Annotated in this window: 46 protein-coding genes and 1 pseudogene (1 of these 47 running past the window's edge); 18 read left to right on the plus strand and 29 right to left on the minus strand. The window is 74.2% G+C overall.

Annotation, left to right across the window (positions count from 1 at the left end):
* The first annotated feature begins 141 nt into the window (after positions 1-141).
* Positions 142-744, plus strand: coding sequence for a trans-aconitate 2-methyltransferase (locus tag D1648_RS11720; protein ID WP_122942046.1), 603 nt, complete (start codon positions 142-144; stop codon positions 742-744).
* 217 nt (positions 745-961) lie between these two features.
* Here the strand turns inward: D1648_RS11720 and D1648_RS11725 are convergent, their stop codons facing one another.
* Entirely contained in the window at positions 962-1,957 is a 996-nt protein-coding gene (locus tag D1648_RS11725) for a stage II sporulation protein M (protein WP_122942048.1), read from the minus strand.
* 117 nt (positions 1,958-2,074) lie between these two features.
* Here D1648_RS11725 and D1648_RS11730 point away from each other — a divergent pair, with 117 nt between their 5' ends.
* The gene (locus D1648_RS11730) at positions 2,075-2,926 is read left to right on the plus strand and encodes an RDD family protein (RefSeq protein WP_122942050.1); all 852 of its coding nucleotides are present in this window, start codon (positions 2,075-2,077) and stop codon (positions 2,924-2,926) included.
* An 11-nt stretch (positions 2,927-2,937) separates the two neighbouring features.
* Here D1648_RS11730 and D1648_RS11735 read toward each other — a convergent pair whose 3' ends face one another.
* Both D1648_RS11735 and D1648_RS11740 read right to left on the minus strand, forming a co-directional pair.
* Positions 2,938-4,668 (minus strand): phosphomannomutase/phosphoglucomutase, encoded by a 1,731-nt coding sequence (locus tag D1648_RS11735; RefSeq protein WP_122942052.1) that lies wholly within the window; start codon positions 4,666-4,668, stop codon positions 2,938-2,940.
* A complete protein-coding gene (locus tag D1648_RS11740) occupies positions 4,661-5,086 on the minus strand; it encodes a DUF3499 domain-containing protein (protein ID WP_241155473.1) in 426 nt (141 codons plus the stop codon). The genes D1648_RS11735 and D1648_RS11740 overlap by 8 nt, the downstream gene beginning before the upstream one ends.
* 124 nt (positions 5,087-5,210) lie before the next feature.
* Between D1648_RS11740 and D1648_RS11745 the strand changes: the two genes are divergently transcribed.
* Positions 5,211-5,666 carry a metallopeptidase family protein gene (locus D1648_RS11745; protein WP_122942055.1) on the plus strand — a complete coding sequence of 152 codons (456 nt, stop codon included), beginning with the start codon at positions 5,211-5,213 and terminating at the stop codon, positions 5,664-5,666.
* A gap of 36 nt (positions 5,667-5,702) precedes the next feature.
* Here the strand turns inward: D1648_RS11745 and D1648_RS11750 are convergent, their stop codons facing one another.
* The 3 genes from D1648_RS11750 to D1648_RS11760 are packed head-to-tail and all read right to left on the minus strand — an operon-like array spanning position 5,703 to position 11,013.
* On the minus strand, positions 5,703-7,364 hold the full coding sequence (locus D1648_RS11750) for a DUF5719 family protein (protein ID WP_122942057.1): 1,662 nt from the start codon (positions 7,362-7,364) through the stop codon (positions 5,703-5,705).
* Positions 7,357-10,701 carry a hypothetical protein gene (locus tag D1648_RS11755; RefSeq protein ID WP_122942059.1) on the minus strand — a complete coding sequence of 1,115 codons (3,345 nt, stop codon included), beginning with the start codon at positions 10,699-10,701 and terminating at the stop codon, positions 7,357-7,359. The genes D1648_RS11750 and D1648_RS11755 overlap by 8 nt, the downstream gene beginning before the upstream one ends.
* Before the next feature lie 12 nt (positions 10,702-10,713).
* Positions 10,714-11,013: a WhiB family transcriptional regulator gene (locus D1648_RS11760; protein WP_122942061.1), complete on the minus strand. Its 300-nt coding sequence runs from the start codon at positions 11,011-11,013 to the stop codon at positions 10,714-10,716.
* A gap of 301 nt (positions 11,014-11,314) precedes the next feature.
* Here D1648_RS11760 and cofE point away from each other — a divergent pair, with 301 nt between their 5' ends.
* Both cofE and D1648_RS11770 read left to right on the plus strand, forming a co-directional pair.
* Entirely contained in the window at positions 11,315-12,352 is a 1,038-nt protein-coding gene (gene cofE, locus D1648_RS11765; RefSeq protein WP_241155474.1) for a coenzyme F420-0:L-glutamate ligase, read from the plus strand.
* A complete protein-coding gene (locus D1648_RS11770; protein WP_122942064.1) occupies positions 12,349-13,068 on the plus strand; it encodes a TIGR03089 family protein in 720 nt (239 codons plus the stop codon). The genes cofE and D1648_RS11770 overlap by 4 nt, the downstream gene beginning before the upstream one ends.
* 25 nt (positions 13,069-13,093) lie before the next feature.
* Here D1648_RS11770 and D1648_RS11775 read toward each other — a convergent pair whose 3' ends face one another.
* From D1648_RS11775 to D1648_RS11800, 6 genes and pseudogenes are all read right to left on the minus strand, one after another.
* Positions 13,094-13,864, minus strand: a complete 771-nt coding sequence (locus D1648_RS11775) for an ABC transporter ATP-binding protein (protein WP_122942066.1) — start codon at positions 13,862-13,864, stop codon at positions 13,094-13,096.
* A gap of 13 nt (positions 13,865-13,877) precedes the next feature.
* Positions 13,878-14,793 (minus strand): annotated as a pseudogene (locus D1648_RS11780) (ABC transporter permease).
* A gap of 20 nt (positions 14,794-14,813) precedes the next feature.
* Positions 14,814-16,919 carry a glycosyltransferase gene (locus D1648_RS11785; RefSeq protein WP_370239792.1) on the minus strand — a complete coding sequence of 702 codons (2,106 nt, stop codon included), beginning with the start codon at positions 16,917-16,919 and terminating at the stop codon, positions 14,814-14,816.
* Between the two features lie 27 nt (positions 16,920-16,946).
* Positions 16,947-18,104: a UDP-galactopyranose mutase gene (glf, locus tag D1648_RS11790; protein WP_122942068.1), complete on the minus strand. Its 1,158-nt coding sequence runs from the start codon at positions 18,102-18,104 to the stop codon at positions 16,947-16,949.
* Between the two features lie 111 nt (positions 18,105-18,215).
* Positions 18,216-19,097: a glycosyltransferase gene (locus tag D1648_RS11795; RefSeq protein ID WP_241155476.1), complete on the minus strand. Its 882-nt coding sequence runs from the start codon at positions 19,095-19,097 to the stop codon at positions 18,216-18,218.
* Positions 19,094-20,122 (minus strand): glycosyltransferase, encoded by a 1,029-nt coding sequence (locus D1648_RS11800; protein ID WP_122942071.1) that lies wholly within the window; start codon positions 20,120-20,122, stop codon positions 19,094-19,096. The genes D1648_RS11795 and D1648_RS11800 overlap by 4 nt, the downstream gene beginning before the upstream one ends.
* Positions 20,123-20,404: 282 nt before the next feature.
* On the opposite strand from D1648_RS11800, the gene D1648_RS18440 reads away from it, so the two are divergent.
* On the plus strand, positions 20,405-21,646 hold the full coding sequence (locus D1648_RS18440) for an LCP family protein (RefSeq protein ID WP_305038011.1): 1,242 nt from the start codon (positions 20,405-20,407) through the stop codon (positions 21,644-21,646).
* 40 nt (positions 21,647-21,686) lie between these two features.
* Here the strand turns inward: D1648_RS18440 and D1648_RS11810 are convergent, their stop codons facing one another.
* The gene (locus D1648_RS11810) at positions 21,687-22,406 is read right to left on the minus strand and encodes a glycosyltransferase family 2 protein (RefSeq protein ID WP_122942073.1); all 720 of its coding nucleotides are present in this window, start codon (positions 22,404-22,406) and stop codon (positions 21,687-21,689) included.
* Between the two features lie 162 nt (positions 22,407-22,568).
* Between D1648_RS11810 and D1648_RS11815 the strand changes: the two genes are divergently transcribed.
* Genes D1648_RS11815 through D1648_RS11830 form a run of 4 tightly spaced genes read left to right on the plus strand, consistent with a single transcriptional unit; the run spans position 22,569 to position 27,447 of the window.
* Positions 22,569-23,894, plus strand: a complete 1,326-nt coding sequence (locus tag D1648_RS11815) for a nucleotide sugar dehydrogenase (protein ID WP_122942075.1) — start codon at positions 22,569-22,571, stop codon at positions 23,892-23,894.
* Positions 23,895-23,898: 4 nt separating this feature from the next.
* Positions 23,899-24,318: a DUF2304 domain-containing protein gene (locus tag D1648_RS11820; RefSeq protein WP_122942077.1), complete on the plus strand. Its 420-nt coding sequence runs from the start codon at positions 23,899-23,901 to the stop codon at positions 24,316-24,318.
* Positions 24,315-26,321, plus strand: coding sequence for a DUF6541 family protein (locus D1648_RS11825; RefSeq protein WP_122942079.1), 2,007 nt, complete (start codon positions 24,315-24,317; stop codon positions 26,319-26,321). Before D1648_RS11820 ends, D1648_RS11825 begins: the two co-directional genes overlap by 4 nt.
* Positions 26,311-27,447 carry an acyltransferase gene (locus D1648_RS11830; protein WP_122942081.1) on the plus strand — a complete coding sequence of 379 codons (1,137 nt, stop codon included), beginning with the start codon at positions 26,311-26,313 and terminating at the stop codon, positions 27,445-27,447. The genes D1648_RS11825 and D1648_RS11830 overlap by 11 nt, the downstream gene beginning before the upstream one ends.
* 58 nt (positions 27,448-27,505) lie before the next feature.
* Here D1648_RS11830 and D1648_RS11835 read toward each other — a convergent pair whose 3' ends face one another.
* Positions 27,506-28,708: a glycosyltransferase family 4 protein gene (locus tag D1648_RS11835; protein ID WP_122942083.1), complete on the minus strand. Its 1,203-nt coding sequence runs from the start codon at positions 28,706-28,708 to the stop codon at positions 27,506-27,508.
* The gene (wecB, locus tag D1648_RS11840; protein WP_122942085.1) at positions 28,708-29,772 is read right to left on the minus strand and encodes a non-hydrolyzing UDP-N-acetylglucosamine 2-epimerase; all 1,065 of its coding nucleotides are present in this window, start codon (positions 29,770-29,772) and stop codon (positions 28,708-28,710) included. The genes D1648_RS11835 and wecB overlap by 1 nt, the downstream gene beginning before the upstream one ends.
* Before the next feature lie 193 nt (positions 29,773-29,965).
* Here wecB and D1648_RS11845 point away from each other — a divergent pair, with 193 nt between their 5' ends.
* Together D1648_RS11845 and D1648_RS18035 are read left to right on the plus strand one after the other, a co-directional pair.
* Complete coding sequence (locus D1648_RS11845) at positions 29,966-31,342, plus strand: glycosyltransferase (RefSeq protein ID WP_122942087.1); 1,377 nt, start codon at positions 29,966-29,968, stop codon at positions 31,340-31,342.
* Positions 31,342-33,555, plus strand: a complete 2,214-nt coding sequence (locus D1648_RS18035) for a glycosyltransferase (RefSeq protein WP_206424806.1) — start codon at positions 31,342-31,344, stop codon at positions 33,553-33,555. The genes D1648_RS11845 and D1648_RS18035 overlap by 1 nt, the downstream gene beginning before the upstream one ends.
* Here D1648_RS18035 and D1648_RS11855 read toward each other — a convergent pair.
* The 13 genes from D1648_RS11855 to D1648_RS11915 form a co-directional block, all read right to left on the minus strand.
* A complete protein-coding gene (locus D1648_RS11855) occupies positions 33,552-34,679 on the minus strand; it encodes a glycosyltransferase (RefSeq protein ID WP_122942089.1) in 1,128 nt (375 codons plus the stop codon). The two genes, D1648_RS18035 and D1648_RS11855, sit on opposite strands and share 4 nt — an antisense overlap.
* A complete protein-coding gene (locus tag D1648_RS11860) occupies positions 34,676-36,496 on the minus strand; it encodes an ABC transporter ATP-binding protein (RefSeq protein ID WP_122942092.1) in 1,821 nt (606 codons plus the stop codon). The genes D1648_RS11855 and D1648_RS11860 overlap by 4 nt, the downstream gene beginning before the upstream one ends.
* Positions 36,497-36,563: 67 nt before the next feature.
* Complete coding sequence (locus D1648_RS11865) at positions 36,564-38,555, minus strand: DUF6541 family protein (RefSeq protein WP_370239794.1); 1,992 nt, start codon at positions 38,553-38,555, stop codon at positions 36,564-36,566.
* Between the two features lie 46 nt (positions 38,556-38,601).
* Complete coding sequence (locus D1648_RS11870) at positions 38,602-40,095, minus strand: glycosyltransferase family 4 protein (RefSeq protein WP_122942096.1); 1,494 nt, start codon at positions 40,093-40,095, stop codon at positions 38,602-38,604.
* Positions 40,088-41,098: a Gfo/Idh/MocA family protein gene (locus D1648_RS11875; RefSeq protein WP_122942098.1), complete on the minus strand. Its 1,011-nt coding sequence runs from the start codon at positions 41,096-41,098 to the stop codon at positions 40,088-40,090. Before D1648_RS11875 ends, D1648_RS11870 begins: the two co-directional genes overlap by 8 nt.
* Positions 41,099-41,100: 2 nt before the next feature.
* Positions 41,101-42,210 carry a DegT/DnrJ/EryC1/StrS aminotransferase family protein gene (locus tag D1648_RS11880; RefSeq protein ID WP_122942100.1) on the minus strand — a complete coding sequence of 370 codons (1,110 nt, stop codon included), beginning with the start codon at positions 42,208-42,210 and terminating at the stop codon, positions 41,101-41,103.
* Positions 42,207-42,902 carry an acyltransferase gene (locus D1648_RS11885; protein WP_122942102.1) on the minus strand — a complete coding sequence of 232 codons (696 nt, stop codon included), beginning with the start codon at positions 42,900-42,902 and terminating at the stop codon, positions 42,207-42,209. Before D1648_RS11885 ends, D1648_RS11880 begins: the two co-directional genes overlap by 4 nt.
* 60 nt (positions 42,903-42,962) lie before the next feature.
* Positions 42,963-43,487, minus strand: coding sequence for a 5-(carboxyamino)imidazole ribonucleotide mutase (purE, locus tag D1648_RS11890; protein ID WP_122942104.1), 525 nt, complete (start codon positions 43,485-43,487; stop codon positions 42,963-42,965).
* Positions 43,484-44,632 carry a 5-(carboxyamino)imidazole ribonucleotide synthase gene (locus D1648_RS11895; RefSeq protein ID WP_241155481.1) on the minus strand — a complete coding sequence of 383 codons (1,149 nt, stop codon included), beginning with the start codon at positions 44,630-44,632 and terminating at the stop codon, positions 43,484-43,486. The genes purE and D1648_RS11895 overlap by 4 nt, the downstream gene beginning before the upstream one ends.
* 114 nt (positions 44,633-44,746) lie before the next feature.
* Complete coding sequence (locus tag D1648_RS11900) at positions 44,747-46,192, minus strand: ATP-binding protein (RefSeq protein ID WP_122942109.1); 1,446 nt, start codon at positions 46,190-46,192, stop codon at positions 44,747-44,749.
* 3 nt (positions 46,193-46,195) lie between these two features.
* On the minus strand, positions 46,196-46,891 hold the full coding sequence (locus D1648_RS11905) for a response regulator transcription factor (RefSeq protein ID WP_122942213.1): 696 nt from the start codon (positions 46,889-46,891) through the stop codon (positions 46,196-46,198).
* Between the two features lie 22 nt (positions 46,892-46,913).
* Positions 46,914-48,113, minus strand: coding sequence for an adenylate/guanylate cyclase domain-containing protein (locus D1648_RS11910; RefSeq protein WP_122942215.1), 1,200 nt, complete (start codon positions 48,111-48,113; stop codon positions 46,914-46,916).
* 8 nt (positions 48,114-48,121) lie between these two features.
* Positions 48,122-49,102, minus strand: a complete 981-nt coding sequence (locus D1648_RS11915; protein ID WP_122942111.1) for a biotin--[acetyl-CoA-carboxylase] ligase — start codon at positions 49,100-49,102, stop codon at positions 48,122-48,124.
* Positions 49,103-49,324: 222 nt separating this feature from the next.
* On the opposite strand from D1648_RS11915, the gene D1648_RS11920 reads away from it, so the two are divergent.
* The 5 genes from D1648_RS11920 to D1648_RS11940 are packed head-to-tail and all read left to right on the plus strand — an operon-like array spanning position 49,325 to position 55,441.
* Complete coding sequence (locus D1648_RS11920; protein ID WP_122942113.1) at positions 49,325-50,914, plus strand: acyl-CoA carboxylase subunit beta; 1,590 nt, start codon at positions 49,325-49,327, stop codon at positions 50,912-50,914.
* Positions 50,911-51,174: a hypothetical protein gene (locus tag D1648_RS11925; protein ID WP_122942116.1), complete on the plus strand. Its 264-nt coding sequence runs from the start codon at positions 50,911-50,913 to the stop codon at positions 51,172-51,174. Before D1648_RS11920 ends, D1648_RS11925 begins: the two co-directional genes overlap by 4 nt.
* Before the next feature lie 32 nt (positions 51,175-51,206).
* Positions 51,207-52,892: a DUF885 domain-containing protein gene (locus tag D1648_RS11930; RefSeq protein WP_122942118.1), complete on the plus strand. Its 1,686-nt coding sequence runs from the start codon at positions 51,207-51,209 to the stop codon at positions 52,890-52,892.
* Positions 52,893-52,897: 5 nt separating this feature from the next.
* Complete coding sequence (locus D1648_RS11935) at positions 52,898-53,605, plus strand: nucleoside triphosphate pyrophosphatase (protein ID WP_122942217.1); 708 nt, start codon at positions 52,898-52,900, stop codon at positions 53,603-53,605.
* 57 nt (positions 53,606-53,662) lie between these two features.
* Positions 53,663-55,441 carry a biotin carboxylase N-terminal domain-containing protein gene (locus tag D1648_RS11940; protein WP_122942120.1) on the plus strand — a complete coding sequence of 593 codons (1,779 nt, stop codon included), beginning with the start codon at positions 53,663-53,665 and terminating at the stop codon, positions 55,439-55,441.
* Positions 55,442-55,651: 210 nt separating this feature from the next.
* Here the strand turns inward: D1648_RS11940 and D1648_RS11945 are convergent, their stop codons facing one another.
* Positions 55,652-57,118: an NAD(P)H-quinone dehydrogenase gene (locus D1648_RS11945; RefSeq protein WP_241155477.1), complete on the minus strand. Its 1,467-nt coding sequence runs from the start codon at positions 57,116-57,118 to the stop codon at positions 55,652-55,654.
* Between the two features lie 96 nt (positions 57,119-57,214).
* On the opposite strand from D1648_RS11945, the gene D1648_RS11950 reads away from it, so the two are divergent.
* Positions 57,215-57,671, plus strand: the 5' portion of a protein-coding gene (locus D1648_RS11950; protein ID WP_122942123.1) for a purine-nucleoside phosphorylase. Its footprint extends 434 nt past the window's final position; the window shows 457 of its 891 coding nt (coding positions 1-457); it begins with the start codon at positions 57,215-57,217; its stop codon lies off the right edge, out of view.

A 57,671-nucleotide genomic window follows, 5' to 3' on the forward strand; every position in this document is an offset into this window, starting at 1 on the left:
CCGTTCGGTTAGGGCAGGCGGTGCATGTTGCCCCGCGCAGTGACTCCCGACCAGCTTGGCGACGAACGTTCTGAGCCACTTTCCGCCCGGAAGTGGCTCAGAACCTGACCCGACTCGACGAGCAGTCGCTACCCTCGCAGGATGCAGCAGCGCAGCGCGGAACGGGACTTCTCCGCATACAACCAGGCCCAGCGCGGTCGCCCCGTCCGGCCGGTGGCCCGCCGCGCCGTGGACATCGTCCTGGCGAGGGAGCACGCTGCACCTCCCGTCGCCGTCGAACTGGGCAGCGGCGCAGGGGTCGAGGCGCGGTTCCTGGCCGAGAGTAGTTTCCACGTGCACGCGATCGACGGCGACCCGAGTGTCGAGCAGCTGCTGGAAGCGCTCGGCGAGTCCCATGGAATCTCCCCTGTCATCGCCGACCTCGGGACCCTCGAGGCACTCCCCGCCGCGGATCTGGTCCTCTCCTGCGCGACGCTGCCCTTCGTGCGCCAGGAGGCGTTCACGCCGCTGTGGGAGACGATGCGCGAGGCGCTGCGCCCTGGCGGGGTGCTCGCCGTCGATCTGTTCGGCGAGCACGACGACTGGGCCGGGACCGAGGGCACGTACCTCGCCCGCGCCGAGGTCGACGCTCTGCTCGAAGGGCTCGAGGTGCTCGAGCTGACCGAGGAGGAGCGGGACGGCCGCTCCTTCGCCGGGCCCAAGCACTGGCACACCTTCCAGGTCATCGCCCGCCGACCGGTCTGAGGGCAGCTGCCCGTCCGCGCTTCCGGCGCTCTCGCCGTGGCCAGGAAATGCGTGATTCTGAGCCACTTCCCGCCCGGAAGTGGCTCAGAACCTGACCCGACTCGACGGAGGGCCTGAGGCAGGCAGGTGCCGGGCCGGTGTGGCAGGCAGGGGGAGGCTGGTACCAGGCAGGGTCAGGCAGGTGCCTGTACCGGTCGCGGGTCAGGTGCTCGACCGCTCAGGCGGCGGTGGCGACGCGGGAGCCGATCAGCTCCTCGGAGAGGTCCCCGGTGATCCCGGCGCGGTGGACCTGTCGGCCCCGTCCGAGCATGTACACGAGGAAGGCCAGCCAGGCCGCGGCGCCGATCGCGATCCGCAGCGCGGGCGGCAGGGAGCTCGGGGTCACGAACGCCTCGAGGAATCCGGCGACCAGCAGCACGGGCACCAGCCCGATCGCGACCGTGACCAGGGCGCGAGCCGCCTGGGACAGCGCCCACAGGCGCGGCATCGGCCCGGGACGCACCCACGCCCAGAAGGTGCGCAGCCCCGCCCCGGCACCCACCACGATCGCGGTGATCTCGAGCAGCCCGTGCGGGAGGATGAACACGAAGAAGGTGTCCAGCCCGCCGTAGGCGCCCATCACCCCGGCCGAGAGCCCGATGTTCAGCCCGTTCTGCAGCAGCATCACCACCGGCCAGAACCCGGTCACGCCGAGCACCACCGACTGCACCGCGATCCACGCGTTGTTCGTCCACACCCGCGCGGCGAAACCGGAGGCCTCGCCCTCGAAGTAGTAGCTGACGAAATCGCGCTGGGCGAGGGCGCGCTGCTGCGCCTCGGGGACCACGAGCTCGCGCGCAGTCGTATCGAGGCCGAAGTACAGCCCGGAGACGACGGAGGAGAGCAGGAAGATCCCCGCCGCGAGCGCCACCGCCCAGCGGGCCTGGAAGAGCGCCGCGGGCAGGTCCTCCCAGAAGAAGGTGCGCGCATGCTTCCACAGCGGGATCCGCGCCCCGGTGATCCGCAGCCGTGCGCGGTGCACCAGCAGCGACAGGCGCGAGATCAGCGCCGGATCGGGCACGGTCGAGCGCACGGTCGAGAGGTGGGTGGAGACCTCCTGGTAGAGCGCGAGCAGCTCGTCGATGCCGTCCGCGTCGAGGGTGCGAGCGCGCGTGAGCTCCCGGAGCCGCTCCCACTGCGGCCGGTGCACGGCGATGAAGGCGTCGGTGTCCACGCAGCAAGGGTAGGCGGTGCCCCGCCGCGACCACGGCCGACGAAAGTCGGAGGCCCTCGGATCGGAAGCCGACGCTCGATGCTGACGGCTCGGCGCGGGCCCTGCGAGGATGAGGGCATGGCAACCACGGGCACCGCTGCGGCCGTCGCCTCCTCGAGCGACCGGGACGCGCTGATCACGGGCGATGCGGTCCTGCTGGACCTGCGCACCGCCTCCTTCGCGACCCGTCTGGTCTCCGCCGTGATCGACGGGATCCTGCAGCTCGCCCTGCTGGTCGGCGGGATCGTGGCGATGGCCTGGCTCGCCGCCCGCGCCGACCTCGACGACGGCTATCTCGCCGCGGGGATCCTGCTCGCCTCGGTCGCCGCGTACGTCGGCTATCCGGTGCTGTGCGAGCTGCTGCTGCGGGGCCGCTCGGTGGGGCGCCTGGTGATGGGCACGCGCGTGGTGCGGGAGGACGGCGGCCCTGTGCACGTGCGCCAGAGCGTGCTGCGCGCCGTGATGGCGATGTTCGAGATCTGGTCGACCTCCGGCGCGGTGGCGCTGACCTGCGCGGTCATCGACCGCCGCTCGCGCCGGATCGGTGACCTGCTCGCCGGGACGATGGTGATCCAGGAGCGGATGCGCACCCTGCCGGCGCAGCGGATGGAGGTGCCGGTCTCGCTGCGCGAGTGGGCGCTCGCGGCCGACGTGGGCCGTCTGCCGCTGCCGCTCATGCAGGACATCCGCGCGTTCCTGCCGCGGGCGGGGGAGATCAACGCCGAGTCCCGTCATCAGCTCTCGCGGGACCTGCTGCATCGCACCCTGCCGCATGTCGCGCCGGCGCCGCCGCCGGGGACGCCGCCGGAGGAGTTCCTCGCCGCGGTGCTCGCCGAGCGCTCCCGACGGGACGAGATGCGGCTGCGCCGGGCGCAGGAGCGTCAGGAGGAACTCTCGGCCGAGGTGCGGGCGGTGCCCTTCTCGGTCTGAGCCCGGACCGGTCAGTCGGCCGACGGCGCCTCGTGGCGGCCGGCGATGAGCACCGGGATCCCGCCCTGGACCTCGTGGACGCGCTCGCAGTCGGTGCATTGCAGCGCCTGGTCGACATCCCGCAGCTGCCCTCCGCAGTCCGGGCAGCGCAGCACCTCACGCACCCAGCCGGGCACGTCCGCGCCGCTCGTCCCGGCCGGCAGCAGCACGGGGCCCTCCTGGGCCTGGGCCGTCGTCACGGCCGCTGGGGCAGGCTCGGGCGCGGACTCCGCCGCCGCAGCGGAGGGCGCGGCCTCGGGCGTCTCGGCTGCCTCGGCCTGCTCGGCCGTCTCCTCGCCGAGCACGAGCGCGCGGACCTGCTCACGCATGCGCTCCATCGTCGCGCTCTCCTGCGCCTCGACGTTCAGCCGCAGCAGGGACTCCGTCTGCGAGGGGCGCAGGGAGAGCCACCAGCGCTCCGCGGCGGGCAGCGAGTCCTCCCAGTGGTGCACGGACAGTCCGTCGAGCTCGTCCATCCGGGCCACCGGCAGGCTCTGCGCGTAGGCGCGCACCCGTGCGGCGGCCGCAGACGCGTCCTGGACGGCGAAGTTCAGCTCGCCGCTGCCGAAGTAGGGCGAGTGCTCGGCCACGAGCTCGGAGGCGGTGCCGGCGGTCTCCGCGAGCGCCGCGAGGACGTGCAGGGCGGCGAGCATGCCGGAGTCGGCGAAGAAGAAGTCGCGGAAGTAGTAGTGGGCGGAGTGCTCGACCCCGGCGACGGCATCCCGCTCGGCCATGATCCGCTTGATGCCGGCATGGCCCACGGGGGTCAGCAGCATCTCGCCGCCGGCCGCCTCGATCACCTCGTGCACATGCCGGGAGGCCACGGCGTTGACGGCGACGCGGGGACGCTCCTCCCCCGCAGCGCGGGCGCGGGCGATCTCGCGCGCGGCGATCAGCGCCCCGATCGCGGAGGGAGGCACGGGGGTGCCGGTCTCGTCCAGCACCACGCATCGGTCGGCGTCCCCGTCGAAGGCGAGGCCGAGGTCGGCGCCCTCGCGGCGCACGGCCTCCTGCAGGTCGCGGAGGTTCTCGGGACGCAGCGGGTCCGCCGGGTGGTGGGGGAAGGCGCCGTCGAGCCCGAAATGGAGCTCGACCAGGTCGATCTGCTCGAGCGGGCCGAGGACGGCAGGGGCGGTCAGTCCCGCCATCGCATCGGCCGCGTCGACGACGACGCGCAGGCGCCTGCCGGCGGGCAGCGGGACGAGGTCGTGCAGGGTGCGGACGTAGTCCGCGAGGGTCTCGAGCTGCTCGGCGCGCCCCTCTCCGCGGGCGGGGATCTCCCCGGCGGCGAGATACTCCTCGGCGCGGCGGCGCACGTCCTCCAGGCCCGAGTCGCGGCCGACGGGGCGGGCGCCCGGCAGGCACAGCTTCATGCCGTTGTCGCGGGCGGGGTTGTGGGAGGCGGTGACCATGAGCCCGGCGGCCCGGTGCAGGCCCGAGGCGCAGTAGAGCTGATCGGTGGAGGACAGGCCGGCGTCGGCGACGACCGCGCCGCGGCGCACCGCCCCCTCGATCACGGCGCGGGAGAGCTCGGGCGAGCTCAGTCGCATGTCGTGGGCGACGATCAGCTCGGGCGCCTCGAGCTGGTCCGCGAAGGCTGCACCGAGGGCGCGAGCGATCTCGGCGGTGAGCTGCTCGCCGGCGACGCCGCGGATGTCGTTCGCCGTGACGATCGCGGAGAGGTCCGGCCGGGGCTCAGTCATCGCTGCTCCTGACCACGTGGAGATGCCGGGCGGAGGGACTGTCCGCGGTGCGCCCTCCCGGGCGGGCGGAGGCGCCGCGCGCCCGGTCGCTGCGGCCGTCACGGGCCGACGGGCCTCCGGGGCGTCCCGCCGCGGTCGCAGCGCCCTCGGCGCCGGGGACGGGCGCGGCGGGACGGCGCACGGCATCGGCCAGGGCGACGAGGTCGTCGCTGACCTCCTCCCCGCCGGGGATGCGCAGCAGCTCCCAGCCGCGCGGCGGGGTCATGCGGGCGGCGTGCTCGCGGCAGAGGTCGTAGGCGTGGGGCTCGCTGAGGCGCGAGAGCGGGCCGAGCACGGCGGTGGAGTCCTGGTACACGAAGGTCAGGGAGCTGACCGCAGGCTCTGAGCAGGCGGTCCGGGAGCATTCACGGGCTGGCACGTCCAGCAGTGTACGCAGGTGACGAGCCTGCCCGGGGGCGGCGCGCCCGACGGCGGGCGGGCGGCGAGCAGGGTCACGGGACGGGGGACGACGCAGCCCGGGAGGCGGCGCTAGAGTGCACGTCATGGACCTCGAACCCGGCCGTCCCCCTGCCCCGCGCGGGCCGTACGGGCCCCGCCGCCGGGACCGTCGCGGCCGCGGCAGGCGCTGGGACCTGATCCCTCCGCACCTGCCCGGCCATCGCACCCGCCGCGAGCGCTTCGACGACCTCGTCGCCGACGCGGGGGGCGCGCTGACCGAGCGCTTCCCGCGCCGGCTCGCGCACCTGCAGGTGCTCGTCGAGGAGGTCCCGCCCGCGGACCCCGCCCCGTGGGAGGACGCCTCGGTGGTGCTGGGCCGGGCGCTGCCGGGCACGCGGGAGCACCCGCCGCGGGTGATCGTCTACCGCCTTCCCGTGCAGACGCGCTGCGTGGGCGGGTCCGAGCTCGAGGTGCTCGTGCGCCAGGTGCTCTCCGAGCAGATCGGCTCGCTGCTGTCGATCGCCCCGGAGGACGTGGACCCGGAGGCCTGGGACCTCTGAGCTCCCGCCGCTCGGCTCAGACCCTGATCGCTCGGCTCAGGCGCCGTCCTCGAGGGTGACGGTCACGGTCTCGCCGCCGCCCGCATCCGGCAGGACGGGCAGCGAGGTGAGCAGCACGCCGCCGTCCCCGTCGCTCTGGCGCTGCGTCCAGCTCGCGTGCACGCTGCCGGGCTGCGCGGGGACGATCGACAGCGCCGCGGCGCCCTCGTCCCCGATCTGCAGGTCCGTGTGGTCGAGGGACCGGGTGGTCCCTGCGGCGAGGTCGACCGCGATCGGCTCGCCGGCCGAGCCGTCGGCCGCGAGCGGGACGACCGTGGCGCGGGTGTCCTGGGCCGAGGTGAGGGCGAGGGTGCCGTTGGCGCCCTGGGCCGGCAGGGCCGTGACGGCGTGGGTGCCGAGGGCGGGCGCCGGGGCGACGAGGGTGAAGTCCACCGGCGCGCCGACGGTGTCGCCGGGCAGGTCCTCGCCCGTGCGGACGCTGCGGGTGACCGCGCTGAGCTCCGTCTCGGAGGTGACCTGCACCGAGTAGCTGCCGTCGGGGAGATCGTCGAGCGCGGTGGGGACCACGGCGCCGGCCGGGATCTCGAGCCCTTCGAGCGCGGCCGCGTCGACCGGCCCGTCGGGGCCGAGCACCTGGACGTCCGCGGTGGTGTCCGTGCTGGTGGGGTTCGCGAGGACGAGGGTGGGAGCGGTGCCCGCGACGTCGACGCCGGGCATCACCTGCTCGGTCGCCGCGGCGGGCAGCGGGTCGAGGATCTCGGCGCCGCCGGGGGTGAGCCCGTCCCGCTCGGTGGTCTGGACGTGCATCGCCAGCGGCGCGCCGAGCACGGCGACCTGCACGCCGACCGCGTCCTCGCCCTGTACCACGGACTCCAGCAGCACCCGCTCCTCGGCGCCGGGGGCGACGACCACCTGGCTGCGGCCCGCCATCGCGGCGGGGCCGTCGGCGGTCGAGACCTGCACCGACGCGGTCGCGGGGCGGTCGGAGGGGTTGGACAGGACGAGCACCGAGCTGTCCCCCGAGCCGGTGGAGACGCCGAGGAAGGAGGCCTCCGTGGTCGGCTCGGCGCAGCGGGTCGAGGCCAGGGAGCGGAAGTCGCCGCTGCGCGTGATGGTGGACTGGACGACGTCGGCGACGGGGCGGCCGCCCTCGGAGGTCTCGGCGGTCACCGTCGGGGCGGTCCGCACGTCCCGGAGGCTCTGCACGCTCACTCCGAGGTCCTGCGCGGCGGGGTCGCCCTCGAGCGTCTCGCCCTCGGCGTCCTCGGCGGTGATCGAGGGGGCGCGCACCGCGCCCTGATCGTCCTGCCGGGTGCTCGAGCCGCTGACGGTGCCGAAGAGCACAGAGGAGGAGGGCTCGACCGCGACCGTGCTCAGCGAGACCGCGGGGGTGGGCGGGGTGACGGACAGCTCGGCGTCGCCCCCGGCGTCGAGCGCGGCCTCGGGCAGCTGCAGCGGACCGTGGCAGGAACGGATGCTCGCCCCTGGGCTCGCGCTCGCCTCCGCGGGCGGGGCGGGGACCGGCTCGGGCGCGGTGCGGGTCGCGAGGGCGCCGCCGACCAGGAGCAGCGGCAGCAGCGAGGCCGCGGCGAGCAGCGGACGGGAACGTCGACGCCGGGACCCGGGGCCGACGGCGCCGGGTGTCGAACCTGCGGTGCCCGCGGAGCCGGGGGCGGGGTCGGGGGCCTGCTCAGCCATACATCTCCTCCGCGGTGCGGGTGCGGACGCGCCAGGGGATCGCGATCAGCGCGGTGACGCCGGTCGCGCCGTACAGCAGCAGCTGCCACAGCAGCCGGGCGGGCTGGTCGCGGTGGATCTCGAGCTCGCCCTCCGCGCCGGCGGGGACCCTGAAGCCCTGGGCCCAGCCGTCGACCTCGGTCGCGGCGAGCTCGGTCCCGTCGAGGGTCGCGCGCCACTGGCTGTCATGCCGTTCGGACAGGACGACGGTGCGCTCGGAGGGCTCCGCCTCGAGCGTGCCGTGGGCGTCGATGAGCGCGCTCTCGAGCACGACGGGGCTCTCGCCCCCGAGCACGACGGCGCGCGGCGCCGCGTCGATCACGCGCCACATGCCGCCGGTGGTGCCCTCGGTGACCTTCTCGAGCAGCGGGGAGCTGTCCAGCGTGCCCCGCAGGCCGGAGGACGACTCGCGGTCCCCCGGCACCACCACATAGGAGATCGCGGCGTCGGCGGTGCCCGGCGCGGCGGCGCCGGAGCTGCCGGAGAGCATCGCGGCGACGTCCTCGCGCAGCGCCGTCGAGGCGGGGTCGGCGTCGGCCGCGGAGCCCGCGAGCACGGCCTCGACGTCGCGGGCGCCCGACAGCGCGGAGTGCTGGAGCACGGAGTCCCCGCCGCTGACCACGAGGCGGGCGCGGACGGCGCCGTCCTCGGCCTGGTCGAGCACCAGCACGCGCTGACGGGCGTCGGAGCGGCCCTGGTCCGCGGCGGCGGCCGGGACCTCGCCGCCGGCGGTGCGCTGGACATGCAGGGCACCGGGCAGCAGCAGGATCCCGCCGGCGACGGTGACCAGGCACGCCGCCGCCGCGAGCGCCGCGGCCACGGAGGTGAGCAGGCGCCGGGCCCGGCTCTCGCTCCCCCGCCGTCTGGCGAAGGCGTCGAAGGTGGCGGCGGCGCCGAGGGCGAGGCACAGCAGCGCGGCGCTGAGCAGGGCGTGCAGCGGCGGGGTGAGCAGCTGCCCGTCCCCGACGGAGGTGGCGGTGCCCTGGGCGACCAGCACCGCGAGCGCGGCGGCGGCCGCGCCGAGCAGGCCGAGCCGGCCCACGCGGCCCGCCGCGCCCGCCAGCAGCGGGGCGAGGAGCGCGCCGGCCAGCACGGGCGCGACCGGCAGCAGCACGAGCAGCTGCGCGAAGGCGGGGTCGACCCAGCCCGGCAGCGCCGCGGCGACGTCCGGTCCGACCGGCCACAGCCCGAGCAGCTCGAGGGCACCGGGCGTCCCCGGCGAGGCGGGGGTGCCGGCGACGGCGAGCAGCATGCGGGGATGGCCGAGATAGGTCGGCAGGAAGGGGGCGTGGAGGGCGAGGGAGGGCACCAGCACCCACAGCAGGCGGCGACGCCTGCCCGGCACGACGAGGGCGATCAGGCCGAGCACGAGCGAGGCGAGCAGGACGAGCACCGGCTGCACGGCCCCGATCAGGAGCAGCAGCAGGCCGCCCGCGGCCGCAGCGGGGACGCTGGCCTGGGAGACCTTGTGGGGCAGGCCGATCGCCCGGCCGACGGCGAGAGCCAGCAGCGGCAGCAGCACGTGCACGACCAGCAGCGGCCAGGCGCCGGTCGCGAGCGCGGACAGCAGCGAGGGAGCCAGCGCCCACACGCAGGTCAGCACGAGGCGGGCGCCCACGGCGCGGGTGATCGCCCCGGAGGCCCACCAGGCGGTGATCGCCGCGGCCGGCACGGCCAGCAGCACGATCGCCTCGACCAGCTGCGAGCCGCCGACGGGCAGATGGCCGAGCAGCCGCACCAGCGCGTCGCCCGGGCCGCGCTCCCCGAGCCCGCCGGGGATCCAGCTGGACCAGGCGGCGGCCCAGCGGTCGGCGGCGCTGCCGGGGACGGGGCGCAGCCCCGGTCCGGTGAGCTCGCCGCGGCCCAGCAGGCCCCGCAGGGTGACCAGGCTCAGCACGGCCGCGCCGAGCACCACCACCGCGGTCCACACGATGTGGCGCCCGTAGTCGGCGTCGTCCAGGCCGTGCCGGGTCCCGGCGATGCCCCAGGTGGTGCGGCGGATGCGGCGGCGTCGGTCGTCGTCGGCGAAGAGGCGGGTGCCGACGTCGTCGAACCACCGGCGCAGGCTCGCGCCGCGGGGGAGGTAGAGCGGGGCGAGGCGGCGGCGGGGGACGCGGGCGCGGCGCCGGTCGCGCGCACCGCGGGCCAGGACGCCGCGCAGGCGGGGCAGGGCGGCGAGCACGGCCCGCAGCTCCATCATCGCCGTGCGCGGCTGGGAGGCGATCAGGGCCGCGGCCATCCGCACGAGAGTCTCCAGCGGCAGCAGCACGAGGCTGATCAGGGCGTGCAGGAGGGAGCGGTGCTTGAGCACCGTGAGGAGCCGGCCGGTGCGCTGCTCGCGCAGGCGCTCGAGGCGCGGCCGCGTGGGGTGGGGATGGAGGACGCGGGCCGCGGACTGCACGGCGACCCGCTCCCCCGAGCGCCACACGCGGTGGCACAGGTCGATCTCGGCCCACGGGGCGGTCAGATCGGGGTCCAGGCCCCCGAGCTCGCGCAGCGTCTGCTCGCGGATCAGCATGCCGGGCAGCGGGACGGCGAGCACGTCCTGGCGCCAGTCCGCCTGGCCCTGGTCGATCTCCCCCGGGTCCACGCCGGTGATGATGCGGCCGCCGTGGGTGAGGGACAGGCCAACGTCCACGAGCGCGTCGCCGGACTCGGCGGTCAGGGGGAGGTCGGGGTCCGGGGCGACGTGGCGGACGCGCTTCGCACCGACGGCCGCCGTGCTCGGGGACTGCTCCACGCTCGCCAGCTCGCGCTCGAGGGTGTCGAGGGCGGGGATCTCGGGGTCCTCGAGGAACCACAGCCAGCTCTCGCCCTCGGCGCCCTCGGCGAGACCGGCGCGGCGACCGCTGGGGTAGCTCTCCGCGCGCAGCCGCTCGGGAACGCGGGCGAGGTCGGCGGCGCGCTGGCTGCGTCGGCGCTCGACGGCTCCGGCGTCGACCGTGCGGGCGCGTCGGCCGCCGCGCCGGGAGCCGTCCTCGCGGGGTCGCCCAGGCTCCGCCGCGCCGACGGGGGCCTCGGTGCGCTCGTGCTGCGCGAGGAGCTGGTGGAGGACCTCCTGCACGGCGCCGGCGCGCGAGATGCCGGCGGGGACGTCGAGGAGACGGTCGACCTCGCCCACGGAGTGCAGGACCGCGAGGGCGTCGTGGACCTCGGGATCGGCGTCGGAGGGGAGGACCGCGATCACGCGGTCGGGTCGACGGGTCTGCGTCGACAGTGCTGTCAGGAGCGCAGCACGGGTGGCCGCGGTCGTCGCCCCGCTCAGCAGGACGACCGCGGTGACATGGCGCTCGTTCACCGGGTCAGGATGTCAGACCACCCGGCGCTTGAGCTTGCGACGCTCGCGCTCGGAGAGACCGCCCCAGATGCCGAACCGCTCGTCGTTCTCGAGGGCGTACTCGAGGCACTCGGCGCGCACCTCGCAGGAGACGCACACCTTCTTCGCCTCACGGGTGGAGCCGCCCTTCTCGGGGAAGAACGCCTCCGGGTCGGTCTGCGCGCACAGGGCGCGCTCCTGCCAGCTCAGCTCTGCGTCGTCGGAGTCCTGCCCGGCGAGGTCGAGCAGGGACAGCTCTGCACGTGCGTCGTCGTCGACACGATCCTCGTCCATGGCCACCACTCCTTCCACTGCTGTGTTGACCTGTTGCGACCAGCGAAGGCCTCTTGCGGCCCCTAAAGTACACCGGTGTAGTTATGGTGCGTCAAGCGGCGTCGGCGCGTCGCCTTGCACATCACGGCGCGACGACCCGGCATGTCGCGCCCCGTCCCGGCTCCCCGACCGCCGCCGGAGCCCCTCCCCCGGAGGTCCCGTGCCCGCCATCCCGCCCCCGTCCGACGCACCCGCCCCCGACGGGCCGCGCCGCTCCCCCGCACCTCCACCCGCACCCTCGCCCTCACCCTCACCCTCACCCGTGACCGTGCTCCCGCTGACCGGCCTCGGCGAGGTGCGCGAGGGCGCGGATCTCGCCGAGCTCCTGGCCGGCGCCCTCGGCCCGCTCGCCCCGCGCGAGGGGGACGTGCTGTGCGTCTCGACGAAGATCGTCTCCAAGGCGCTCGGGCTGCGCGTCGCGCCCGAGGAGCGGGCTGCGGCGATCGCGCGGGCGACCGTGCGCACCGTCGCCCGTCGCCTGCACACCCGCGTGGTGACCTCGGTGGTGCAGATCGCCTCCGGTCCGGTGATGGCGGCCGCCGGGGTGGACTCCTCGAACGCGCCCGACGGCCCGCTGCTGCTTCCCGAGGATCCCGACGCCTGCGCGCGCGAGCTGCGCGAGGGTCTCGTGCGCCGCCTGGGCGTCGAGCTCGGCGTGGTGCTGACCGACACCTCCTCGCGGATCTGGCGCGTGGGCGTCTCCGACATCGCCCTCGGCGCGGCCGGGGTGGCCGCGCTCGAGGACCTGCGCGGCGGGTTCGACGCCGACGGGCGGGCGCTGACCGTCACCGTCCGGAACCTCGCCGACGAGCTCGCCGCCGCCGCGGACCTCGTCAAGGGCAAGGCCGGCGGGATCCCGGCGGCGCTGGTGCGCGGCGTGCCCGGGGCGTGCGCAGGCGACGTCCCGGCCAGGGAGCTGTCCCGCACGGGCGCCGACGACTGGTTCCGTCGGCCGAGCCTGGAATCGGTGTGGGTCGCCCTCGGCCTCGCCCCCGCGCAGGAGCCGATCGCCCGGATGTCCCCCGAGCCCGCCCCGGAGCGGATCGCGCGGGCGCTCGAGGTCGCCGCGCTCCCCCGCCCCGGGCGCGGCCCGTACCGGGCGAGCGCCGCCGAGGTGACCCGCCCCTCGGGCGGGAGGCATATCGTGGTGGAGTGCGCGGACGGCTCCGCCGCCTCCCTCGCCGACGCGGCGGTGCTCGCCGAACGGATCCGCACCGCGCTCGGCGCCGAGTCGCTCGGCGAGGCGCTGCCGGAGATCCCCGTGCTGATCTGCCCCGACCCCGAGGAGGCACCCCGGTGACCACCGCTGCGACGTCCCCGACCGCTGTGCTGCTGGAGCCGCTCGAGGCGCTCGGCCCCCTGCCCGCGCTCGCCTGGCACGGCGAGGCCGCCCGCATCGAGCTGTCCGGCCATGTGCTCGCCAACTGGGTGATCAAGGCGATCGGGCATCTGCACGACGAGGTCGCCCTCGAGCAGGGCGACGTGGTCGTCCTGGACCTCCCGCCGCACTGGAAGCGGCTCGTGCTCGCCCTCGCCGTCTGGTCCCTCGACGGCGAGGTCGTCACCCTGCCCAGGCGCCACGCCGGCGGCGGCCAGGACGCGGCGGAGGAGTCGGTCGAGCCCGCCGAGTCCGTCCCCGAGGGCGTCGAGGATCCCCGCGCGGTGATCACCGACCGGCCCGGCTCTGCCCTCGCCGACTCGGCCGACGAGGTGCTCGCCGTGCAGGCCCTCTCGCTCGCGCCCCGCTTCGACGGGGAGCTGCCGCCGCTGGTGCGGGACTGGGTCGTGGAGGTGCGAGGCAGCTCCGACCGCCTCTCCGTGCCGCTTCCCGCCTGGGGCGGTCCGGCGCCGGCGGCGAGCTCGGAGAGCGCCCCGCGCCTGCTGGTCGAGGACGACGGGCTCGACGTCGTCCCGCGGCTGCTCGGCGCCTGGGGCGCCGGCGGCGGCATCGTCGGACCCGCCTCGGCGGTGACGGATCACCGGGCCGCCGAGGAGGGCGTCACCGCCCACGCCTGAGCCCGGCGCGTCCGCTCCGGGCGGGTCAGCTCGCGCGGAGGGCGGCGACGGCCTCGGCGGGGTCGCCGTCGAAGACGGTGCGGCCCTTGCGCAGCACGACGATGCGGGTGCAGAGCCGCTCGAGCATCTCCAGCTCGTGGGAGACCACGATCATGGTGCGGCCGGCGGCCTGCAGCTCGCGGATCCGCTCGAGGCACTTCTTCTGGAAGGGCTCGTCGCCCACGGAGAGGATCTCGTCGACCAGGAAGATGTCGGGGTCGGTGTGCACCGCGACGGAGAAGGCCAGCCGCAGGAACATGCCCGAGCTGTAGTACTTCACCTCCGTGTCGATGAACTCCTCGATCTCGCTGAAGGCGACGATGTCGTCGAAGCGCTCCTCGAGCTGGGCCCGGGACATGCCGAGGATCGCGCCGTTGAGGAACACGTTCTCCCGGCCCGAGAGGTCGGGGTGGAATCCGGCGCCCACCTCGATCAGGCCGGCGACGCGACCGCGCAGCATCACCCGGCCGGAATCCGGGAAGAGCACCCCGGAGACGGTCTTGAGCAGAGTCGACTTTCCCGAGCCGTTGAAGCCGATGAGCCCGACGGTCTCGCCGGCGCGGACGGTGAGGTCGACGTCGTCCAGCGCCATGAAGGTGTCGGCGAGCTTCTTGCGCTTCAGGGCGGAGAACACCAGCTCCTTCAGGGAGCGGTCGTGCCGCAGGGAGAAGCGCTTGGAGACGTGCTCGATGCGCACCATCTCCCGGTCGGTGGGGACCGCGGCGGACTGGGGGACGTCCTCGATCTTCGGGGTCATCGCGGGCCTCCTCTCACAGTTCCTGGGCGAAGCGCCGCTTGGAGCGCTCGAAGACCACGGTGCCCCAGCGCGAACACCGCGACGGCGATGAGCATCCCGGCCCACCACAGGCCGAAGGGCTCCCCGGGCTGGGCGAGGGTCTCGCTGCCCGGCACGCCCGAGGCGATCTCGTCCACGACGGGCGAGGAGTAGCGCCAGAAGGCGACGTGGAACAGCTCCACCACGATCGTCAGCGGGTTGAGCTGGTACAGCCACCACCAGATCGTGCCGTCGATCGACCGCTGCACCATGTCGATCCGGTACAGCACCGGGGACAGCCAGGTCGCGACCATGACGATGAGGTCCACGAAGTTCTCCACGTCGCGGAAGGCGGCGTTCAGCGCAGCGGTGAGCATGCCCAGCCCCATGGTGAACACCAGCAGGATGACCATCCCGAGCACGAAGGCGACAGCCGCCGTCGGCGAGGGCAGCCAGCCGTTCAGGAGCGCGCCCACCACGAGCACCAGCAGCTGCGGCAGGAAGTGGACGAGGGCGACCAGCATGCTCGCCCAGGGGAACAGCTGACTGGGCATGTAGATCTTCGACACGAGCGCGGAGTTGCCGGTGATCGACCGGGTCGCGTTGCCGAAGACCTCTCCGAAGAGGTTCACCACGACGATGCCGCTGAAGAGGTACACCGCATAGGCCGGGGTGCCCTTGTTCAGCTCGAGGAACACGCCCATGGCGAGGTAGAACACGAGGAACTGCACGGCGGGCTTGACGTAGCTCCACACCATGCCGAGCACGCTGCCGCGGTAGCGGACCCGCAGCTCCTTGCGCACCAGCAGGTTCAGCAGGAACCGCTCCAGGAACGGATTCAGCCAGCCCGCGTCCTGTCCCGGGGCGCGCCAGCCCTCCGCCTGCTCGGCGGCGGTCGGGACCCTGCGCATCCTGCGATCGGCCGTCGCCGTCACGCGGAGGCGCTCTCGGACGGCGCGTCGGAGGGCCGCGCGGACCCTTCGGCTCCGTCCCGGTCGTCGATCCCGGGACGGACCGGCGCCGGATTGGCCGCGAACGTCGCTTCCCAGGCCGGGAAGGAGGTGATCTCGCCGGCCGCGGCGCGGTACTGGTCCCGGAGTCGGTTCCAGTGGCGGTAGAGGTCCAGGTGGGTGCGGGCGGAGCGGGCGAGCATCGCGCGCACCTGCTCGGGCCGGCGCTGGTACCAGGCCACCTTGGTGCCCTCGGCGTTGGAGACCACGGCGCTGTCGTAGTGGCTGAGCGTCCACCACTTCGCGTCCTGGTGGGCGACGAGCGCCTGCGGGTGCCGGCGCGCCTTCTCCGTCGGCTCCACGAGGAGCTGGCGGCCCATGGCCTTGAGGGTCCACAACGGCAGCAGCGCACGGCGGGGCGCGGAGAAGGGGCGGCCCTTGTGCGGCGGTTTCGCCACCTGCACGTCGGGGAACGAGGCCGCGTCCGGGCGGGTGACGGAGTCGTCGTGCTCCTGCGCCATCCGGCGCAGCTCGGGCAGCTTGGTGCCGATCTCGCGGTGGAGCACGTCCGGGCCGCGCAGCACGTCCGACTGGGCGTACAGGCGCGCCGCCTGGGTGTAGTACTGCATCGAGAGCAGGTGCTTGACGTCGATGCCCTGGGACTCGCCGAGCACCCGACCGCCGCGCTCGTAGCCCGAGTGCAGCAGCGCGGTGATGATGCGGTTGCGCTCGTGGAAGTAGATCTGCCAGTCCAGGGCGTCGTTCTTGTCGGTCCAGGTGATGTGCCAGACCGCCGCGCCGGGCAGGGAGACGGTGGGATAGCCGGCCTTCTTCGCGCGCAGCCCGTACTCGGCGTCGTCCCACTTGATGAACACCGGCAGGCTGAGCCCGATCTCGCGCACGGTCTCGGTGGGGATCAGGCAGGTCCACCAGCCGTTGTAGTCCACGTCCGCGCGGCGGTGCAGCCACGGGGTCGAGCGCAGCGGCGCGGCGGCGAAGTCGTGCCCGAGGGTGCTCTCGGGGATCGTCACCCGCGGCTGGATCGCCCACGGGTCCACGCTCTCGCCGAAGGCGTGCAGGACGGAGCGGTTGTTGAGGTCGAACATGTGCGCGCCGACCAGCATCGGCGTGCGCGTGTAGTCCGCGAAGGCGAGCATGCGCAGCAGCGACTCGGGCTCGATGTCGAGGTCGTCGTCGCTGTTGATCACGTAGGTGGAGGAGCCGTTGGTGGAGGCCTCGTACATCCCGCGGGAGAAGCCGCCGGAGCCGCCGATGTTCCCCTGCTCGATGATCCGCAGCTGATCGCCCATCGCGTCCTGCAGCTCGGCGATCTCGGCGTGGTCGCGGAGCCGGTCGGATCCCTGGTCCACCACGTACATGACGTCGAGCTTGTCCCGCAGATCGGAGTCCTTGCTGATCAGCGAGATGTTGTCGATGCAGTAGGAGACCTTGTCCATCGTCGTCATGGCGATGGAGAAGGTGCCCTCGGTGCGCGCGGCGGAGGCGTCGGCCGTCCACTGGGCACCGAGGACGGTCAGCGGGGCCTCGCCGGTGATGACGTCGAACCAGTACCAGCCGCCGTCGCCGAAGGCCGTCAGCGGCAGGTCGAAGCGGGAGACGCCCTCCCTGGTGACAGTGACCATGTCGTGGCGCTGGATCGCGCCGCGGGCGTTGGAGCGGTAGACGATGATCTGGCCGGCGCCTCGGGTGGTGACCGACAGGGTCACCTCGCGCACCGGGGTCCAGCGCCGCCAGTAGCTCGCCGGGAAGGCGTTGAAGTAGGTGCCGAAGGAGCGCAGGGACTGCTCGGGCACGTACAGCCCGAAGCGGGCGCTGAGCTCGTCGATCCGCGGCTGGCCCGCGGGCGGCGCCGGGGTCGTGCCCGCGCCGGCGGCGGTCTCGTGCGACTCCTCCGGGGCGCTGCCCAGCCCGAAGGCCGCCGTGTGCGCACCGGAGCGGGCCGCGTGGGCCTCCAGGTACAGGGGGATCACGTCAGGGGTGGGCGAGAGCGGCATGATCAGCCGCTGCAGGACTCTGTGCGGCGCCTCGTCCACGGCGTCGCGGATCGCGCTGGGGGTGGTGCTCACGTCGGGGGACTCCTCGGGGATGCGGGCTCAGCCGCGCAGAAGGGCGGGCAGCTTGTTGTCGGCCATGGACAGGGCGGAGCCGATGGCCATGTGCATGTCGAGGTACTGGTACGTGCCCAGGCGTCCGCCGAACAGGGTGCGCGGCTCGGCATCGGCGCGCTCGCGATAGGCGAGCAGGCGCTCGCGGTCGGCGCCGGAGTTGATCGGGTAGTACGGCTCGTCGCCGGAGGCGGCGAAGCGGGAGTACTCGCGCTGGATGACCGTCGCGTCCTTCGGGTAGTCGCGCTCGGGGTGGAAGTGGCGCGGCTCGATGATGCGGGTGTAGGGCACCTCGGCGTCGGCGTAGTTCATCACGGAGGTGCCCTGGAAGTCGCCGACCTCGAGGTGCTCGGTCTCCAGGTCGATCGTGCGCCAGCCGAGCTCGCCGAGCTCGTGGTCGAAGTAGCGGTCCACCGGGCCGGTGTAGACCACCGGCAGGTTCCCGCGCACCGCATCCCGGTTCAGCGGCTGGGAGGTGTCGAAGTAGTCGGTCTCCAGGCGCACCTCGATGTCGGGGTGGTCGGCCATCCGCTCGAGCCACGCGGTGTAGCCCTGGGCGGGCAGGCCCTCGTGGGTGTCGCTGAAGTAGCGGTTGTCGTAGGTGTAGCGCACGGGCAGGCGGGAGATGATCGAGGCGGGCAGGTCCTTGGGGTCGGTCTGCCACTGCTTGCCGGTGTAGTTCTTGATGAACGCCTCGTACAGGGGGCGGCCGATGAGGGAGATGCCCTTCTCGTCGAGGTTCTCCGGATCGGTGCCGGCCAGCTCGCCGGCCTGCTCGGCGATCAGGGCGCGTGCCTCGTCGGGCGTGTAGGCGGCCTGGAAGAACTGGTTGATGGTGCCGAGGTTGATCGGCATCGGGTACACCACGCCTCGGTGCGTCGTGTACACCTTGTGCTGGTAGCCGGTGAAGTCGGTGAAGCGGTTGACGTACTCCCACACCCGCGGGTTCGAGGTGTGGAAGAGATGGGCCCCGTACTTGTGGACCTCGATGCCGGTCTGAGCATCCGCCTCGGAGTAGGCGTTGCCGCCGATGTGGGAGCGGCGGTCGATGATGGTGACCTTCGCGCCGTGCTCGGCGACCGCGCGCTCCGCGATGGTCAGGCCGAACAGGCCGGAGCCGACGATCAGGAGGTCAGGTGTCGACACGGAGTGTCCTTTCGACGGGTGCTGAGGGGCCGCGGGCGGCCGATTCACAGTAAACGGGGCGGGTGAACGGGAGGCGTCCACGAGGTGTCACGGCAGGTGGTGTGTCGACGCTCACCCCTGCGTGCCCTGCTCGACGAAGCGCCGGTAGACCATGCGCCGGGCCCACCCCGGGACCAGCCGGTACACGCCCCGCTCGGCGAGGTTGCGCAGGAAGCCGGTCGGGGTCGTGACCCGGTCGAGCACGAAGCGGCGCTGCAGGCGCAGGTCGCTCGCGAAGAGTCGCAGCCCCCCGCGGCGGGCGAAGAGCTGCTCGTCCACGCGGTAGTCGACCAGGACGTCCGGGAGGTTCGCCATCCTCGCCCCGCCCAGCATCATCCGCTCCCAGAGCCAGTAGTCCTCCAGCAGGGGAAGGTCGCGGTAGCCGCCGACGGCGAGCACCGTGGAGCGGCGCAGCACCATCGTCGGGTGGTGGAAGGGGCTGTGGCGCGGCAGGTACCGGATGATCTCCTCATGGGTCAGCGGCCGGGTGCGCAGCGGTCCCTCTCCGGCGGGGATCCGGTCGCTGAACTCCCGCATCGCCGCGCCGAGGAGGTCGAGCCCGTCGCGGTGCATCCGCGGGATCTGCCGGGCGAAGCGCTCGGGACGGCAGAGGTCGTCGGCGTCGGCCCGGGCGACGAGCTCGTGCGGCGAGGCCTCGAGCCCGTCCTGGAGCGCTGCGGCGACGCCGCGGTGCGCGTCGTGGCGCAGCACGGTCGCCGGGCCGAACTCGCCGCCGCCGACGCGCTCGACGAGCGCGTCCAGGGGCGCGGGCAGGGGTCCGTCGACGGTGAGGATCAGCAGGTCCGGGCGGAGCTGCTGCTCCTCGGTGACCGAGCGGATCGCCTGCTCGACGCGTTCGGGCAGGTCCTTCGCCCACAGCGGCATGAGGACGGAGAAGGGCTCCGCGTCGCGCGCGGCGCCTCCCGGGTCGACGGTCGGTGCGGGATCGGTCACCGGCCGGCCGCCCGCTCGATCGCGCGCACGTCGGCGGCGGCCTCCCCGTCGGCGGAGAGCACGGCGGCGGAGGGACGGGGGCCGCGGCGCAGTGCGGCCAGCAGTCCGCGCAGGCCCACGCCCGCCACATCGCCGCGGTGGCGGGCGAGCACGCCGAGCCAGCCGAGCGCGGTGCGTCCGCCGTGCAGGACCTTCTCCAGCGGGGTGAAGGAGTCTGTGCGCAGCAGCGCCCACAGGCGGTTGCGCACGTCGTAGTAGAAGCGGCTGCCGGGGCTGGTCTGCGCATTGGCGAAGAGCACGGTGCGGTGCTCGACGATCGAGGCGGGGACCTGCAGGCCGCGACCGTGCCGCAGGAGGCGGCCGGTGTGCTCGAAGTCGTCGGACCAGATGAAGTAGTCAGCGTTCGGCAGGCCGAGGCGACGCACGTCCTGCCCGTTCAGCAGGGCGGAGACGTAGCTCGCGGTGCGGATGGGACGGCCGCCGGCGCGGGCGGCGTCGCGCTTCTCGCGGGCGCTCGCGCCGAACCTGGTGCGCTGGGTGTTCATCGGGTGGTCGCGGCCGTCGGTCCACACCGCGCGGGAGCTGAGCACGCTCAGCCGCACCGGGGAGAGGGCGAGCGCCTCGAGGAGTGCGGCGAGCGCTCCGGGCCGCGGCACGGTGTCGTCGTCCATCACCCACACCCAGTCGGCGTCGTGGCGCATCAGGGCCCGGGCGATCCCCGCGGCGAAGCCGCCCGCACCGCCGACGTTGCGGTGGAGGTGGACCACGTCGGCGTCCAGCGGGTGCTCGTCGGCGACCCGGCCGCTGTGGTCGGTGGAGGCGTTGTCGATGACCACGACGGCATCGGGGCGGCGCTCCTGCGCGGCCAGGGCGTCGAGGCACTGGGCGAGCAGCTGCTCGCGGTTGTAGGTGACGACCACCGCCACGACCCGCTCGTGGCGGGCGCCCGGATGGGCGGTGGCGGGTGCGGGGTCGTTCGGGCCGGCCGACGGGCGGGTCCCGCCCTCGGGTGCGGTGCTGCTCACTGCGCCTCCTGCTGGTGGTCTCTGCCGTCTGCGCGGCGCTTCCACAGTGTACGGAGACCGCGCGGGGCCCGGTCGTCCTCCGGGGACGGAGGTGTGAAGGTTCTCGGGAGGTTCCCCGAATCCTCGCCGCCCGCCCCGCGCTCCGCGGGCGGGTCGGGGCCCGCGCCCGCTACCCTGGCGAGCGCCGCAGACCCGGAGCTCCCCACCGCGCGCTCCCCTCGCCCGGATCCGGTCTGCCGCGAACCGCCGGGGCGCAGGGCCCCGGCCGGGAAGGAGACCGCTGTGAGCGATCAGCAGCCGCCCCGCTCCCCGCGCCCGGGCGGGCCACGCCGGCCCAGCGGGCACCGGGCACGCGCCGGAGGCAGCGCCAGGCCGGTGCCGCGTCGCGCCGAGATCCGCCCCGCCGCCCAGGACGTCGGCCCCGCGCCGACGCGCCCGCTGCCTCGTCTCGAGGGCGACCGCGGTGCCCGCGCGCAGGGACCGGGCGGAGAGCCCGGCGTCGTGCGCGCCGAGGCCTGGGGCGAGGAGTCCCGCCCGGCGCCCGGCGGCGACGCGCCCGCCGGTCCCGGCCGCGCGCGGCGCCGACGCTCTCGGGTGCCGCGCCCGGCACGGCTCGGAGCGACCCTGCTGGCGCTGGTGCTGGTGATCGTGCTGGGCTGGGGCGCGGGCCTCGCCCTGTGGGCGAACAGCCGGATCGAGCACGTGGACGCGCTCTCCGGCGCGGCGGACACCCCCGGGACCACCTATCTGATCGCCGGCTCGGACCGGCGCGACGGGGAGGCCGTGGGACCCGACGGCACCGAGGGCGCCCGGACCGACACGATCATGCTGCTGCACAAGGCCCCGGGCGGGCGCAGCTACCTCATCTCCCTGCCCCGCGACACCCTCGTGGACATCCCCGGCTACGGCGGGTACAAGCTCAACGCCGCCTACTCCTTCGGCGGCGCGCCGCTGCTGGTCGAGACCGTGGAGCAGTTCACGGGGATGACGATCGACCACTACGTCGAGATCGGCTTCGACGGCGTCTCGCAGGTCGTGGACGCCGTGGGGCACGTGAACCTGTGCATCGACCAGGACGTGGACGACGAGAAGTCGGGGCTGAAGATGACCGAGGGCTGCCATGACGTCGGCGGCGAGCAGGCGCTCGCCTTCGTGCGCGCCCGCTACTTCGACCCGACCGCGGACATCGGCCGGCAGGCCCGCCAGCAGGAGTTCGTCTCCTCGCTGATGGACCGGGCGACGTCCCCGGCCGTGCTGCTGAACCCGATCGCGCAGGTACGTCTGGCGGGGGCGGGCTCCGGCTCGCTGGTCACGAGCGAGGGCACCGGGATCATGGACGTGGCCCGCATGGCCCTGGTGGCCCGCTCCGCGATGGGCGCCGGTTCGCTGTCGATCCCGATCGAGGATCCCGAGTACCAGACGAACAACTCCGGGGTGGCGATCCTCACCGACGAGGACGACATCGCGGCGTTCTTCTCCTCGGTGGCCGACGGCACGGCGGAGCCGACGGCGGAGGAGGGCTGAGCGCGCCGCCGGCCGGGTCCGCCCGGCCGACGACGCCGGCTCAGCGGAAGAGCATGTCGATGACGATGTTCACCGAGTTCAGCATCGACTGCCCCTTGGAGCGGGAGTAGTCGGTGTAGAGGATGTGCACCGGATGCTCGGCGACGGTGAGATGGTGCCGGCCGATCTCCTCGACGATCTCGGAGGCGTGCGCCATCCGGTTCTGCTCGATCGTGATCCTCTCGCACGCCTCCCGACCCAGCACGCGCAGCCCGTTGTGGGCGTCGGTGAGCTTCACGCCCGAGGTGAGGTTCGTGTACCAGACCGCTGCGCGCAGCACCATCCGCTTGAGCAGCCCGGGCCTGGTGCGGGCGTCGAGGAAACGGGAGCCCAGGACGATGTCCACGCCCTCGGCGTCGCGCTGGGCGATCATCGCGGCGGCGTCGTCGACCCGGTGCTGGCCGTCCGAGTCGAAGGTCACGACCTGTCGCATGTCCGGGTCGCGCAGGGCGTAGTCGATGCCGGTCTTCAGTGCCGCGCCCTGGCCCATGTTGAAGGGGTGTCGCACCACGACGGCGCCGGCCTCGGCCGCGATCCGCGCCGAGTCGTCGACGCTGCCGTCGTCCACGCAGACCACGAGCGGGTAGCGGGTGCGCAGCTCGCGCAGGACGTCGCCGACGACCTCGCCCTCGTTGAACAGCGGCACCACGAACCAGGTGGAGTCGGCGCCGGGGGACGCGGGGGCGTCACCCTCGTGCGGCGCGGGCTCGGTCGTGCTCACGGGCTCTCCTCCAGGGGTGCCGTAGGTGGGGGTGTCGCCGTCGCGGCGGCGGCGCGGGGCCGGGTCCCGGACGGCCGATGACGATACCCTGTCACGGTGGACCGCCCCTGGTGGTCATCGACGCGCATGCGGTGCCCGCGAGGTGCCTCACGAGGAGGAGATGTGAAGACTGCTGTAGTCGCCCTGGGGAAGATCGGGCTCCCGCTCGCGGTGCAGTTCGCCGACGCCGGCCACGAGGTGGTCGGCGTGGACGTCGACGCCCGCCAGGTCGAGCTGATCAACCAGGCGACCGAGCCGTTCCCGGGCGAGGCGCACCTGCAGGAGAAGCTCTCCGAGCTCGTGCCTGCCGGGCGCCTGCGCGCCACCACCGACTACGCCGAGGCGATCCCCGGGGCGGACGCGATCGTGATCGTCGTGCCGCTGTTCGTGGACGATGCGACGTGGGAGCCGGACTTCGGGTGGATGGACGCCGCGACCCGCTCCCTGGCCGAGCACCTCACCCCCGGCACCCTCGTCTCCTACGAGACGACCCTGCCGGTGGGGACGCTGCGCACCCGCTTCGTGCCGATGATCGAGGAGATCTCCGGGCTGAAGGAGTCCAGCGACTTCTTCGCGGTCTTCTCCCCCGAGCGGGTGCTCACCGGGCGCGTGTTCGAGGACCTGCGGAAGTACCCCAAGCTCATCGGGGCGCTGACCGCGGAGGGCACGGCGAGGGCGCGGGAGTTCTACGAGTCCGCGCTGACCTTCGACGAGCGGGAGGACCTGGCCCGCCCCAACGGCGTGTGGGACCTCGGCTCCCCCGAGGCCTCGGAGCTCGCGAAGCTGGCCGAGACGACCTATCGCGACGTGAACATCGCGCTCGCCAACGAGTTCGCGCTGTTCGCGCAGGACCACGGTATCGACGTGTACAAGGTGATCGAGGCGTCGAACTCCCAGCCCTACTCGCACATCCACCAGCCCGGCATCGCCGTGGGCGGGCACTGCATCCCCGTCTACCCGCGCCTGTACCTCTCGGGAGACCCGGACGCGACCACGGTGCGCACCGCCCGCCAGCTGAACGCCTCCGTGCCCGCCCATCTCGTGGAGCGGGCCGCGGGCCTGCTCGGCTCCCTGCAGGGGCTGAAGGCCGTGGTGCTCGGCGCCTCCTATCGCACCGGTGTGAAGGAGACCGCGTTCTCCGGCGTGTTCCCGGTGGTCGAGGCGCTGCGCGCGCACGGCGCCGAGGTCGCGGTCCACGACACCTACTACGACGACGAGGAGCTCGCCGGCTTCGGCTGGGCGCCGTACACGATCGGGGACGCGGCGGACCTCGTGATCGTCCAGACCAACCACCCCGAGTACCGGGAGCTGACCGCCGCGGACGTGCCCGGCGTGAAGCTGATCGTGGACGGCCGCAACATCACCGCCGCCGAGAACTGGACCGGCACCCCGCGCCTCGTCCTCGGCGACGGCTCCGCCTCCACCCACCGGCAGGCCGAGGAGGCCTGAGCCGATGGACGGCCTCGACCAGCTGATCAGCCTCGGCCCCGCGCTGGGGGTGGGCAGCCGCACCTTCATCATCCAGCTCGTGCTCGTGCTGGGCATCGTGGTGATCGTCGGCTGGCTGTTCATGAAGCGCGGCGCGAAGCAGCTGGCCGTGCGCCGCCTGCTGGTCATCGCCTTCGCGCTGTTCGCGGTGCTCACCGTGCTCTTCCCGAGCATGCTGTCGCGGGTCGCGAACCTCGTGGGCGTGGGGCGCGGCGCGGACCTGCTGCTGTACGCGACCGTGCTGGTGCTGCTGGGCTTCCTCGCCCTGCAGGAGGCGCGGACCAAGGCGGCGGAGAAGCGGACCACCCATCTCGCGAGGCGGCTCGCGCTGGACGAGGCGGAGCAGCCCGGCAGCTATCGCGAGCGGGCGCTGCGGGACGGATGACCGGCCTCCTCGCCCTGCTGCTGACCCTCGTGGTCGTCCTCGCGGCGGCGTACCTGCCCGGGTACGCCGCCGCGCGGATGCTGCGCGCCTCCCCGCTGCTCGCGCTCGCCCTGGCTCCCGCCGTCGGCGCGGCCATCGCCGGGGTGAGCGCGCTGGCCGCGCCGATGGTCTCCCTGCGCTGGTCGCTGCTGCCCTTCGCGATCGGCGCGGCCGCGACGCTCGCCGCCGCCGCGGGGATGCGGCGCCTCGGCGCAGTGCTCCCGCCGACGGTGCTGGACGGCCCGCTCGCACCGCGCGGCGCGCTGCGCCTGCTGCCGGTGTGGCTGACGGGCGCGGTGGCCGTGGCGGTCGTGCCGATCGCCTGGCAGGCGGGGCGCGCGGACGCCGTCCTCGAGCGCTGGGACACGCTGTACCACCTCTCGGCGCTGGCCCGGATCCGCGAGACGGGCAACGCCTCGAGCCTCGCGGTCGGCTCGGTCTCCAACAGCGCCGGGGATCCCACCGCCTATCCGGCGGGCTTCCACGCCCTCGCCTCGCTCGTGCCGGGGGTCGAGATCCCGGTCATGCTCAACGGCGCGGTGCTCGCGCTGGCGCTCGTGCCGTGGCTGCTCGGGGTCGCGCTCCTGGCCCGTGCCGTGTTCCCGCGCATCGGCTGGGCGCCGGGCGCCGCGGCGCTCGCGGCGGCGCTGGTCCCGGCCGCGCCGCTGGACGAGTGGATCCATCTCTCGGCGATCCCGAACGCGACGGGCGCTGCCGCGGTCCCGGGGGTGCTCGCCGCCGCGGTCGCCCTGTGGGGTGCGCTGCTGCCGCGCCTGGGCGGGCGCACGGACCTGCCCGGCGCCGCCGACGCCCCGACGGCGCCGGCGGGTGCCGAGGAGGCCGCCCCGCCCGCCGCCGAGGAGGGCGTGGCCGGCCCCGGTCCGGTGCGCACCTCCCTCGCACCGCTGGCGGCGCTCGCCGTCGCGGGCCTCGGCCTCACCCTGCTGCACCCCAACACGGCGTTCACCATGCTGCTGCTGCTGACGGCCCTGACCGCGGTGACCGTCGCGCCGAGCCTGCGCGAGCGCCCCCTGCTGGGCGTCGTGCCGCTGGTGCTGCTGGCCCCGTACCTGGTGATGACCTACACGCCGCTGGGCGGGCATGTGACCGCCTTCGAGGGCGGTCTGCAGGTCTCGCCGCTGACGGCGCTCGGGGAGATCGTGCTGGGACTGCACACGGTGTGGCCGATGGCCTTCGGCGTCGTCCTCGCCGTCCTGTGGTGGCCCGGGCTCGTCCGCGCCGGCGCACGCCCGTCCTCGCGCTGGCTGGTGGGAGCCTTCGTGGTCGTCGCGGTGCTGTACTACGACGCCGCGATCGACTCCACGGCGAACCTCTCCGCCCTGTACTACCGCGGCCAGGACCGCATCGCGATGACCCTCGCGATGCTGTGCGCGGTGCTGGTGGTGCCGGGGCTGCAGCTGCTCGGCGAGGCGCTGCGCGCACGGCGGGCCGGAAGCGGGATCGGCAGGCCGCTCACGGCCGGGCTCGTCCTCCTCGCCCTCCTCGCGGCGGGCAGCACGGTGCCGACGCGACTGGACGACGCCGCGAAGAACCTCGTCGCCGACTATCCGGGACGGGGACGCTTCCTGCAGGCCGACGAGCGGGCGCTGTTCGAGGAGCATGCGCCGCAGATGGACCCCGACGGCGTGATCCTCGCGAGCCCCTACTCGGGGGCGGCGCACATGTACGCCCTGTACGGCCTGTCCGTGCGGCTGCCCGTGCTGGGCATGTCCTACTCCGAGGAGGACCGCGACCTGCTGTACGCGACGGAGGACGCCGGCACCGACCCGGCCGCCTGCGCGCTGCTGCGCGATGCCGGCATCCGGTACGTCTACCAGGAGTGGCGCCCGTACCAGTTCCACAAGACCTCCGACTCGGTGAACCTGGCCGACCAGGGCCTGGGCACCGAGCTGTTCCGCACCAGCCACTCCCGCATGATCGAGGTGACCTGCGATGCCTCCTGAGGGCGCGGAGGCGACCCGCACGGGCCCCGACGCGGACGACGTCCCGTCCCCGGCCCCGCCGGCGGCCACGCCGTCGACCGCGCCACCGGCACCGCGGCGGCGCGAGTACGCGCCGATCCTCGACGTGATCCGCATCGCCGCGATCATCGCGGTGGTCGCCGTCCACGTGATCGCCGATCACGTGAGCTCCGACTCACCGCTCGCGGTGCTGCTGCTCCGGGCGCTGCTCGCGGTCGCCGTGCCCGCATTCGTCATGATCTCCGGGGCGCTGAACCTCGACCCCGCGGCGATGCGGGACGGCACCGGTGCGTTCCTCGGGCGGCGCCTGCGCCGGCTCGTGCCGGCGACGATCGTGTGGACGGCCGTGTACGTGCTGCTGTCGATGCAGATCGCACCGGAGCCGCTGAGCGGCGAGGACATCGCCAAGGGCCTGCTGGAGGCCTCGACCTTCCCGCACCTGTACTTCCTGCCGCTGATCATCGGGCTGACCGTGATCACCCCGCCGCTGGTCGACCATCTCGCCGTCGACCCGCGACGGGCCTGGGGCGTGGGGGCGGTCGCCGCGGTGTGGGGCGTCGCCGTGGTCGCCGTCGGCCCGCTGACCGCGGGGCTCATGGCCGAGCCGGTGACGCCGCTGCAGCTCGGCGCGCTCACCTTCTTCCTGCCCTATGCGGGCTACTACGTGCTCGGCCGCGCGGCCTGGGCCGCGGCCCCCGGGCGGCGGGGCGTGAGGGTCGCCCTGGCCGTGGTCGGCGCGCTGATGACGGCGGCGACGGTGCTCGCCTATGCGGCGCCGTGGACCGAGCAGCCGCCGGGCGCGGCGCTGCTGCCGACCTACGTGGCGCCGACGGTGGTGGGCATGTCCCTGTGCTGGGTGATCCTGCTGCTGGCCGTCGGCCGCTCCTGGCGCGTGGGCGAGCGCGCGCAGCGCTGGCTGCGCGAGCTCGGCAATGCGACCTTCGGGGTGTTCCTGCTGCACTTCGTGGTGCTGCTCCTGCTGCGCGAGACCGGACTGCCGCAGGACTCGGCGGGCGGCCTGCTGCTGCTCGCCGTGATCGTGGCCGTCGCGTCCTTCGCGCTGGTGCTGCTGGGCCGGCGCGTGCCGGTGGTGCGCGAGATCCTCTGAGGCACGCCCAGGCCCGGGAGGACCGGGCCTGGGCGCGTCGTGCCCGGAAGGGGCGGTCTCAGCGGGAGGCGGGCAGCGCTCGCAGGACGGCGTCCGCGGCCTGGGCGGCGCAGCCCGCGAGGGAGGCGTGGGCGAGGGTCCACTCCCGCAGGTGCTCGACCCCGGGCCGGTCCCTCCCCGCGAGGGCGCGGCGCATCGCCTCGGCGACCTCGCCGGCGTCGTGGCCGCAGGCCCAGCCCAGGGCGTTGTCGCGGATGCGGTCGTGCGCGGCGCCCTCCCCCGCATGGATCACGGGGGTGCCGCAGGCGGTGGCGGCGTAGATCTTCGTCGGCAGCGCGAACTCGTAGCCCTGGCCGGGGGTGATGGAGGACAGGCCCGCCACGGCGCCGCGCAGCTGCGCGGCGACCTGCGCGGGCGGGATCTTGTCGCGGAACTCGATGCCCTCGATCCCCTCGCGCCGCACACGGGCCTCGAGCTCGTCGCGGCCCGATCCCTCGGAGAAGAACAGCAGCCGCGCCGCGGGATGCTCGGCACGCACCCGGGCGAAGGCGTCGACGAACACGCCCGCGCCCTGCCACTCGGAGACGGTGCCGGCGTACACGAAGCACGGCCCCTGCTCCCCGGCGTCCTCCCCCGCCGGGGTGAACGTGTCGGTGTCGATGCCGTTGCCGACCATGACCAGGCTGTCGCGCGCCCCGATGAGCTCCTCGAGCCGGTGCTGCACCCCGGGCGAGATGGTCAGCACGCGCGCGGCGCGCCGCCACACCGTCCGCTCGGCCCATCGCACGGCGCCGCGCACGAGGGTCGGCACGCCCTCGACGCTGTCGGTCGCATCGGACCACACGTCGGCCGCGTAGAAGGTGTACGGGACGCGACGGATCGCGGCGGCGACCATCCCGACCAGCCCCGTCGTCGGCGGCGGCTCCAGCACGAGCGCGTCCATGGGCCGCTGCCGCAGCAGGCGCAGCGCGAGCGGGAGATCGAAGCTGAGATAGGAGACGTAGCCGCGCACCTGGCCCCGTGCATCGCGCTTCACCGGCCAGCGGGAGACCCGCCGTCCCCCGACCTCGCTGCTCCGCCGTGCCCCGGGAGCGCGGGTGGTCAGCACGGTCACCTCGGCGCCGGCGCGCTCGAGGGCGTCGACCAGCGCCTCCTGCCGGAACGCGGCGGCGACGGGCTCGGGCGAGTAGACCCGGGTCGCGACCACGACGTGCGGGCGCCGCGCGCTCCCGCGCCGCGGGGCGGTGCGCGGGCCGGCCATCAGGCGCGCTCCCGCAGCGCGTCGACGCTGCGCAGGGAGGCGCTGCCGTCGCCGTAGTGGGCAGGCCGCTCGGCGGACGGGCGGGGGCGGGTCACGGCGGCGGCGAGCTCGGCGGGGTCGGTGACCAGGCGGTTCCAGTCGCCGCCGAGGGTCTCGACCCATTCGGTCTCGGTGCGGACCGTCGAGCACGGTGTGCCCAGGAGATACGCTTCCTTCTGCAGGCCGCCGGAGTCGGTGACCACCGCGCTCGCATGCTGGACGGCGTTCACGAGGTCCGGATAGGCGACGGGCTCGCCGACGTGGACGGCGCCGCCCTCGAGCCGGATCCCGGCGGCCTCGGCCTTCGCGGCCAGGCGCGGGTGGGCGAACAGGGCCAGGGGCAGGTCCAGCCCCTGCAGCGCCTCGACGATCGCGGCGAGGCGCGCGGGGTCGTCGGTGTTGTCCGCGCGGTGGATGGTCGCGACGGCGTAGTCGGCGGCGGGGTCGATGCCCGCCGGCAGGGCGACGGGCCGGTCCGCGACGGACTCGGCCACGCGCAGGCACACGTCGGTCATGACGTCGCCGGTGACGAGCGTGCGCTCGGCCAGGCCCTCGGCGGCCAGGTGCTCGCGCGCCACCTCGGTGGGGGCGAGGAGCAGGTCTGCGGCGTGGTCGGTGAGGACCCGGTTGTGCTCCTCGGGCATGCGGCGGTTGAAGGAGCGCAGCCCGGCCTCGAGATGCGCGACCCTCAGGTGCATCTTCACGGCGGCCAGGGTGCCGGCGAGGGTGGAGTTGGTGTCGCCGTAGACCAGCGTCCAGTCGGGCCGGTGCTCCTCGAGCACCTCGTCCATGCCGGCGAGCATCGCGCCCGTCTGGCGCCCGTGGGTGCCCGAGCCGACGGAGAGGTTCACGTCAGGGGCGGGGATGCGCAGATCGGCGAAGAACACATCGCTCATCGCGGCGTCGTAGTGCTGCCCGGTGTGGACGATGACGTGCTCGACGTCCTCGCGCCGCGCGGCGGCGTCGGCGATCGCGGCGAGCTTCACGAACTGCGGGCGCGCGCCCACCACGGACAGGATCTTCACGAAGGGGACTCCTCCTCGGCGCGTGCCCGCCCCTCGGCCGCGAGGACCGTCGTGGCGCACGTGGGGGCCGGGATCTCGCAGGTACAGTGATCGTGCTCCACCTTAGCTGTCGGCCGACCGCACCAGGACCCACGCGACACGGCCCGTCCCGCCGGCGCCGCGCCGGCACCGGTCGGTCAGGAACGGATGATGCATGACGTCTCACCAGGGCACGCAGGATCCTCGCGTCGCCGTCCTCGTCTACAACGACTGCGCGAACGACTCCCGCGTGCTCAAGGAGTCCGCCACCCTGGGCGCCGCGGGATACATCACGCGGATCGTGGCGGTCGAGCGCCGTGAGAAGGGCTTCATGGCCGGGCGCGAGGCGCTCGCCGCGCACCTCGACCTCGAGCGCGTCCCCGAGTTCGCGATCGAGCGGATCGTGCCCGCCCTCGCCCCGGTGTGGCGCAACCTGATCCGCCAGGGCGAGGTCGCGGACGCCGCCGCCGTGCCGCCCGCGCGGCCGGCGCCGCCGTCGCCGCTCAGCGCCGCCGGTCTGAAGATCAGGGCCCTGCGCGCACTGCGCAACGTCGGCGAGCGGGCGTATCGCACGATCGCGCTGGGCACCTACTGGGTCAACGCCACCCGCTCCGCGCTGCGCTTCTCCCCGGACGTCGTCCACGCCAACGACGGCAACACGCTCGTGCCGGCGATGGCGGTGCGCGCGCTCTCGCGGCGCCGGGTGGGGATCGTGTACGACTCCCACGAGCTGTGGCGCCACCGCAACATCCGCCAGGACCGGCTGCTCGCCCCGCTGGTCGAACGACTCTCCGAGACCCTCGGCGTGCGGCAGGCCGACGCCGTGATCACGGTGTCGCCGTCGATCGCCCGCTGGCTGCAGGAGACGTACTCCCTGGCCGAGGCGCCGTCGCTGGTGCGCAACGTCCCCGCCGACGGCGAGCTGCCGGACCCCTCCACCGGGGTGCTGCGCGAGCGCGCCGGCCTCTCGCCGGAGCACAAGGTCATCGCCTACGGAGGCCGGATCACCACCTCCCGCGGCATCGAGGAGACCATCGCCGCGCTCCCCCACCTGCCCCGGTCGGTGCACTTCGTGCTGCTCGGCTACGGCGAGCCCGATGCCCTCGCCGGGGTGCGTGCGGAGGCGGAGGCGCACGGCGTCGCCGATCGCGTTCACCTGGTGGGCGCGGTCGCGCCCGACGAGGTCTCCCGCGCCCTGGCCGACGGGGACGTCGCCGTCGTGCACGTGCGGCCCGTGTGCCTCTCCTATCGCTTCGCCCTGCCCAACAAGCTGTTCGAGTCGATCCGCGCGGGCCTGCCGATCGCGGCGGCGGACCTGCCGGACATGCGCGAGGTCGTCGAGCAGCTCGGCGTGGGCGAGGTGTTCCGCGGCACGAGCGCCGAGGACCTCGCCGCCGCGCTGACCGCGATCCTCGAGGATCCCGAGCCGTATCGCGAGCGGGCCCGCCGGGCCGCCCCGATGCTGACCTGGGAGCTGGAGGCCGCGAGGATGCTCGAGCTGTACGGGCGGGTCCTCGAGGGCCGCGACCGGGCCGGGGCGGAGGGCGCCTGATGCGCGTCACGGCCGTCACCACCTGGTTCCCCACCGAGCTCGCGCCCTCGCGCGGCTCCTTCGTGGTCCGCGATCTGCACGCGATCGCCCACCACGCCGAGGTCTCGCTGATCCACCTGGTGCCGCCGGCCGACGACGACGGCACGCGCCGGCTCGTCCACGAGGGCATCGACGTGCTGCGGATCCCGATGGATCCCCGGCGCCCCGACCAGGTGCTCGCGGCCGCGCGCACGCTGCGCAGGGCGCTGCGCGGCGCGGACCTCGTGCACTCGATGGCCTTCTCCTCGCTGCTGCCGCTCGCGCTGCGCCGCCCGACGGTGCCGTGGCTGCACACCGAGCACTGGTCGGCGCTGACCACGCCGTCCACCCTCCCCGCCGTCGCGCGCGCCGGCATGCCGGCGCTCACCCGTCTGCTCGCCCTGCCGGACCGCGTCACCGCGGTGTGCGAGTTCCTGGCCCGCCCGATCCGGGAGATCCGCGGCGAACGCGCCACCGCCGTGGTGCCGTGCATCGTCGAGCCCGGGCAGGTCGCACAGCGGAGGGACCGCTCCGACGGCGCGCTGCGCCTGGTCTCCACGGGCGGGCTGATCCCGCGCAAGGATCCGCTGCTGGCGGTCGAGGTGCTCGCCCGCCTGGTCTCCCAGGGAGTCGACGCGCACCTGGAGTGGCTGGGCGAGGGCCCCCTGCGCGGGGCCGTGGAGGAGCTCGCGCGCGAGCGCGGGGTCGAGGGGCGGCTCGCGCTGCCCGGCAGCCGCTCCTCCGCGGAGGTGCGCGAGGCGCTCGGCCGCGCGGACCTGTTCTTCGGCCCGACCCGGGCGGACAACTTCTTCGTCTCCGCGGCGGAGGCGATCGTCGCGGGCCGCCCGGTGGTGCTCGGCGCGACCGGCGGTCAGGGCGAGTACGTCGAGCCCGAGGTCGGCGATCTCGTCCCGCAGCAGGACGCGGAGGCGTACGCCGAGGCGATCCTCTCCGTGGACGCCCGCACCCGCTCGCTCGAGGCGCGCTCGATCGCGGACACCATCGGCGACCGATTCTCGTCGCGGTCCGTCGGCGCCGGCTACGCCGCCCAGTACGAGCAGCTCCTCCCCCGCCCGGCGGGCGGGGAGGCGACCGCCGCAGAGCGCCCCGTCGAGGTGATCATCGCCTGCCACACGCCCGAGCGGCCCGTGGGGCGGGCCGTCGCCTCCGTCCTGGACGGCAATGCGGAGCACGCCTGCGTCGCAGTGGTCTGCCACAACATCGCCGCCGAGGAGATCGCCGAGGCGCTGCGCCCCGGGGACCGCTCCCGGGTGCGGCTGCTCGAGCACCACGACGAGCACCGCAGCGCCTCCGGACCGTTCAACGCGGGCATCGCCTCGAGCGGGGCGGAGCACGTCTCGATCATGGGATCGGACGACACCCTCGCCCCGGGCGCCGTCGCCTCCTGGCTCGAGGTCGCCCGGCGCACCGGGGCCGAGTTCGTGATCCCCCGCCTCGCCCTGGGCGAGGCCGGGCGCGGCGTCCCCACCCCGGTGGTGCGGATGCACCGCGCGGGTCTGGTGGACCTCGTCGCCGACCGGCTCGCCTACCGCTCGGCGCCGCTGGGGCTGATGCGCCGCGCGATGCTCGAGCGCACGGGCGCCTCCCTCGTCGAGGGGGCGACCGTCGGCGGCGACGTCGCCATGGTCACGCAGCTGATGGCGACCGTTCCCACCGCCTACGACCGCAGCGGACCGCCGTACGTGATCGGCGAGGACGCCGGGGACCGCGTCACCTACGTGGTGCGCCCGATCGCCGAGCAGCTCGGCTTCGTGCCCCCGTGGCTCGAGGCGGCGTGGTTCACGGCGCTGCCGGCCCGGGCCCGCGCGGCGGTCGGCACGAAGATCCTGCGCATCCACGTGTTCGGCGCCGTGTTCTACCGCCCCGCCGAGGAGATCTGGACCGCCTCGGAGCGGGAGGACCTCGCCCGGCTCACGGCGCTCGTGCTCGAGGCCGCACCCGGCGCAGAGCACCCCCTCTCCCGGGCGGACCGGCGCCTCGCGGACGCGTGCCTGGACCCGGAGGTCCCCGCCCGCGAGCTGATCGCCGCGGCCCGTGCCCGGCGCCGCCACGGCCGCCCGGCGACTCTCGTCCCCCGCGACCTGGCGTGGGTGCTGCACCGGGAGGCGCCGCTGCGGTTCATGGCGGCCTCGCTCGCCGTCAAGCACCTGCCCCGCTGGGCGCAGCGCGCCTAGCTGCGGGCGGCGAGGGCCGAGACGGCCTCGTCCCAGGCGGTGATCTGCACCTCGGCGGAGAGCTCGTGCGCGGCGGCGTCCGCGGCCCGTTTGAAGGCGTCGACGCGCTCGGCGTCCAGCTCCTCGAGCACGGTGCGCAGGGAGTCCGCGTCGGCGCCTGCGGTGACCAGGCCGATGCCGTGCTCGCGCACGAGCTCGGCCATGTCCGGGGAGGGGCCGACGATCACACCGGTGCGCGCCTGGACGGCCTCGAAGAGCTTGTTGGGCAGGCTGTGCTCGAGGTTGAAGGTGGTGGCGGGGAACATGACCACCGACATGTCGTAGTCCGCGACGGTCTCCACCAGCTGTGCGTAGGGCACCGGGTCGCGGAAGGTCACCGCGGGCACGGACGCGGCCCTTTCCTGCAGCTGCTCGATGTAGCCGGGCTCGCTGGGCACCAGCATGAAGTCCAGGGTGATCCCCTCGGGGCCCTCGCGCAGCGCGTCGATCATCGCCTCGAGCCGGCGGTTGGCCCGCGCCACGCCGGTGTGCAGCAGCCGGATCGGGGAGGCGGTGGGGCGGGGCGAGCGGTCCTCGTGGGCGGCGGCGTTGGTGACGATCCGCATCGGCACCCCGAACTGACGCTCGTACTCCGCGGCGAGTCCCGGGGAGACCGTGGTCGCGGAGTCCACGCGCGGCAGGCAGGTGCGGCAGATCCATCGCTGGTACGGGGCGATGAACCAGCGCCAGGTCCGCACGTGCTCCTTCTCGCGCGGGGCGTACTCGTGCAGGTCCGCGTGGATCCCGCGGCGCGGGGCGAGCCACAGCGCGAGCGGGAGGGTGTTGACGTCGTTGGCGAGGACGACGTCCATCGCGCCCCGCTGCCCGGCGAGCGCCTCCCGGGCGGCGCGCACGGCGCTCATGTCCCAGTAGGCGCGGCGGTAGCGGCCGGTCAGCAGGTGCTTCTTGCTGCTGGGCCAGGCGCGGGTGTCCCCGGGCAGCTCGAGATGGCGCACGTCCGGGTGCGGGGACGGGCCGAAGCCCACGGTCGTCACCTCGTACCGGGGCGCGAACAGTTCGATCTGGCGCTGCACGCGGGGGTCGCGCACGAGCTCCGAGAACGACAGGATCATCAGGGAGGTCATCGCTGTCCCCCGCCGGTCAGCCCTGCGAGCGCCGCCTGCTCGGCGAAGGCGGGCACCGCGGCGACGACCTCGTCGAAGGTGCCCGCGGCGACCACGGCGCCCTCGCCCATGTAGAAGACGATGTCGGAGTGCTGGATGGTGGCCAGGCGGTGGGCGATGGTGATCGTCGTGACCTCCTCGCCGAGGCCGCGGATCGCCTCGGTCACCGCCGCCTCGGTCTTCGTGTCCAGGGCGCTGGTCGCCTCGTCCATCACCAGCACGGACGGCTCGGCGTACAGGCCGCGGGCGATGCCCATGCGCTGGCGCTGCCCGCCCGAGAGCGTCATGCCGCGCTCCCCCAGCCGGCCGTGCAGCCCCTCGGGGCGCGCCTCGATCACCTCGAGCATCTGCGCCCGGTCCAGGGCGGTGCGCGCCCGCTCCTCGTCCACCTCGTCCGGGTTCCAGGTCAGCGCCACGTTCTCACCCACGGAGACGTCGAACAGGGAGACCTCCTGCGGGACGTAGCCGACGGAGGAGCGCCACTGGCGCAGCACCGTGGTCATGTCGACGTCGTCGATGAGGATCCGCCCGGAGCTCGGGGTCAGCAGGCCCAGCAGCAGGTCCACGAGGGTGGACTTCCCGGCGCCGGAGCTGCCCACGAAGGCGACCGAGGAACCGGCCGGGATGCGCAGGGAGACGCCGTCGACGGCGGGCTCCTCGCGTCCGGGATAGGTGAAGGAGACGTCGTCCAGGACGATGTCGTGCAGACCCGGCGCGAGGGTCCCGGTGTCGGGCGCCTCCTTGCGCTCGACGGCGCCGCGTGCGAACTCGATGTCGTCGATGATGTAGTCCGCGAAGGCGGCGTTGGTGAGGATGCGGTTCTGCGTGGCCTGGAAGCGGGTCAGCGAGGGCACGAGCCGGAACCCGGCCACGGCGAACAGCGCCACCGAGGTCATCGCCGAGGAGGGGCCGTCGCCGGAGGCCATGCCGCTGAGATAGCCGGCGCCGCCCACGACCACGAAGCCGCCGACGAGCCCCGCGTCGAGCACGAAGCGCGGCATCTGGTTGTAGTACTGGGCGAAGGCGCGGGTGCGGGCCGCGGCGGAGCGCCGCCCGGCGACGATCTGCGCGACCTGCTGCTCGTTGCCCTTCAGCGTGAGCTCCTTGAGCGCCGCGAGGACCTCCCCCAGCAGGCGCACGACGGCGATCGAGTTGTCGCGGTTGACCGCGCCGTTCTCGACGGCCAGGGGGCTGACCACGCGCGAGAGGAGCAGGGCGATCAGGCCCAGATAGGCGAAGGTCGCGATGGCGGTCTTCCAGTCCATGATCAGCAGGCCGATGCCGATCACGGAGATGGTCGCGAACTCCGCGACCACCGTCATCGACGGCATCAGCACGTTGGCGACCACGGCGGCGACGCCGGAGTCGACCATGCGGATGATCTCCTGCGTGGACTTCGAGGTGCGGTCCACCCACGAGGCGGACATGTAGGAGCGGAACAGGGTCTGCCCGATCGTGACCTCGTGCTGGGCGAAACGCTGGGTGGCGATGCGGATCGTCAGCAGGTTCAGGAAGCTCTTGACGATGATGAGCACGACGAACACGCCGACCAGCACCATCATCTCCTCGAAGGTGCGCAGCTGCCACCCGACGATAGGGATCGTCACCGGGCTGCCGGGGTTCGTCAGGCCGGGGACGACCACGGCGATCGCGCCCAGGGCGACGACGTCGAGCAGGGCGAGCACGCTCATCACCGCCCCGAAGGTCATCAGGAACCGTCGGGAGCTCCTGGGCAGCACGGACAGCGTGCGGCCCACGATCCTGATCGTCTGCTTCACCGGTGGTCTCCTTCTCCGGGCCCGCGCGCCGCGCGCCCCTGGCGGATCGGTCCCGCGCCGTCGGCGCTCAGCACGGCGGCGTGAACTCGTACAGAGCGTACGGCCCGTCCTCGTCCACGACGTCCAGCAGGTGCTCCGGGACACGATGGACGCCGTCCCACGGGGCCGAGGCCTCGGCGTCCAGCTGCTGCCCGGAGAACTCCGAGGTGTCGCGGTAGAGGTAGGTGGGCCGCTGGCGGTCCAGCGCGTCGCAGACCAGGTCGTGGTCGTCGCGGTCGGTGAGATAGCGGCCGATGAGGCGCTGGTCCTGGGTGATCGGCGCGGCCATGGTCGGGTAGACGACGGGCACGCCGCCGAGCGACCAGTACAGCGTCGCGCCGTCGCGCGGGTCGGCGAGGACCACGGCGTCCTCCGGCAGCTTCCGGGCGGTGCGCTCGATGAACTGCCGCTCCTTCGGGGTGACGTAGGGCGAGAGCTGGACGCCGTAGGCGGTGTAGGCGAGGGAGCCCAGCAGCGGCAGCCGGCCCGGCACCAGCAGGCCGGCCAGCACGGTGACCCACAGCAGCGCCGTCGCGGCGAGCGCCCCGGCGCGCAGCAGGCGGGTCCGCTCGGTCATCAGCACCGACAGACCCCGCGCCATCAGCAGCACCAGCAGGCACATCATCAGCGGCGCGATCCGCTCGCGCGCCCCGTACCAGGGGTTGACCAGGACCGTCATGAGCGTGCCGGGCGCATCGGTCGCCAGGCCCAGGGCGACGGAGACCACCAGGCCCACGAGCACGGAGACCATCACCGCCTCCCGCCGCCGCACCGCCGCGACGGCGCCGAGCACGGCGAGCGCCCACACGAGGACCAGCGGCCACGCCGGCGCGGCGAGCGCCGGGATGCGCGGGGTGTCGGTGAGGATCTGCCACAGCAGCTCCGTCGCGGGCAGCCCGCTGGGCCGGGTGAGGTCCATGCCGGCGAGGGTCACGGCGGAGCCGATGAGGAACACGACGGCAGCCGCTCCCGCGACGGCGAGCAGGATCAGGCCGCGGCGGCGCCTGCCCCCGCGCAGGTCCACCAGCCCGTGGCCGATCAGGGCGCTGCCGCCGAAGACGGCGACGGAGAACAGCACGGAGGGATGGGCGAGCGCAGCGCCCGCGACGAGGACCACGGCCGTCAGGACCTCCGAGGGTCGCGTGCGCGCGCCGCGCGCCCCCACGCGCAGCACCGCCGCGACGGCGGGCGGCAGGCAGAGGGTGCCGAGCACGATCGGCCACAGCCCCATCACCAGGCCCATCGCCGCGGTGCTGAGGAACAGGGTGCTCGCCCCCGCCGCGCACAGGGCCAGCACGGGGCCGCGCAGCCGATCGGTCGTCAGCGCAGCCACCATCGAGGCGACCGCGCAGGGCAGCGCCGCGAGGCAGGCGAGCATCAGGGCGTTCGCGGAGACGATCGTGTTCCACGGCAGGACGGCGGCGAGGGTGTCGAAGGCGACCGGATAGTAGGTCGGCTCCCCGTAGATCCCCTGCAGCGCCGTCCAGGGGAAGGCGTCGCCGTCGGCGCGGACGAAGGCGGCGGCGGAGAGATGGAAGAACGAGTCGAAGCTGCCGTTGAGCGTGTCGATGCCGCCCATGCGCTGCGAGGCCGCGACCACGGTGAGCAGCCCCATGAGGACGCTGCCGCCGGTGACGGCCGCCGCGATGCCGCGGGGCCAGCCGCTGCCCGGGCTGAGCGGGCGCGGCGCGGCCGACGTCCCGCTCGCGCGGTCTTCCGCCGCCGCGGCGCGGAACGGTCTCGCCGGCCGCCCCAGACGCACGTCCCGGCCCCGCCGCCGCTCCAGGACGGTTCGTGCGAGGATCACGCCGAGGGCCGCCAGCAGCGTCCCGACCAGCAGCGTCCCCGCCGACCAGCGCAGCCCCAGCACGTGCAGCACGACCCCGAGCACCGCGGTGAGCACGACGGTGACCACGGGCGCGATGCCCCAGCGCAGCGGGAGGCGCACCCCGGCGAGGACGAGCAGCAGATATCCGGGCCCGGCGAGCAGCACCCAGGCGAGGAGGACGGGCAGGAGCATGCTCACCGGGCCCTGCATCCGTCAGGAGCTCCGGTCACGACAGCGCTCACCGGCGCTCCCCCAGCTCGAGGCCCTCCGCATAGCGCGCCAGCACCCGGTCCGGGTCGCGCTGCTGCACGGCGAAGGCGCGGGCGGCGCGGGAGGCCTCCGCGAGGACGGCGGGGTCGGCGAGCTCCAGGATCCGCTCCACAGCGGCGTCCTCGTCGGCGACGACCCAGCGGGGGTCGTAGATCGTGGCGGCCCCGCCGTAGGCGGCGGTCTCCGGCCAGTCGCGGACCACGGCGGCGCAGCCCGCGGCCATTCCCTCCATGACCGCCTCGTGCGTGCCCTCGTGCCGCGAGCTGGACAGCACGATCCCCGCCTCGGCCAGCAGCGCAGGGACGTCCTCGCGTCGGCCGAGGATCTCGACGGCGCCCTCGTCCATCGCCGCGAGCCGCTCCCGGACGCGGCGCTGGTACGGGGTGTCGGAGGAGGGGTCGGCGCGCAGGGCGGGGCCGATCAGGCGCAGCCGGTAGCGGTCGTCGTGCGCGCGCAGGCGCTCGAGCACGTCGAGGCTGAACATGACGTCCTTGATCTCCCGCAGCCAGCCAACCTGGACGATCAGGTGCGGGTCGCGCTCGGCGTCGGACTCCGCGCCCGGCTCCGGTCCGAGGCCGCGGGTGAGCAGGTTCCCCACCTGCTGGGCGGGGACCTGCGCGAACGCGGGGGCGACACGGCACAGCATGGTGCGCACCGGCGGCGAGACGTACAGGAGGTGGTCGATGCGGGAGGCCTCGGTCAGCAGCGGGAACGGGGTGAACGCCTCGAAGCGATGCAGCCGCACGGCGAGCCGTCGCGGGGCCCGGTCCAGCTGGGTGACCCAGGTCAGCACGTGATGCGCCCATTCGACGAGCACCACATCGGCCCAGTCGAAGCCCTCCGCGAGCTCGGGCGGCGTCTCCAGCAGCTCCCCGCCCTGCAGCGCGTCGTATCTCGCGCGCAGGATCCGGTCGCGGTCGGCGAAGCCGGGGGCGGCGAGGTCGTCGACGTCGACCGTGCGGACCTCGACGCCGTACCGCTCCTCCAGGGCGTCCAGCAGCGGGCGGATGAAGGTCCAGTTCTCCTGGGCGATCACGAGCAGGCGGGCCGGGCCGTCCCCGCGCTCGCGCGGTGCGGGCCGCACGGGCTCGCGCGGCGTCGGCGGGTCCTCGGGCAGCATGATCCGGCCCGTGCGGGACATGCGCACGGCGCGCAGGAAGCCCTCCGGGTCGGCGGCAAGCGGGGAGGAGCCGGCCTGGTGCAGCGAGCCGTCGAAGCACAGACGCAGCGCCTTGTCGAACCAGCGCAGGGCCGCGTCGACGCGGCCGCGGCCGAGCGCGGCGTCGGCGTGCCCGAGCAGCACGTCGACGTCCTCGCGCCAGGGCGCGGACCGCGGGTCCTCGGCGAGCCGGTGCTGGGCCCAGAAGTAGACGCCCATCCCGCCGACGGCGCCGGGGAGATGACGCGCAGCGCGCGCCCCGGCGACGATGGCGCGCTGCGTCAGGGCCGCGCGGTCAGGCATCACCCGTGCCGATCTGCACGACGGCGTCGCGGCGGGCGCTCTCGAGCACCGCCTCGACCGTCCGCACGGTGTGCAGCCCCTCGCGCATCGTGACGATGTTCGAGCCGTCGCCGAGGACCGCGTCGCGGAAGGCCTCGTGCTCGGTGGCCAGCGGCTCCTTGCGCTGCAGGGCGTAGGTGATCGAGTCCCCCTCGCTGACGCCGCGGAAGGAGGCCATCGACTCCCACAGGTTCGTGGGGGCCTCGCCGTTGGCGTGGAAGGTGAGGTCGGCGTTGAGGGTGTCGCCCACGAGCGCGCCGTTCTCGCCGGTGACCACGGTGACGCGCTCCTTGAAGGGGGTCAGCCAGTTCACGAGATGATTGGTGATCGTGCCGTCCTCGAGGCGCCCGGTGACCGAGACCATGTCCTCGTCCTCGCGGCCGGAGCGGCGGGTCGAGGTCGCGGAGACCTGCGCGTACTGGGACTGGGCGACCCAGGCGGTGAGGTCGAGGTCGTGGGTGGCGAGGTCCTTGACCACGCCGACGTCCGCGATCCGGGCGGGGAAGCCGCCCTGGCGCCGGGTGACGATCTGGTAGATCTCCCCCAGCTGCCCGTCGGCGATGCGGGTGCGCATCTCCTGCAGCGCGGGGTTGTACCGCTCGATGTAGCCGACGGCGCCGACGAGCCCGGCGGCCTCGTAGGCGTGGGTGATCTCCTCGGCCTCGCCGATGTCGAAGGCGAGCGGCTTCTCGACGAGGGTGTGGACCCCGGCGGAGGCGAGCGTGAGCGCGACGTCGCGGTGGAACTGGGTGGGCACCGCCACGACGGCGTAGTCGATGCCGGCGGCGATCAGCGCCTCGACGTCCGGCAGGACCTCGAGGCCGGGGGCGGCGCCGTGCGGGTCGCCCTGGGCGTCGGCGACGGCGACGAGCTCGACGCCGTCCAGGGAGCGGAGGTTGCGGGCGTGGTGGCGGCCCATCATGCCCAGGCCGATCAGGCCCGCGCGGAGGGTCCTCGTGGTCATGGTCAGGCTCCTGCCTTCGCGACGGTGTTCACGGCGGTGACGATCCGGTCCCGGTCGGCCTCGGAGATCGAGGGGTGCACCGGCAGCGAGAGCACCTCGCGGGCGAGCATCTCGGTGACGGGCAGGTCGAGGTCGATGCGGAAGGTCTGCAGGCGGTGCACCGGGGTGGGGTAGTACACGCCGCAGCCCACCTGGTGCTCCTCGCGCAGGGCGGTCGCGAAGGCATCCCGCTCGGCGGCGGTCGCGCCCTCGATGCGCACCGTGTACTGGTGGTAGACGTGGCTGGCGGCCTCGCGCACCACGGGTGCGATCACACCCTGGAGGTGCTGGTCGAAGAAGGCGGCGTTGCGCTGCCGGGTCGCGGTCCAGCCGCCGAGCCTGCGCAGCTGGACGCGGCCGATCGCGGCGTGGATGTCGGTCATGCGGTTGTTGTAGCCGGCGATCTCGTTGGCGTACTGCCTCTCCATGCCCTGGTTGCGCAGCAGCCGCACCTGGCGCGCGGTCTCGGCGGTGGCGCAGCCGACCATGCCGCCCTCGCCGGAGGTCATGTTCTTGGTCGGGTACAGCGAGTACATCACCGCGTCGCCGAAGGTGCCGACCTGTGCGCCGTCCCAGGTCGCGCCGTGCGCCTGGGCGGCGTCCTCGAAGAGCCACAGGCCGTGGCGGGTCGCGATCTCGACGAGCGCGTCCATGGGGGCGGGGTGGCCGTAGAGATGGACGGGCTGGATGCCGACGGTCCGCTCGGTGATCGCCGCCTCGACCGCCGCCGGGTCGAGGGTGAAGGTCTCGGGGTCCACGTCCACGAACACCGGCACGCCGCCGGAGACGGCGACGGAGTTCGCGGTCGCCGCGAAGGTGAAGGAGGGGACGATCACCTCGTCGCCGGGCTTCAGGCCCAGCGCGAGCATCCCCAGGTGCTGCCCGGAGGTGCCCGAGTTCACGGCGACGACCTCGCGCCCGCCCACGAGGGCGGTGGAGAACTCCTGCTCGAAGGCGGCGACCTCGGGGCCCTGCGCGACCATCCCGGAGGCGAGCACCCTGTCCACGGCGGCCCGCTCCTCGTCGCCGATGATCGGCTTGGCGGGCGGGATGAAGTCGAGCTGAGTGCTCATGCGGTGGGTCCGTCCTGTTCATGGGGGTCGTCGGGGTCGTCGAGGGGCGTGGCGCGCGGCGCGTCGGCCAGGGGCGCGGAGGCGAGGAGGAGCCCGCCGGTGGAGTCGTCGGGGACGTACCACTCGCCGGTGGCGGGGCACACCCAGGCGTCGGTGCCGTCGGAGGCGGGGACGAGCTTCTCGCCGGAGCGCCCCACCCAGCCCAGGCGGCGCGCCGGCACCCCGGCGACGAGCGCGTGCGGGGGGACGTCCTTCACGACGGTCGCGCCGGCGGCGACCATCGCCCAGGCGCCGATGGTCACGGGGGCCACGCACACGGCGCGGGCGCCGATCGAGGCGCCGGTCTCGCAGGTGACGCCCACCGGCTCCCAGTCCGAGGCGGCCTTCGGCGTGAGATCGGGGTTCACGGCGCGCGGGAAGTGGTCGTTGGTGAACACGGCGGCGGGGCCGACGAACACCCCGTCGGCGAGCGTCGCCGGCTCGTAGACGAGCGCATAGTTCTGCACCTTGCAGCCCTCGCCCATCTCGACCCCGGAGCCGATGTACGCGCCGCGGCCGACGATGCAGCCGGCGCCGAGCCGCGCGCCCTCCCGCACCTGGGCGAGGTGCCAGATCGCGCTGCCGTCCCCGATGGTCGCGTCCTGCGAGATGTCCGCCCCCGGTGCGACCCGGTACGAAGGGGTGTCAGTCATGGCCTCGACGATACCGCGCCGGTCCCCGTCGATCCTGCAGGGGCGCTCGGCGACGGCGGTTCAGCGGGAGGCGCGCAGCGTCTCGCCCTTGCGGCGGGCGATCTCGCGCAGCTCCCCCTGGAAGGCGACCATCCTCTCGCGCAGCTGCGCGGCGTGCTCGTCGGAGCCGGCGGCGAGGATCCGTGCGGCCAGCAGCCCGGCGTTGCGGGCCCCGCCGATGGAGACCGTCGCGACGGGCACCCCGGCGGGCATCTGCACGATGGACAGCAGCGAGTCCATGCCGTCGAGGTGCTTCAGCGGCACCGGGACCCCGATCACGGGCAGCGGGGTGAGGGAGGCGAGCATGCCGGGCAGGTGCGCGGCACCGCCGGCGCCGGCGATCACCACGCGCAGGCCGCGCTGGGCCGCGCCGCGGCCCCAGGCGACCATGTCCTCGGGCATGCGGTGGGCGGAGACGACGTCGACCTCGGTCTCGATGCCGAACTCGGCGAGGGCCTCCTCGGCGGCCTGCATGACGGGGTGGTCGGAGTCGGAGCCCATCACGATCCCCACGAGGGGGCGGGGCGCGGTCTGCTCTGCGGTCATCGGTGCTCTCCGTCGGCGGTGGGGGTGTCGGGGGCGTCGGGCTCGGCGCCCGGGGCGGCGCCCGGGCCGTCGATGATGAGGTGCTCGGCGCGGTGGGCGCGGGCGAGGAGATCCTCGGCATCGTCCCCGAGGAGGGTGACGTGGCCGATCTTGCGGCCGGGGCGCACCGATTTCCCGTACAGGTGCACCTTCAGCCCGGGCTCCTGGGCGAGGGCTGCGGCGGTGCCGGGGGCGAGGTCCTGCGCGGTCCCGCCGAGCAGGTTCACCATCACGGCGACGGGGGCGAGCGGCGTCGTCGCCCCCAGCGGCAGGTCCGCGGCGGCGCGCAGGTGCTGCTCGAACTGGCCGGTGACCGCGCCGTCCATCGACCAGTGACCGGTGTTGTGGGGGCGCATGGCGAGCTCGTTGACGAGCACGCGGCCGTCGGCGGTCTCGAACAGCTCCACGGCGAGCATGCCGGTGACGCCGAGGTCCTCGGCGATCGCGAGGGCGAGGTCCTGGATCCGTCGCTGGTCGGCGTCGTCCAGGCCCGGTGCGGGGGCGACGATCTCGTAGCAGACGCCGTCCTTCTGCAGCGACTGCACCACGGGATAGGCCCGCGCCTCTCCCCCGGGGCGGCGCGCGACCTGGGCGGAGAGCTCGCGGGTGAAGGGCACGAGCTCCTCGGCGAGCAGCTCGCCGTGCTCGCCGAGCCAGTCATCGGCCTCGGCGGCGGTCTCGACGATCCGCACGCCGTGCGCGTCGTAGCCCCCGCGCGGGGTCTTGACCACGAGGCGCCCGCCCGCCTCGCCGAGCGCGTCCTCGAGGGCGGCGGCGGAGTCGATCCGCCACCAGCGCGGGCAGGGATGGCCGAGGGCCGTGAGTCGCTCGCGCATGACGAGCTTGTCCTGGGCGTGCACGAGCGCTCCCGGCCCGGGCCGGACAGCGGCGAGGGCGTCCCGCCCGATCCCCTCGAGGATCGCCGTGGGCACGTGCTCGTGGTCGAAGGTGAGGACGTCCACCTCCTCGGCGAGCCCGCGCACGGCGGTCTCGTCGTCGTGGCGTCCGAGCCTCACCCGGGCGGCGACGGCGGCGGCGCTCTCGGCCGGATCGGTGGCGAGCACCTCCAGCTCGAGGCCCAGCTCGATCGCGGGGCCGAGCATCATGCGGGCCAGCTGGCCCGCGCCCACCACCCCGATCCTGCGGACGAGGGCGCCCTCGGGCGCGTCGGTCGGATCCGGGCATGATCTGGTCTCTGGCACGGCGGCAGTGTACCGAGGTCAGGAGCGGGAGCGCGGGCGGCGCCGCACCACGGACCCCTGCGGCAGCGAGTCGAGGTCGTCCCCGCCGGCGGCGGCACGGCCGCCCGAGACGCCGCTGGGGGTCATGTCCGCGCGCTGGCCGCGCGTGCGTCGGCCGACGCGCTCCTCGCGCCGCTCCGCAGCGAGCTCCACCTCCTCCTCGGCCCCGCTCTCCTCCCCGGGGGCGGAGATGAGGAACACCCCGAACTTCGCGGGCGTCTCCGTGAGCAGCTCGAGCCGGCCGCCGTCGTCCTCGACGAGGGTGCGGGCCAGCGCCAGCCCCACGCCGGTGCCGCCCGAGGAGCGGCCGGAGACGGAGCGCTCGAAGATGCGCGCGCCGAGCTCGGGATCGATGCCGCCGCCCTCGTCGGTGACCTCCACGACGGTGGAGTGGTCGTTGCGGCGCACCTTGACGGAGGTGCGCCCGTCGCCGTGGACCAGGGCGTTCTCGATGAGGGTCGCGACGACCTGGGTGAGCGGGCCGTTGGACCCCCACACGGCGGCGCTGCGCGGCACCTGGATGCTCAGCTCGCGGCCGGCGCGGCGATAGGCCGGGGACCACTCCTCGCTCTGCTGGGTCAGCACGGTGCGCAGCTCGACGACCCCCGGGGTGCGGCGCTGCGACGAGCGGGGAGCGTTGATGAGGTCGTGGACCACCTCGGTGAGGCGGTCGATCTGCTCGAGCGAGATCCGCGCCTCGTCCCGCACCCATTCCTCGGTGCTGGTCGCGAGGATCTCGTCCAGGCGCATCGAGAGCGCGGTCAGGGGTGTGCGCAGCTGGTGGGAGGCATCGGAGGCGAGGCGGCTCTCCGCCTCCAGGCGCTCGTTGAGCATCGCCCCGGAGCGGGAGAGCTCGATCGCGACCTCATCGATCTCCGCGATGCCGGAGGGCTGCCAGGGGCCGCGGGCACGGCCCGAGCCCATCTCCTCGGCCCGCCTCGAGAGCCGCGAGAGCGGCAGGGAGATCCGCTGGGCCTGCCACAGCGCGACGGACACCCCGATCGAGAGCGCGGCCAGGCCGGCCACGGTGATCAGCACCCATGCGCTCGCGGAGTGGGCGCGCACGTCGGACTGGGGGATGAACACCGTGATCAGCTGCCCGGAGGCCCCGGAGGTGCTGGTCTTCAAGGGGTCGTCGCCGGGCGGGTCCCCGGCCGTGATCGTCGTGTTCTCGTGGACGACCGTCACGGCGATGTGCAGGTCCGTCTGCTCGTCGACACGACGCTGCAGGAGCGCCTCGTCGATCTCGCGGTCCTCCTGGAGGCGGGACTCGGTGTCGATCCGCACCTGGTCCAGGATGCCGCGGGACTGGTTGACGAGATTCTGCTCGGTCAGCTTCAGCCACGAGATCCCCAGCGGGATGCCGAGCATCAGCACGACGAGGGTCACCGTGATGATGGTGGCCTGCAGCACGCGCTGCCGCACTGGTCAGCTCTCCGCGCCGGTCTCGAAGCGGAAGCCGACTCCCCTCACCGTGGTGATCCGCCGGGGGTCCGTGGCGTCGTCACCCAGCTTGCGGCGCAGCCACGAGATGTGCATGTCGAGGGTCTTGGTCGAGCCCCACCATTCCGCGCCCCACACCTCGCGCATGAGGTCGTCGCGGGTGACCACGCTGCCGGACTCGCGCACCAGCACCGTCAGGAGGTCGTACTCCTTCGCGGAGAGGCTCAGCTCCTCCCCGTCGGCGTAGGCGCGGCGGGCGGCGACGTCGAGGGTGACGCCGTTGACGTCGAAGCTGTCGCCGCTCTCCTCGGTGGACTGGGAGCGCCGCATGAGCGCGCGGATGCGGGCCTGCAGCTCGCCGAGCCGGAAGGGCTTGGTGACGTAATCGTCGGCCCCGGCGTCGAGCCCCACCACCGCGTCGACCTCGTCGGCCCGGGCGGTGAGGATCAGGATCGGGGACTCGAGGCCACCCTTGCGCAGGCGTCGCGCGACCTCGAGGCCGTCCAGGTCGGGCAGCCCCAGATCCAGGATGACCAGGTCGATCGGGTCCGGCCCGGCGGCGATCCCGAGCGCGTCCATCCCGCGGGAGGCGCGCGTGACGGTGTATCCCTCCCGGTCCAGGGCCCGGGAGAGCGGTTCAGCGATGGCCGAGTCGTCCTCGACGAGAAGCAGTCGTGTCACGTCAGCCATAGTACGTCCCGCCTCACAGGCCGAGGTCCAGGGGCGTCGAGGCGTCGCGTCCCATCTCCCGCACCTCGACGGTCCCGATGCCGTGCAGCTCCACCTCCTCGCCCTCCCCGAGGGCGAAGCCGCCCGGCAGCGCCTGGGCGACCGCGGCGGCGGTGTCCGCGTCGACGAGCACCGCGCCGGGACGGGCGACGGACTCCATCCGCGCGGCGAGGTTGACGGTGGGGCCGAACACGTCCCCGTAGCGGGAGAACATCGAGCCCCAGGAGAGCCCGACCCGCACCGGGGGCAGGTCCCTGTCGGCGGTGATCGTCTCGGCGAGGCTCACCGCGATCTGCGCGCCGTCCTCGGGGGTGTCGGCCAGGAACATGATCTCGTCGCCGACGGTCTTGACCACGCGCCCGCCGCCGACGGAGATGATGTCGCGGCTGAGGGACTCGAAGCGCCCCACCATGTCCGCGAGCGCGGTGCCGGGCAGGTCCTGGGCGAGGCGGGTGAACTGCACCAGGTCCGCGAAGCCGACGGCCCGCTGCAGCGGGAACAGCTCGTCGGTGTCGCGGTGCAGCACCTCGCTGCCGGCGCGCGCGGCGTAGGCGGCCAGCTGCCGCCGGAAGGTGAACATCACCTGCGACTCGAGGGTCTCGAGCAGCTCGGGGATCTCCTCGAGCATCTGCTGGCGGGCGCGGGCGTCGTCGAGCCCGTCGGTGTGCTTGGCCTCGTCCACGAGGGCCTCGGTGATCCACATGGCCAGGCGGCCCATGTGGAAGCCCATCCCGCGCGAGATGCTCGCGAAGGCGCGCTCGGACAGGACCCCGTCCTCGACGATCGCGGCGAGGTCGCCGACGGCCTGGGCGTCCTCGTCGGTGAACACGACGGTGTCCTCGTCCACGGGGGTGAAGCCGAGGGAGCGCCAGTACACGGAGGCGAGCCGCTCGGCGATGCCGTGCTCCTCGGCCAGGTCGCGGCGGGACCAGCGGCGCGGCCCCTGCAGCAGAACCTTCTCGAGCGCGCCGACGCTGCGGCGCACCGAGGCGAAGCGACGGTTGAGGTCGAGGATCTCCTGCTCGTCGAGGGAGGTGAGCTCGGCGTCACCCGCGGAGAGGTCCGGCAGCTCCTGGGTCTGCGTCGGGACCACGTCGATCCCCCCTGTGGGGAGCCGTGTCTCGCGGTCGGGGTCGGCGTCCTGGCGCGTCCCGTCCTCCTGGAACTGGTCCATCCCGTCGGTCACCGTGCGGGCCCTCGCTTCTCCATGCTGCTCTCCTGCTCCTGATGCGCCCCGTGGCGGACGGATGCGGCCTGGCCGCCGGACGGCGGCGCGTCGGGCCGCAGATGCCTCACGTCCCCGACGTCGACGGCGACCATCCCTCCCCCTTCCACGAGATCGAGCACGAGACGTCCGTGCCCGTCGATGCCCCGAGCCGTGCCGCGCAGGGCGGAGGCGGCGTCCCCGCCCCCGGCCGCCCCGCCGAGGGGATCGACCCGCACCGCACGCCCGAGTGTGAGGCAGGTCATAGTGTAGCGGTCGCGGGTGCCCGCCGCGCCACCGTCTCCCTGGGCGGACTCGAGCGCCGCGAGCTCCTCGGCGAGCGCGTCGACCAGCGCCTCCTCGAGCGCCTCGCGCAGCGGCGCGCCGTCGGCCGGCTCCGCCCCGGGGCGCAGCCCGCCCGGCCCTCGCAGCCAGGCGGCGCCCGGCACGGCCGCGCCGTCGGCGGAGCGGACGGGGCCGTGCAGGTTCACCCCGATGCCGAGCAGCAGGGCGTCCTGCCCGCGCGCCTCGGCGAGGATCCCGCCGAGCTTGCGCCCGTCGGGGGTGTGGAGGTCGTTGGGCCACTTCAGCCCGACCGGCGTCCCGCGCTCCTGCCCGGCCGCGGGCACGACGCGGTCGAGGGCGCGGACCGCGGCGAGGCCGGCGGCGAGGGGGAACCAGCCGCGGCGTGCCGGGTCCAGCGCCGTGCGGTGCACATAGGTGAGGGCGAGGCTCTCCCCCTCGGGGCTCGCGAAGGCGCGGCCCAGCCGGCCGCGGCCGGCGTCCTGCCGGGTGGCGGTCACCGCGAAGGGCGGGCGCTCCCCGGCGCGCAGCCGGGCCGCGGCCTCGTCCTGGGTCGAGGGGACGGCGCCGAGGCGATGCAGCCGCGGCGCGGGCCCGCCGCGGACCGCGCGGCCCGCCCCGTCGCCGGGTGCACCGAAGGGCGAGCTCTCGTCCATGTGCTGCTCCTCCTGACTGCCCGGCGGGCGGGCCCGGCGTGACGGATCGCTCCATCCTCACGCTCGCCACTGCAACGTTCCTGGGAGCGCGGTGGGCGTGCCGTCCACGCCGTGCTCCGCGCCCGGGCCGGGGTCGGTCGGTGCCGGGCCTGCGTAGCGTAGTATCCCCGTGTTCGTTCTCCCCGTACTCGGACGGCCGCGCAGGCCGTCGCAGGAGGTCCCGTGACCGACGCCCCGCGGCCGCTCACCACCGCTCAGCGACTCGAGGACCTGCGCGAGCGGGATGCCGCGGCGGTCTCCGCCGCCGCCGACCTCGCCGTCCAGAAGCAGCACGCCCGCGGCAAGGGCACCGCACGGGAGCGCATCGAGGACCTGCTGGACGACGGCTCCTTCGTGGAGACCGACCGCTTCGTCACCCATCAGTCCCACGCCTTCGGCCTCGAGCGCAAGCGCCCGGCGGGCGACGGCATCGTCACCGGCTACGGCACGATCGACGGCCGCCAGGTGTGCGTGTACTCCCAGGACTTCACCGTCATGGGCGGCTCGCTCGGCGAGGCGCACGGCCGGAAGATCCAGAAGATCCAGGACCTCGCGCTGTCCACCGGTGTGCCGATCATCGGCATCCTCGACGGCGGCGGCGCCCGCATCCAGGAGGGCGTGGCCTCGCTGGCGATGTTCGCCGGGATCATGCGGCGCAACACCCGCGCCTCCGGCGTGATCCCCCAGATCTCCCTCATCATGGGCCCGGCCGCAGGCGGGGCCGTGTACTCCCCGGCGCTGACCGACGTGGTGGTCATGGTCGAGAAGACCTCGCACATGTTCATCACCGGACCGGACGTGATCCGCACGGTGACCGGGGAGAACGTCGGCTTCGAGGAGCTCGGCGGGGCGCGCACCCATTCGACCCGCTCGGGCGTGGCCCACTACATGGCCGCCGACGAGTCCGAGGCGATCGAGTACGTCAAGGACCTGCTGTCCTATCTGCCGGCCAACACGCTCAGCCCCGCGCCCAGCTATCCGGTGCGCAGCGAGGACCAGACCACGGCGGAGGACCGCGCGCTGGACGGCCTCGTCCCGGACTCCCCCAACCAGCCCTACGACATGGGCGCCGTGCTGCGCACGATCCTCGACGACGGCGAGCTGCTCGAGCTCCAGCCCGGCTTCGCGCAGAACATCCTGGTGGGCTTCGGCCGCATCGAGGGCAGCAGCGTCGGCATCATCGCCAACCAGCCCTCCCACTTCGCCGGCACGCTCGACATCGACGCCTCCGAGAAGGCGGCGAGGTTCGTGCGCCTGTGCGATGCGAACAACATCCCCGTCCTCACCCTCGTGGACACGCCCGGGTTCCTGCCCGGCACGGACCAGGAGTACGGCGGCATCATCCGCCGCGGCGCGAAGCTGCTGTACGCCTATGCGGAGGCGACCGTCCCGCTGGTCACCGTGATCACCCGCAAGGCCTACGGCGGGGCCTACATCGTCATGGGCTCGAAGGACCTCGGCGCGGACATCAACCTCGCCTGGCCCACCGCCCAGATCGCGGTGATGGGCGCCCAGGGCGCGGTGAACATCCTCCACCGCCAGACCCTGCGGACGGTCGAGGAGTCCGGCGGCGACGTCGAGGCCGAGCGCACGCGCCTGCAGGCCGAGTTCGAGGAGCAGTTCGCCACCCCCTACGCGGCCGCCGAGCGCGGCTGGATCGACGGGGTCATCGAGCCCTCCGAGACCCGCGTGCAGGTGGCGCGGGCGCTGCGCGCGCTGCGCACCAAGCGCGACTCCCTGCCCGCCAAGAAGCACGGGAACATCCCGCTGTGAGCGCCGCAGGATCCTCCCCCGCCGTGCAGGCCGCCGACGTGCGCCTGGTCGCCGGCCGGCTCGCGACCGACGAGCTCGCCGCGATCGCGGTGGTCGTCTCGGCCATGAGCGTGACCAGCCGCCTCGAGGCGGAGGAACGCGCCCTGGCCGAGGGCAGGCTGGGCGGGAGCGCCTGGACCTCGCCGGTGCACACCCACGGCGGCGCCCACCGGGAGCGGCTGCATCCCTCGAGCTCGTGCTGGTTGTACGCGGACCGCTGAACGGCCGGGGCGCGCACCCTAGACTGCCGGGCATGCCCTCCCAGACCCCTGCCCGCGTCCCGTCCGCGCTGGACGCCCTCGCGAACCAGTACGTCGAGGACCTCACCGCGAAGGATCCCTTCCTCGCGACCTCGCTCGGGATCCCCGGGCACGACGCCGAGGTGACCGACCACTCCCCCGCCGCGCAGGCGGAGCGCACGGGCCTGGCCCGCGAGCTGCTCACCGCGATCTCCGAGGTCCCCGACGAGGATGAGGTCGACGCCGTCACCCGCGCCGCGCTCCAGGAGCGTCTCGGCCTCGAGCTCGAGCGCGACGCGCAGCACCTCGACATCGCCGCGGTCAACAACCTCGCCTCCGTCCTGCAGTCCCGGGACGTGCTGGACCAGATGCCCACCGAGACCGCCGAGGACTGGGAGGTGCTCGCCGAGCGGATGGCGGGCTTCCCCCGCGCGCTCGGCACCTGGGCCGAGTCTCTGCGCGAGGCCGCGGCGGCCGGCACCGTCGCCGCGCGCCGCCAGCTCGAGCTCGGCGCCGCCCAGGCCCGCGGCTACGCGGCCGACGGCGGCTTCTTCGACACCTTCGCGGACGAGGCCCTCGGCGACGCCGCGCAGCAGCGCCGGGTGCGTGAGGGCGCCGAGGCGGCGCGCAGCGCCTATCGCGAGATCGCCGAGGTGCTCGAGTCCCTGATCCCGCAGGCCCCCACCGCGGACGCGGTGGGCCGCGAGGCCTACCAGCTCGCCTCCCGCACCTTCCTGGGCGCCGAGATCGACCTCGAGGAGACCTACGCCTGGGGCATCGAGGAGCTGCGAGACATCATCGCCGAGCAGGAGCAGGTGGCCGCCCGACTGAACGAGCGCTATGGCACCGGCGGCGGCAGCTCGGTCGCCGCTGCGAAGGCCGCGCTCAGCGCCGACCCGGCCCGCCTCCTGCACGGCACCGACGCGCTGCAGGCCTGGATGCAGGACCTCTCCGACACCGCGATCTCGGACCTCGCGGGCACCCACTTCGACATCCCCGCGCCGCTGCACCGGCTCGAGTGCCGCATCGCCCGCACCGGCTCGGGCGGCATCTACTACACGGGACCCAGCGAGGACCTCTCCCGGCCGGGCCGGATGTGGTGGGACGTGCCCGAGGGCACCGAGGAGTTCCGCACCTGGGAGCAGACGACGACCGTCTACCACGAGGGCGTGCCCGGCCATCACCTGCAGGTGGGCATCCAGACCCTGCAGGCCGAGTCCCTGAACCGCTGGCGCGCGATGCTGTGCTGGGTCTCCGGCCACGGCGAGGGCTGGGCGCTGTACGCGGAGCGGCTCATGGAGCAGCTGGGCTATCTGGAGGACGACGGCGACCGGCTCGGGATGCTCGACGCGCAGCGGCTCCGGGCCGGCCGCGTGGTGCTCGACATCGGCCTGCACCTGGGCCTGCCCATGCCCGGCGGCCTGCCGGGGGCCGACGGAGGCGCCTGGGACGAGCGCACCGCCTGGGAGTTCATGACCCAGAACTGGGGCGTGGAGGAGGCGGAGCGCCGCTTCGAGCTGCACCGCTATCTGGGCTGGCCCGGGCAGGCCCCCTCCTACAAGCTCGGCCAGCGCACCTGGGAGCAGCTGCGCGCGCGGGCGACCGCGGCCGACTCCTCCCCCGCCGCCGTGCGGGACTTCCACCGCCGCGCCCTGGAGCTGGGCAGCCTGCCGCTGTCCGTGCTGGAGGGGGCGCTGTGACCGCCGTGCACGACCCGTCGGCCGACCCGGCGGGAGCCGGGCTCGAGGAGCACGAGCCGCTGCTGCTGCTCGCCTCGGCCTCGGCCGGGCGCCGCGCGACCCTCGCGGCGGCCGGCATCGAGCACACGACGATGCCGGTCGACCTCGACGAGGACGGGATCCTCGCCGCGGCTCGCGAGGCGGCGGGGGACGCCCCGCTCGCCCCGGCGGAGGAGGTGCTGCTGCTGGCCCGCGAGAAGGCGACGGCGGCCACCGCCCGCAGCGAGGGCGGCTACGTGGTGCTGGGCTGCGACTCGATGCTCGAGCTGGACGGCGAGGTGATCGGCAAGCCCCATGAGCCGGCCCGCGCCGCGGCGCGCTGGCGGGCGATGCGCGGCCGCACCGGCGTGCTGCACTCCGGGCACTGGGTCGTGGACGACCGGGATCCGGAGGACGGCGGCACCGGCGCGACCTTCGGGGCGAGCGCGTCCTGCGCGCTGACCTTCGCGGAGCTCTCCGACGCGGAGATCGACGCCTATGTCGCCACCGGCGAGCCGCTCGGCGTCGCCGGCGGCTTCACCATCGACGGCCGCGGCGGGCCGTTCGTCGACTCCGTCCAGGGGGACCCGCACGCCGTGGTGGGGCTGTCCCTGCCGCTGCTGCGCCGGATGCTCGGGGAGATCGGCCTCGCGATCCACGAGCTGTGGGTCCCGGCCGGGCCTGGCGCCCTCTGACCTCTCGCGGTACTAGACTCGGCCCCTGCTGACCTCCCGGAAGGAAGACCTCCCCCCATGGCCCCTCGCCCCGCCAAGCCCCGCCCGCTGTCCACGGTGCTCATCGCCAACCGTGGGGAGATCGCGGTGCGCGTCGCCCGGGCCTGCAAGGACGCCGGGCTGCGTTCGATCGCGGTCTACGCCGACCCGGATCGTGACGCGCTGCACACCGTGATCGCCGACGAGGCCTACGCCCTCGGCGGGACCACCGCCGCGAGCTCCTATCTCGTCGTCGACAAGATCCTCGACATCGCGCACCGCTCCGGCGCCGACGCGATCCACCCCGGCTACGGCTTCCTCTCCGAGCGCGCCGACTTCGCCCAGGCCGTGATCGACGCGGGCCTGACCTGGATCGGCCCGCCGCCCTCGGCGATCGAGCAGCTCGGCGACAAGGTCTCCGCCCGCCACATCGCGCAGAAGGCCGGGGCCCCGCTGGTCGCCGGCACCAAGGACCCGGTCAGGAACTCCGACGAGGTCGTGGACTTCGCCCGCGAGCACGGCCTGCCGATCGCGATCAAGGCCGCCTTCGGCGGCGGCGGACGCGGCCTGAAGGTCGCCCGCGAGGAGTCGGAGGTGCGCGAGCTGTTCGACTCCGCGGTGCGCGAGGCGGTGGCCGCCTTCGGCCGCGGCGAGTGCTTCGTCGAGCAGTTCCTGGACTCCCCCCGGCACGTGGAGACCCAGTGCCTGGCCGACATGCACGGCAACGTGCAGGTCGTCTCCACCCGCGACTGCTCGCTGCAGCGGCGCCACCAGAAGCTCGTGGAGGAGGCTCCCGCCCCCTTCCTCACCGCGCAGCAGAACGCGCAGCTGGTCTCCTCCTCGAAGGCGATCCTGCGCGAGGCCGGCTACGTGGGCGCCGGCACCTGCGAGTTCCTCGTGGGCAAGGACGGCACCATCTCCTTCCTCGAGGTGAACACGCGCCTGCAGGTCGAGCACCCCGTGACAGAGGAGGTCGCCGGGGTGGACCTGGTGCGCGAGCAGCTGCGGATCGCCGCCGGCGAGCACATCGCCGACGAGGACCCGGCGGTGCGCGGCCACTCCTTCGAGTTCCGCATCAACGGCGAGGACCCGGGCCGCGGCTTCATGCCCTCCCCCGGCCGGATCCAGCGCTTCGAGGCGCCGTCCGGTCCGGGCGTCCGCGTCGAGAGCGGGGTGCGCTCCGGGGACGAGGTCTCCGGCGCCTTCGACTCGATGCTCGCCAAGCTCGTCGTCACCGGCGCGACGCGCCAGGAGGCGATCGAGCGCTCCCGTCGGGCGCTCGCGGAGTTCCGCATCGAGGGCATCCCGACGGTGCTCCCCTTCCACCGGACCGTGATGGAGGACCCGGCCTTCACCCCGAAGGACGCCGAGGAGCCCTTCTCGGTGCACACCACGTGGATCGAGACCGAGTTCACCGGCGAGCTGCCCGCCGCCCCGCTGCCCGCGCAGCCCGAGGAGCCCGAGGACCGCGAGGCCGTCGTGGTCGAGGTCGACGGCCGCCGCGTGGAGATCAGCCTGCCCGCCTCGCTGCGCGCCCCGCAGGCCGCGGTGCGTCAGCCCCGCAAGCGCCAGCACGGCTCCGGGGGCGGCGCCGCGGCCGGCGGCAACAGCGTCGCCGCGCCCATGCAGGGCACCATCGTGAAGGTCGTCGCCGAGGAGGGCCAGACGGTCGCCGACGGCGACGTGCTCGTGGTGCTCGAGGCGATGAAGATGGAGCAGCCGATCACCGCGCCCCGCTCGGGCGTGGTCAAGGGCCTGGACGCCGAGATCGGGGCGACCGTCTCCGCCGGCGCGGTGCTCTGCTCGATCGAGGACTGATCCCACGGGAGGCCGACCCGGCTGTTCCGCGCCGGCATGGTCAGGTGCTGGCGCCTGGCGTCCCTCTACGACGATATAGGCGTACCGGGACGCCCTGCGCCAGTACCTGACCACGCCCGCGTCCGACCCCTTGCCGGGCCGGCCACGCCCCGCACCCGCAGCCACGCCCGGCCGGCCGCGCTGTCGCCGCCGGCCCGGCCCGCGGGGCGCTCAGCTCTCGCGGGCGAGCACCTGCTGCCGGGCGACCTCGGCGAGGGAGCCGGTGAGCGAGGGATAGATCGTGAAGGTCCCCGCGACCTGCTCGGCGGTGAGCCGGTGGGCGACGGCGAGGGTGTACGGCAGGATCAGCTCGCTCGCCCGCGGGGCGACCACGACGGCGCCGAGCACCGTGTGGGAGTCGGGACGCACGATCAGCTTCACGAAGCCCTCGTCCAGGCCCTGCATCTTCGCCCGCGGATTCGTCTCCAGGCCCAGCACGAGCACCTCGGCGCGCACCTGGCCGGAGGCGACCTCGGCCTCGCTCACGCCCACCACCGCGATCTCGGGGCTGGTGAAGATCGCGGAGGAGACCTGCGCAGCGATGAGCGGCGAGACCGCATCTCCCAGCGCGTGGTGCATCGCGATCCTGCCCTGCATCGCCGCGACCGAGGCGAGCGGGTACACCCCGGTGCAGTCCCCGGCCGCGTAGATGCCCCGCACCGAGGTGCGCGAGACGCGGTCGGTCTCGATGTGCCCGCTCTCCCGGACCCGCACCCCGGCACTCTCCAGTCCCAGGCCCGTCGTCCTCGGGATCCCACCGAGGGCCATGAGGGCGTGGCTGCCGGTGATCTCCTCGCCGGAGGTGAGGGTGACGACCACCCCGTCGGCCGTGCGGCGGGCGGAGGCGGCGCGGGAACGGGAGCGGACCGTGACGCCGCGCCGCGCGAAGGCGTCCTCGAGCACGTCGGCGGCGTCGGCGTCGGTGCCGGGCAGCACCTTCTCGCGCGAGGAGACGAGGGTGACCTCGCTGCCGAGGGCGCGGTAGGCGCTCGCGAACTCGGCGCCGGTCACGCCCGAGCCGACCACGATCAGGTGCTCGGGCAGCTCCTCGAGGTCGTACAGCTGGGTCCAGTTCATGATCCGCTCGCCGTCGCAGGGCGCGTCGGCGAGCTCCCGGGGGCGGGCGCCGACGGCGAGCAGGATGACGTCGGCCTCGCACCGCCGCGTCACCTCCCCGTCGGGGCCGAGCACCTCGACCCGGTCCGCGCCGTCGAGGCGGCCCCGGCCGTCCACGAGCTCGACCCCGGCCTCGGCGAGGCTCGCGCGGATGTCCTCGGACTGCGCCTCGGCGAGCCGCCGCACGCGTGCGTTGACGGCGGCGAGGTCGACGTCGAGGGTCTCGGCGGTGGGGGCGGCGCCGTCGTCGGCGTCCCGGATCCCGAGCTCCCGGGAGCCGGCGACGAGGTCGAGCACCTCGGCGGTGGCGATGAGGGTCTTGCTGGGCACCACGTCGGTCAGGACGGCCGCGCCGCCCAGCCCGCGCTCCTCGACCAGGACGGTGCGGGCGCCGTGGCGGGCGGCGGTGAGGGCGGCCTCGTAACCGCCGGGTCCTCCGCCGATGATCACCACCTGCACGTCGTCGCCGCTGCGGGGGACGCGGCGCGGGTCGGGCGGCAGGGCGGTGCTGGGATCTCTCACGCCGCCATTGTGGCAAGTCCTGTGACGTCAGGGGCGGTTTCCACGAGGCCGCACGTCGGGCCTGCGCGGGGCGGTTCGCTGCGCTACCTTCGGTCCATGACTGCATCGACCGCATCGACGACCGCTCCGTACCAGCTCGTCCGTGACGCCGCCGCCGCGATCGCCGAGGCGAGCGGAGTCGAGTCCCATGACCTCGCCCTCGTGCTCGGCTCCGGCTGGGCGGGCGCCGCGGATCTGCTCGGCGAGACCGTGTGGCAGGCCGAGGCGACCTCGATCCCGGGGTTCCGCCCGCCCGCGGTCGCCGGGCACGTGGGGATGCTGCGCTCGGTGCGCGTCGAGGGCACCGGGGCGCGGGCGCTCGTGCTCGGTGCCCGCACCCACTTCTACGAGGGCGCGGGCGTGGACGCGGTGGTGCACGGGGTGCGCACCGCCGCGGCGACCGGGGCGCGCACGTTGGTGCTGACCAACGGCTGCGGCGGCATCGACCCGTCCTGGCGGCCCGGCACGCCGGTGCTGATCCGCGACCAGATCAACTTCACCGGCGCGACCCCGC

The sequence above is a fragment of the Brachybacterium sp. EE-P12 genome (assembly GCF_003711805.1).
Taxonomy (GTDB): Bacteria; Actinomycetota; Actinomycetes; order Actinomycetales; family Dermabacteraceae; genus Brachybacterium.

What these genes read in the sequence shown, in the direction of transcription:
- D1648_RS11720 (WP_122942046.1), top strand. Translation starts at nt 142, where the DNA reads ATGCAGCAGCGCAGCGCGGAACGGGACTTCTCCGCATACAACCAGGCC.
- D1648_RS11730 (WP_122942050.1), top strand. Translation starts at nt 2,075, where the DNA reads ATGGCAACCACGGGCACCGCTGCGGCCGTCGCCTCCTCGAGCGACCGG.
- D1648_RS11735 (WP_122942052.1), bottom strand. Translation starts at nt 4,668, where the DNA reads ATGACTGAGCCCCGGCCGGACCTCTCCGCGATCGTCACGGCGAACGAC.
- D1648_RS11745 (WP_122942055.1), top strand. Translation starts at nt 5,211, where the DNA reads ATGGACCTCGAACCCGGCCGTCCCCCTGCCCCGCGCGGGCCGTACGGG.
- D1648_RS11750 (WP_122942057.1), bottom strand. Translation starts at nt 7,364, where the DNA reads ATGGCTGAGCAGGCCCCCGACCCCGCCCCCGGCTCCGCGGGCACCGCA.
- D1648_RS11760 (WP_122942061.1), bottom strand. Translation starts at nt 11,013, where the DNA reads ATGGACGAGGATCGTGTCGACGACGACGCACGTGCAGAGCTGTCCCTG.
- D1648_RS11775 (WP_122942066.1), bottom strand. Translation starts at nt 13,864, where the DNA reads ATGACCCCGAAGATCGAGGACGTCCCCCAGTCCGCCGCGGTCCCCACC.
- D1648_RS11820 (WP_122942077.1), top strand. Translation starts at nt 23,899, where the DNA reads ATGGACGGCCTCGACCAGCTGATCAGCCTCGGCCCCGCGCTGGGGGTG.
- D1648_RS11825 (WP_122942079.1), top strand. Translation starts at nt 24,315, where the DNA reads ATGACCGGCCTCCTCGCCCTGCTGCTGACCCTCGTGGTCGTCCTCGCG.
- D1648_RS11830 (WP_122942081.1), top strand. Translation starts at nt 26,311, where the DNA reads ATGCCTCCTGAGGGCGCGGAGGCGACCCGCACGGGCCCCGACGCGGAC.
- D1648_RS11835 (WP_122942083.1), bottom strand. Translation starts at nt 28,708, where the DNA reads ATGGCCGGCCCGCGCACCGCCCCGCGGCGCGGGAGCGCGCGGCGCCCG.
- D1648_RS11845 (WP_122942087.1), top strand. Translation starts at nt 29,966, where the DNA reads ATGACGTCTCACCAGGGCACGCAGGATCCTCGCGTCGCCGTCCTCGTC.
- D1648_RS18035 (WP_206424806.1), top strand. Translation starts at nt 31,342, where the DNA reads ATGCGCGTCACGGCCGTCACCACCTGGTTCCCCACCGAGCTCGCGCCC.
- D1648_RS11855 (WP_122942089.1), bottom strand. Translation starts at nt 34,679, where the DNA reads ATGACCTCCCTGATGATCCTGTCGTTCTCGGAGCTCGTGCGCGACCCC.
- D1648_RS11865 (WP_370239794.1), bottom strand. Translation starts at nt 38,555, where the DNA reads ATGCTCCTGCCCGTCCTCCTCGCCTGGGTGCTGCTCGCCGGGCCCGGA.
- D1648_RS11870 (WP_122942096.1), bottom strand. Translation starts at nt 40,095, where the DNA reads ATGCCTGACCGCGCGGCCCTGACGCAGCGCGCCATCGTCGCCGGGGCG.
- D1648_RS11875 (WP_122942098.1), bottom strand. Translation starts at nt 41,098, where the DNA reads ATGACCACGAGGACCCTCCGCGCGGGCCTGATCGGCCTGGGCATGATG.
- D1648_RS11880 (WP_122942100.1), bottom strand. Translation starts at nt 42,210, where the DNA reads ATGAGCACTCAGCTCGACTTCATCCCGCCCGCCAAGCCGATCATCGGC.
- D1648_RS11885 (WP_122942102.1), bottom strand. Translation starts at nt 42,902, where the DNA reads ATGACTGACACCCCTTCGTACCGGGTCGCACCGGGGGCGGACATCTCG.
- purE (WP_122942104.1), bottom strand. Translation starts at nt 43,487, where the DNA reads ATGACCGCAGAGCAGACCGCGCCCCGCCCCCTCGTGGGGATCGTGATG.
- D1648_RS11895 (WP_241155481.1), bottom strand. Translation starts at nt 44,632, where the DNA reads ATGATGCTCGGCCCCGCGATCGAGCTGGGCCTCGAGCTGGAGGTGCTC.
- D1648_RS11910 (WP_122942215.1), bottom strand. Translation starts at nt 48,113, where the DNA reads ATGGACCAGTTCCAGGAGGACGGGACGCGCCAGGACGCCGACCCCGAC.
- D1648_RS11915 (WP_122942111.1), bottom strand. Translation starts at nt 49,102, where the DNA reads ATGGACGAGAGCTCGCCCTTCGGTGCACCCGGCGACGGGGCGGGCCGC.
- D1648_RS11930 (WP_122942118.1), top strand. Translation starts at nt 51,207, where the DNA reads ATGCCCTCCCAGACCCCTGCCCGCGTCCCGTCCGCGCTGGACGCCCTC.
- D1648_RS11940 (WP_122942120.1), top strand. Translation starts at nt 53,663, where the DNA reads ATGGCCCCTCGCCCCGCCAAGCCCCGCCCGCTGTCCACGGTGCTCATC.